48 protein-coding genes and 1 tRNA gene (1 of these 49 running past the window's edge) are annotated in these 57,671 nt (G+C 40.3%); 40 read left to right on the top strand and 9 right to left on the bottom strand.

The window, feature by feature from the left end; genetic code table 11:
- The 16 genes from SPI61_RS05900 to SPI61_RS05825 form a co-directional block, all read left to right on the top strand.
- Positions 1-989, top strand: partial view of a histidinol-phosphate transaminase gene (locus SPI61_RS05900; protein WP_321137195.1) — the 3' portion only. Its footprint begins 49 nt before the window's first position; the window shows 989 of its 1,038 coding nt (coding positions 50-1,038); the start codon falls outside the window, past its left edge; the stop codon is at positions 987-989.
- On the top strand, positions 976-2,304 hold the full coding sequence (locus tag SPI61_RS05895; protein WP_321137194.1) for a cobyrinate a,c-diamide synthase: 1,329 nt from the start codon (positions 976-978) through the stop codon (positions 2,302-2,304). Before SPI61_RS05900 ends, SPI61_RS05895 begins: the two co-directional genes overlap by 14 nt.
- Positions 2,304-2,930: a precorrin-8X methylmutase gene (locus tag SPI61_RS05890; RefSeq protein WP_321137193.1), complete on the top strand. Its 627-nt coding sequence runs from the start codon at positions 2,304-2,306 to the stop codon at positions 2,928-2,930. Before SPI61_RS05895 ends, SPI61_RS05890 begins: the two co-directional genes overlap by 1 nt.
- The gene (gene cbiD, locus SPI61_RS05885) at positions 2,931-4,001 is read left to right on the top strand and encodes a cobalt-precorrin-5B (C(1))-methyltransferase CbiD (protein ID WP_321137192.1); all 1,071 of its coding nucleotides are present in this window, start codon (positions 2,931-2,933) and stop codon (positions 3,999-4,001) included.
- Positions 4,001-4,603: a precorrin-6y C5,15-methyltransferase (decarboxylating) subunit CbiE gene (cbiE, locus tag SPI61_RS05880; protein ID WP_321137191.1), complete on the top strand. Its 603-nt coding sequence runs from the start codon at positions 4,001-4,003 to the stop codon at positions 4,601-4,603. The genes cbiD and cbiE overlap by 1 nt, the downstream gene beginning before the upstream one ends.
- Positions 4,590-5,129 carry a precorrin-6Y C5,15-methyltransferase (decarboxylating) subunit CbiT gene (gene cbiT / locus SPI61_RS05875; protein ID WP_321137190.1) on the top strand — a complete coding sequence of 180 codons (540 nt, stop codon included), beginning with the start codon at positions 4,590-4,592 and terminating at the stop codon, positions 5,127-5,129. Before cbiE ends, cbiT begins: the two co-directional genes overlap by 14 nt.
- Positions 5,126-5,896: a precorrin-4 C(11)-methyltransferase gene (gene cobM, locus SPI61_RS05870; protein WP_321137189.1), complete on the top strand. Its 771-nt coding sequence runs from the start codon at positions 5,126-5,128 to the stop codon at positions 5,894-5,896. Before cbiT ends, cobM begins: the two co-directional genes overlap by 4 nt.
- Positions 5,889-6,854 (top strand): cobalt-precorrin 5A hydrolase, encoded by a 966-nt coding sequence (locus SPI61_RS05865; RefSeq protein WP_321137188.1) that lies wholly within the window; start codon positions 5,889-5,891, stop codon positions 6,852-6,854. The genes cobM and SPI61_RS05865 overlap by 8 nt, the downstream gene beginning before the upstream one ends.
- Before the next feature lie 2 nt (positions 6,855-6,856).
- Positions 6,857-7,576: a precorrin-3B C(17)-methyltransferase gene (cobJ, locus tag SPI61_RS05860; protein WP_321137187.1), complete on the top strand. Its 720-nt coding sequence runs from the start codon at positions 6,857-6,859 to the stop codon at positions 7,574-7,576.
- Positions 7,573-8,307 (top strand): precorrin-6A reductase, encoded by a 735-nt coding sequence (cobK, locus tag SPI61_RS05855; RefSeq protein WP_321137186.1) that lies wholly within the window; start codon positions 7,573-7,575, stop codon positions 8,305-8,307. Before cobJ ends, cobK begins: the two co-directional genes overlap by 4 nt.
- On the top strand, positions 8,307-9,386 hold the full coding sequence (gene cobT / locus SPI61_RS05850; RefSeq protein ID WP_321137185.1) for a nicotinate-nucleotide--dimethylbenzimidazole phosphoribosyltransferase: 1,080 nt from the start codon (positions 8,307-8,309) through the stop codon (positions 9,384-9,386). Before cobK ends, cobT begins: the two co-directional genes overlap by 1 nt.
- Positions 9,379-9,912 carry a bifunctional adenosylcobinamide kinase/adenosylcobinamide-phosphate guanylyltransferase gene (locus SPI61_RS05845; protein WP_321137184.1) on the top strand — a complete coding sequence of 178 codons (534 nt, stop codon included), beginning with the start codon at positions 9,379-9,381 and terminating at the stop codon, positions 9,910-9,912. The genes cobT and SPI61_RS05845 overlap by 8 nt, the downstream gene beginning before the upstream one ends.
- Positions 9,909-10,652: an adenosylcobinamide-GDP ribazoletransferase gene (cobS, locus tag SPI61_RS05840; RefSeq protein ID WP_321137183.1), complete on the top strand. Its 744-nt coding sequence runs from the start codon at positions 9,909-9,911 to the stop codon at positions 10,650-10,652. The genes SPI61_RS05845 and cobS overlap by 4 nt, the downstream gene beginning before the upstream one ends.
- Positions 10,640-11,185, top strand: coding sequence for a phosphoglycerate mutase family protein (locus tag SPI61_RS05835; protein ID WP_321137182.1), 546 nt, complete (start codon positions 10,640-10,642; stop codon positions 11,183-11,185). The genes cobS and SPI61_RS05835 overlap by 13 nt, the downstream gene beginning before the upstream one ends.
- 360 nt (positions 11,186-11,545) lie before the next feature.
- Positions 11,546-18,775 carry a hypothetical protein gene (locus SPI61_RS05830; protein WP_321137181.1) on the top strand — a complete coding sequence of 2,410 codons (7,230 nt, stop codon included), beginning with the start codon at positions 11,546-11,548 and terminating at the stop codon, positions 18,773-18,775.
- Positions 18,776-18,785: 10 nt separating this feature from the next.
- Positions 18,786-19,553, top strand: a complete 768-nt coding sequence (locus SPI61_RS05825) for a class B sortase (protein ID WP_321137180.1) — start codon at positions 18,786-18,788, stop codon at positions 19,551-19,553.
- A 78-nt stretch (positions 19,554-19,631) separates the two neighbouring features.
- On the opposite strand, the gene SPI61_RS05820 is transcribed toward SPI61_RS05825, so the two are convergent.
- Positions 19,632-20,096: a PTS glucose transporter subunit IIA gene (locus SPI61_RS05820; protein WP_321137179.1), complete on the bottom strand. Its 465-nt coding sequence runs from the start codon at positions 20,094-20,096 to the stop codon at positions 19,632-19,634.
- Positions 20,096-21,598, bottom strand: a complete 1,503-nt coding sequence (gene nagE, locus SPI61_RS05815) for an N-acetylglucosamine-specific PTS transporter subunit IIBC (RefSeq protein WP_321137178.1) — start codon at positions 21,596-21,598, stop codon at positions 20,096-20,098. The genes SPI61_RS05820 and nagE overlap by 1 nt, the downstream gene beginning before the upstream one ends.
- 159 nt (positions 21,599-21,757) lie before the next feature.
- Between nagE and nagA the strand changes: the two genes are divergently transcribed.
- The 9 genes from nagA to SPI61_RS05770 all read left to right on the top strand — a co-directional run bounded on the left by nagA (position 21,758) and on the right by SPI61_RS05770 (position 33,472).
- Complete coding sequence (gene nagA / locus SPI61_RS05810; protein WP_321137177.1) at positions 21,758-22,876, top strand: N-acetylglucosamine-6-phosphate deacetylase; 1,119 nt, start codon at positions 21,758-21,760, stop codon at positions 22,874-22,876.
- Positions 22,864-24,459: a phosphoenolpyruvate--protein phosphotransferase gene (ptsP, locus tag SPI61_RS05805; RefSeq protein WP_321137176.1), complete on the top strand. Its 1,596-nt coding sequence runs from the start codon at positions 22,864-22,866 to the stop codon at positions 24,457-24,459. Before nagA ends, ptsP begins: the two co-directional genes overlap by 13 nt.
- 736 nt (positions 24,460-25,195) lie before the next feature.
- Positions 25,196-27,184 carry a DHH family phosphoesterase gene (locus SPI61_RS05800; protein WP_321137175.1) on the top strand — a complete coding sequence of 663 codons (1,989 nt, stop codon included), beginning with the start codon at positions 25,196-25,198 and terminating at the stop codon, positions 27,182-27,184.
- Positions 27,185-27,628: a 50S ribosomal protein L9 gene (gene rplI / locus SPI61_RS05795; protein WP_321137174.1), complete on the top strand. Its 444-nt coding sequence runs from the start codon at positions 27,185-27,187 to the stop codon at positions 27,626-27,628.
- Positions 27,629-29,020: a replicative DNA helicase gene (gene dnaB / locus SPI61_RS05790; RefSeq protein WP_321137173.1), complete on the top strand. Its 1,392-nt coding sequence runs from the start codon at positions 27,629-27,631 to the stop codon at positions 29,018-29,020.
- A gap of 671 nt (positions 29,021-29,691) precedes the next feature.
- Positions 29,692-30,285, top strand: coding sequence for a M15 family metallopeptidase (locus SPI61_RS05785; protein ID WP_321137172.1), 594 nt, complete (start codon positions 29,692-29,694; stop codon positions 30,283-30,285).
- A gap of 687 nt (positions 30,286-30,972) precedes the next feature.
- Positions 30,973-32,439: a DUF1538 domain-containing protein gene (locus SPI61_RS05780; RefSeq protein WP_321137171.1), complete on the top strand. Its 1,467-nt coding sequence runs from the start codon at positions 30,973-30,975 to the stop codon at positions 32,437-32,439.
- 1 nt (position 32,440) lies between these two features.
- Positions 32,441-33,097 carry a P-II family nitrogen regulator gene (locus SPI61_RS05775; protein WP_321137170.1) on the top strand — a complete coding sequence of 219 codons (657 nt, stop codon included), beginning with the start codon at positions 32,441-32,443 and terminating at the stop codon, positions 33,095-33,097.
- A gap of 18 nt (positions 33,098-33,115) precedes the next feature.
- Entirely contained in the window at positions 33,116-33,472 is a 357-nt protein-coding gene (locus SPI61_RS05770; protein WP_321137169.1) for a Spx/MgsR family RNA polymerase-binding regulatory protein, read from the top strand.
- Between the two features lie 63 nt (positions 33,473-33,535).
- On the opposite strand, the gene cobA is transcribed toward SPI61_RS05770, so the two are convergent.
- The 5 genes from cobA to SPI61_RS05745 all read right to left on the bottom strand — a co-directional run bounded on the left by cobA (position 33,536) and on the right by SPI61_RS05745 (position 37,612).
- Positions 33,536-34,252, bottom strand: a complete 717-nt coding sequence (gene cobA, locus SPI61_RS05765; protein ID WP_321137168.1) for a uroporphyrinogen-III C-methyltransferase — start codon at positions 34,250-34,252, stop codon at positions 33,536-33,538.
- A 1-nt stretch (position 34,253) separates the two neighbouring features.
- Entirely contained in the window at positions 34,254-35,144 is an 891-nt protein-coding gene (locus SPI61_RS05760; protein WP_321137167.1) for a haloacid dehalogenase-like hydrolase, read from the bottom strand.
- Between the two features lie 201 nt (positions 35,145-35,345).
- On the bottom strand, positions 35,346-36,683 hold the full coding sequence (locus tag SPI61_RS05755) for an O-antigen ligase family protein (protein WP_321137166.1): 1,338 nt from the start codon (positions 36,681-36,683) through the stop codon (positions 35,346-35,348).
- A complete protein-coding gene (locus SPI61_RS05750; protein WP_321137165.1) occupies positions 36,670-37,134 on the bottom strand; it encodes a hypothetical protein in 465 nt (154 codons plus the stop codon). The genes SPI61_RS05755 and SPI61_RS05750 overlap by 14 nt, the downstream gene beginning before the upstream one ends.
- Positions 37,124-37,612: a DUF4330 domain-containing protein gene (locus tag SPI61_RS05745; protein WP_321137164.1), complete on the bottom strand. Its 489-nt coding sequence runs from the start codon at positions 37,610-37,612 to the stop codon at positions 37,124-37,126. The genes SPI61_RS05750 and SPI61_RS05745 overlap by 11 nt, the downstream gene beginning before the upstream one ends.
- A 205-nt stretch (positions 37,613-37,817) precedes the next feature.
- On the opposite strand from SPI61_RS05745, the gene SPI61_RS05740 reads away from it, so the two are divergent.
- The 6 genes from SPI61_RS05740 to sufU are packed head-to-tail and all read left to right on the top strand — an operon-like array spanning position 37,818 to position 43,105.
- Positions 37,818-38,384 (top strand): PIN domain-containing protein, encoded by a 567-nt coding sequence (locus SPI61_RS05740; RefSeq protein WP_321137163.1) that lies wholly within the window; start codon positions 37,818-37,820, stop codon positions 38,382-38,384.
- A 10-nt stretch (positions 38,385-38,394) separates the two neighbouring features.
- Positions 38,395-39,129, top strand: a complete 735-nt coding sequence (gene sufC, locus SPI61_RS05735; protein WP_321137162.1) for a Fe-S cluster assembly ATPase SufC — start codon at positions 38,395-38,397, stop codon at positions 39,127-39,129.
- 1 nt (position 39,130) lies between these two features.
- A complete protein-coding gene (sufB, locus tag SPI61_RS05730) occupies positions 39,131-40,537 on the top strand; it encodes a Fe-S cluster assembly protein SufB (protein WP_321137161.1) in 1,407 nt (468 codons plus the stop codon).
- Positions 40,538-41,473: a SufD family Fe-S cluster assembly protein gene (locus SPI61_RS05725; protein WP_321137160.1), complete on the top strand. Its 936-nt coding sequence runs from the start codon at positions 40,538-40,540 to the stop codon at positions 41,471-41,473. It abuts the gene before it with no gap.
- Positions 41,473-42,693, top strand: coding sequence for a SufS family cysteine desulfurase (locus SPI61_RS05720; protein WP_321137159.1), 1,221 nt, complete (start codon positions 41,473-41,475; stop codon positions 42,691-42,693). Before SPI61_RS05725 ends, SPI61_RS05720 begins: the two co-directional genes overlap by 1 nt.
- Positions 42,680-43,105, top strand: coding sequence for a Fe-S cluster assembly sulfur transfer protein SufU (gene sufU / locus SPI61_RS05715; RefSeq protein WP_321137158.1), 426 nt, complete (start codon positions 42,680-42,682; stop codon positions 43,103-43,105). Before SPI61_RS05720 ends, sufU begins: the two co-directional genes overlap by 14 nt.
- 785 nt (positions 43,106-43,890) lie before the next feature.
- On the opposite strand, the gene SPI61_RS05710 is transcribed toward sufU, so the two are convergent.
- Positions 43,891-43,975 (bottom strand) — tRNA-Leu (locus SPI61_RS05710).
- A gap of 163 nt (positions 43,976-44,138) precedes the next feature.
- On the opposite strand from SPI61_RS05710, the gene SPI61_RS05705 reads away from it, so the two are divergent.
- From SPI61_RS05705 to SPI61_RS05665, 9 genes are all read left to right on the top strand, one after another.
- The gene (locus SPI61_RS05705) at positions 44,139-45,446 is read left to right on the top strand and encodes a glutamate-cysteine ligase family protein (RefSeq protein WP_321137157.1); all 1,308 of its coding nucleotides are present in this window, start codon (positions 44,139-44,141) and stop codon (positions 45,444-45,446) included.
- Positions 45,447-45,460: 14 nt separating this feature from the next.
- Positions 45,461-46,777, top strand: coding sequence for a glutathionylspermidine synthase family protein (locus SPI61_RS05700; protein ID WP_321137156.1), 1,317 nt, complete (start codon positions 45,461-45,463; stop codon positions 46,775-46,777).
- Between the two features lie 14 nt (positions 46,778-46,791).
- Positions 46,792-47,490, top strand: a complete 699-nt coding sequence (locus tag SPI61_RS05695) for an ABC transporter ATP-binding protein (RefSeq protein WP_321137155.1) — start codon at positions 46,792-46,794, stop codon at positions 47,488-47,490.
- 5 nt (positions 47,491-47,495) lie between these two features.
- Positions 47,496-50,948, top strand: a complete 3,453-nt coding sequence (locus tag SPI61_RS05690) for an ABC transporter permease (RefSeq protein ID WP_321137154.1) — start codon at positions 47,496-47,498, stop codon at positions 50,946-50,948.
- A gap of 157 nt (positions 50,949-51,105) precedes the next feature.
- Positions 51,106-52,881: a peptide ABC transporter substrate-binding protein gene (locus tag SPI61_RS05685; protein ID WP_321137153.1), complete on the top strand. Its 1,776-nt coding sequence runs from the start codon at positions 51,106-51,108 to the stop codon at positions 52,879-52,881.
- A 98-nt stretch (positions 52,882-52,979) separates the two neighbouring features.
- Positions 52,980-53,909 (top strand): ABC transporter permease, encoded by a 930-nt coding sequence (locus SPI61_RS05680; protein WP_321137152.1) that lies wholly within the window; start codon positions 52,980-52,982, stop codon positions 53,907-53,909.
- A 9-nt stretch (positions 53,910-53,918) separates the two neighbouring features.
- Positions 53,919-54,863: an ABC transporter permease gene (locus SPI61_RS05675; RefSeq protein WP_321137151.1), complete on the top strand. Its 945-nt coding sequence runs from the start codon at positions 53,919-53,921 to the stop codon at positions 54,861-54,863.
- A gap of 8 nt (positions 54,864-54,871) precedes the next feature.
- Positions 54,872-55,915, top strand: coding sequence for an ABC transporter ATP-binding protein (locus tag SPI61_RS05670; RefSeq protein WP_321137150.1), 1,044 nt, complete (start codon positions 54,872-54,874; stop codon positions 55,913-55,915).
- A complete protein-coding gene (locus SPI61_RS05665; protein ID WP_321137149.1) occupies positions 55,915-56,889 on the top strand; it encodes an oligopeptide/dipeptide ABC transporter ATP-binding protein in 975 nt (324 codons plus the stop codon). The genes SPI61_RS05670 and SPI61_RS05665 overlap by 1 nt, the downstream gene beginning before the upstream one ends.
- Positions 56,890-57,572: 683 nt before the next feature.
- On the opposite strand, the gene SPI61_RS05660 is transcribed toward SPI61_RS05665, so the two are convergent.
- Positions 57,573-57,671: IS3 family transposase (locus SPI61_RS05660; protein WP_321136885.1), on the bottom strand; the 99-nt coding region annotated here is incomplete at its 5' end.

Genomic DNA, 57,671 nt, shown 5'->3' with positions numbered 1-57,671 from the left:
AGCTTCTCGATTTTTCGAGCAATATAAATCCCTACGGACCGACCGGGAGGGTCAAGAAAAATATAAGAGAACATCTCGATTTGATCGCGAGATATCCGGATGTGTCATATGGAAAACTTTTCGAAGCCCTCGAGAGATATCTCGGAGCGGACAAATCGTATATTTCACTCGGAAACGGTGCGATGGAAGTGATTGATGCGGCAATCTCGCTATATGAAAATATTGTAATATTTGAGCCGGCGTTTATGGAATACGAAATACGCGCACGCGTGCAAAAGAAAAATATAAAGAAAATAAATCTCGACGCATCGTTTAAAACCGATGTCAGAGATTTGGATTTCGATTTAAAAAACACTCTCGTAATTTTGACAAGTCCGCACAATCCGAGCGGAGTGAGCCTTACAAAAAAAGAGTTCGACGAGATTTATGAAAAAGTTTCAGAAAGCGGCGGAGCGATTTTGATGGACGAAGCGTTTCATGAATTTTCGAGCGTGAGCTACGATTTGGCGAAAGAAATTACGAAATACAAAAATTTGTTTGTGGTGAGAGCCGCAACAAAATTTTTCTCGCTCCCGGGCCTCAGACTCGGGTATATGGTTTCAAATTTCAAAGAGAAAATCGACAATCATATTCCAACGTGGTCGGTTTCATCGCTTGTGGAAAATTTGGGAGAGGATTTATTTTTTGATGAGGAGTTTATAATATCATCGAAAGAGAAGCTTGCGAAATCACGAAATAAGTTATTTTCGGAGCTTCAAAAGATTGGCGGGATTTATCCGCTCCCATCGGATGCGAACTATATATTGATTAAAACTGATTTCGACAATGAAAAGCTTTTTCAAAATCTGCTTAACAAAGGGATTTTGGTGAGAAAGTGTGATAATTATGATAATTTGGGGCATCAATATATTAGAGTTGCGGTAAAGAAGGATGAGGACAATGAGAAGCTTGTAAAAGCTTTAAAGGAGGAAGAAAATGAACGATTTTAAACGAAACACTTTAAGAAAGCTTATGATTACGGCGCCGTCTTCAAACACCGGAAAGACGCTCATAAGTACAGCTTTGATAAAGTTGTTTAGGGAACTGGATCTTCAAGTTATGGGCGCGAAGACCGGTCCGGATTATATAGATGCTGAATATTTAACTTACGCTTCGGGAAAGAAGAGTGAAAATTTCGATTTGTTTTTGATGGATGACGATTTGATAAAGAAGAAGATAAATAAAATCGCGGTTGACAACGACGTGCTTCTTGTAGAAGGTGTTATGGGTTATTTCGACGGTTCGGGAAACACTTTCGAAGCAAGTAGCTTCGATCTTTCGAAAAAATTTGACATAGGTGCAATTCTTCTTTATGAGCCGAAGGGCGAAATGTTTACGATGGTGCCGAAGATTAAGGGCATGGTCGACTTCAGTGAAGGTCAAATCAAGGGCGTTATTTTCAATAAAACGAGCAAGAGAATTTATGATATGATTGCACCGCAAATTGAAAAATATGTGGGCATAAGCGCGCTCGGCTACATTCCGAACGACAAGAGACTTGAAATTCACGAAAGAAGTTTGGGACTTATTAGGCCGAAGGAAGTCGAAGATATCACTGAAAGACTTGATCTTATTACAAACCAAATGAAAAAGACGGTTGACATAAGAGGTGTTCTTATGGCTGCGACACAACAAACGAGTGAACAGGATAGAGCCGAGGAAAATCCGTTCAAAAAATACAAGATTTTGATGGCAAAGGACGACGCATTTTGCTTCCACTATGAATCGGAGTTATATGATGCGGCAACTTTCTTTTCGCCTTTAAATGACAAGGAAATTCCGGAGGACACGGATTTGGTCGTAATCGGCGGAGGCTATCCGGAGTTGTTCAGATTTAAACTTTCGAACAACGAAGCTATGATTAACTCGCTTCGCGAATATCACAGAAAGGGCGGCAGAATTTTGGCATACGGTGGCGGACTGATTTATCTTTCAAAAAGAATCGGAGAAGTGCCGATGGTCGGAATTTTCCCCGGACTTTCATCAATGACGAAAAATCTCATTCACTTCGGTTACCAAAAGGCGGTCATCGAAGACGAATGGCTCGGCACACAACGTGGGGAATTTAATGTTCGTGAATATCACAGAGGTATTTATGAAACGTCGAGCAGATCGATGCTTATGCTAAGTAAGCCGAACGACGAAAAGGGCGAAACGAGACACAGCGACGGGTACAAGGAAAGAAACGCCTACGGTTCATACAGCCACGCGCATCCGGACGCTATAAGTAAAATGATTTTACAATTTTTGGAAAGGAAAGTTTAATGTATATAAAAAATCCGAAGAAAATTGAAAACAATTCGATGGATATTATCGCACCGTATTTGAGCGATGTCGATTTTAAAGAAGGGGAACTTCCGATTGTTAAACGCATGATTCACACGACGGGCGACGTCGACTACAGACATATCATCGAATTTCAAAACGATTTTGTCGAACGCGCGACTCTTGCAATGAAAAAAGGCGGAAAGATTTATGCAGACACAAATATGATTGCGGCAGGTGTGAATAAGCCGGCGCTCGAAAAAGCAAATCTCGAAGTTTTTACATGCGTTTCCGACGAAGATGTAAGGAAAATTGCAAAGGAACAAGAGATAACGCGATCGATGGCGGCTGTCGACAAGGCGATAAAAGACGGCGTCACGATGTTTGCTTTCGGAAATGCGCCGACAGCGCTCTTTAGACTTATCGAGCATATAAAAGCGGGCGATATTTCTCCGGACTTTATTATAGGTGTGCCGGTCGGATTTGTGGGAGCCGCAGAGTCGAAAGAGGAACTTTCGACGGTGAGCGTGCCTTTTGTGAGAACGAACGGTTCAAAGGGCGGTTCGAATGTTGCAGTTTCAGTTATAAACGCACTTTTATATAGTTTTATCGAGAGGGATTTTTAGTTGGACGAAAAATTGCTTGGAAAAGGTCACGAGATTTATGAAAATGGGCTCCGCCTCGGATACACGACGGGAAGTTGTGCAACTGCGGCGGCTCTTTCTGCTGCAAAAATGCTCGTCGACGAGGGGAGCGATATTTTAAAACTCGAAACTCCGTCGGGTATAACTTTGATTTTGGAAGTTTTAAACAAAAGAATCGATGGCGAGTACGCTTTTTCCGAGATAAGAAAAAGTTCGGGCGACGACCCGGACGTGACCGACGGAATTTTAATCGGGGCAAAAGTGAGAAAAAGAAATGACGACAAGATTGTCATTTCGGGAGGCGAAGGCGTCGGCATAATAAAACGCAAAGGGCTTTTCGGAAAAGTCGGAGAACCTGCGATAAATCCGATGCCGAGAAAAATGATTGAAGATGCGCTGAAACCTTTGGGCGGTTTCGACGTCGAAATTTATGTGCCGAACGGTCGGGAAATCGCAAAAAAGACATACAATGAAAATATGGGAATCGAAGGCGGTATCTCGATTATAGGAACGACGGGCATCGTGCATCCGATGAGTGAAAAAGCACTTCTCGACACAATAAAACTCGAGCTCAATATGAACAAAGAGGAGTATGGAACGGATGAAATCGTATTGGTTCCGGGAAGTTACGGCAAAGATATGCTAAAGAAAATGAATATCGAAAAGCCGACGGTCGAGATGAGTAACTATGTCGGAGAGACTTTAAAGATGGCGCTCGAGGACGGTTTTAAAAAGATTATCCTCGTAGGTCACATCGGGAAGTTTTCGAAACTTTCAATCGGAATTTTCAACACACACTCGAACATTTCGGACACGAGAATGGAGGCGTTTGTTTATTATCTGTTTAAAATGAACGCAAAGAGGGAGGACATACTTAAAATTTGCAGCCAAAACACCGCTGAGATTGCGATGAATATGGCGATTGATATGGGATACGGTGAGGTTATAAAACAAATGGAAGAGGGCGCGGAGGAAAGGATTCGAAAGTATCTTAAAAAAAGCGACCTTGATGTGAAAGTGATTATTTATTCTATGGAAAGAGGAGTGATTTAATGATTTATGTTGTTGGAATCGGACCGGGAGATCCGAAATATTTGACGAATGTTGCAGAAGATATTATTTTTAAAAGTGACTATGTGCTTTCATACAAGCGAGTAAAAGAGACAATCGAGCCGATGGCGAAGATTATTGAAATAGAGAGTTTAAAAGAAATTACGGACTTTTTAGATGAGCATATGGGCGAAGACGTCGATATTTCAGTTTTGGCTTCGGGCGACCCGAGCTTTTTCGGAATCGGCGAATATATTTCGAAGAGATATAAAGTGAAAACAATTCCGGGAATTTCCTGCGTTTCTTATATGGCGGGATACGAAAACATTTCCTTAAACGACGTTACGTCGATTTCCTTTCACGGCAGAGAGCTCAACAGAGATTTGATTTCAAACGATAAACTCATGATTTATACGGATTCGAAAAACAATCCGGACAGCATTTCAAAATGGCTTTACAGCGAAGGCTATAGGGGGAAAATCGTGGTCGGATTTAATCTGAGTTACGATGACGAAGCTGTCGACAGATATGAAATCGGCGACGATATTGAAATTAAAAGCGATTTGAATTTGATGTATGTGGAGATTTTAAATGAGAGCAATTGAGGACGCTTTTTTCATTCGCGGCGACATTCCGATGACGAAGCGCACAATTCGCGCGTATATTATGGATGCACTCGACATAGAAAGAGGCGACAGAGCACTCGACATCGGCGCCGGAACGGGAAGCGTTTCGGTTGAGATGGCACTTCGGGGAGCCGAGGTATGCGCGATTGAAATCGAAGAAGAAGGCATAAGTTTAATAAAACAAAATGCCGAAAAGTTCGGCGTGAAAATCGAGATGAAAAATTTGATGGCTCCCGAAGGAATCGGGGGCGAAAAATATGACAAGATTTTCATCGGCGGAACAAAGGGGCGAATGAAGGAGATAATTGATGCGGCGTACGACAGTCTAAAAATCGGCGGCACAATTGTGCTCACATTTATCTTGCCGAAAAACTATACCGAGGCGATGGCTCTTATGCACGATTTTAAGGAAGTTGAATCGACGCTCATTCAAACGTCGGAGATAAATAAAATCGGAATGATGATTGCAAACAATCCTATTTTTTTAATTAGAGGTGTTAAATGATATTTTTTGTTGGAGCAGGTCCGGGCGATCCGGATTTGATAACTATAAAGGGAAGAAAACTTTTGGAAGAAGCGGATGTTGTGATTTACGCGGGGAGTCTCGTTTCAAAAAGACAGCTCGATTATTTGAGAGAGGATGCTGAGGTCTACAATTCCGCAACAATGAATCTCGATGAAGTCATGGAAGTATTTTTGAAAGCGGAGAGTGAAAAGAAAACCACCGTTCGACTTCACACGGGCGACCCGGGAATTTACGGAGCGATTGCGGAGCAAATGCGTGAACTCGACAAGCACGACATTTACTACGAAGTTGTGCCGGGCGTTTCCAGTTTTTCCGCTGCGAATGCGGAGCTAAAAAAAGAGATGACTCTTCCCGGCGTAACGCAAACCATAATAATTACAAGAATGGCGGGAAGAACTCCTGTGCCGGAAGGACAAAGTCTTGCGGAACTTTCGAAGCACCATGCAACGATGGCAATTTTCCTTTCGATTTCGATGATTGAAGACGTTTGCAAGGAGCTTTTGGAGGGCTACACTGAAGAAACGCCTATTGCGGTTGTCTATCGTGCGACATGGGCGGACCAAAAGATTGTCACGGGAACAATTTCGGACATTGCGGAAAAGGTTCGTTTCGAAAATATCGGAAAGCAAGCGATGATTTTGGTCGGAGATTTTTTGGATACGGATTTTGAGCTTTCAAAACTTTACGACAAGCACTTCGAAACGGAATACAGAAAAGCGGTTCCGAAGAAAGATAAAGATGAGTAAAACTGCGGTTGTAACATTCACCGACGGAGGGCTTCAGCTCTACAAGAGACTCAGAATAAACGGCGATTTGTATTTTAACAAAAAATTGACCGGCGGTGTCAAAAAATATATGCCGAAAATCATGCGTGACTACGATGCGGTCATATTTATTTCGGCGTGTGGAATCGCAGTCAGAATGATTAAAGACTACATCGTTTCAAAAGACACGGACCCTGCGGTCATCGTGATGGACGAGTGTGGAAAATTTGTCATTCCGATTCTTTCGGGGCACCTCGGCGGCGCAAATGAACTTGCAACAAAGATTGCAAATCGAATCGGAGCGACGGCGGTTGTGACGACGGCGTCGGATTCACATGGCGTGGAGTCTATCGATATGTTTGCAAAAAAACATTCGCTCGTAATTGAGGACATCAAGAGTATCGCTCCCGTCATGGCGCGAATTGTCGAAAAGCGTAAAGTCATTATAAAAAACGACACCGCTTCTAAATACGAATATTCGTTCGCCACCGAAGATGAAGAGGAGGCCGAAGCGGCACTTGTCATTTCGTCGACTGTGTATGATTTTTCAGTTCCGACGACCTCTTTGAGACCGAGGGAACTCGTTGTCGGAATCGGAGCAAAGAGGGAGACACCAAAGGAGACGGTATTGAAAGCGCTCGAAAATGCTTTCGAAATGAAAAAACTCTCGCCTCTTTCGATTGTGAAAATAGTTTCGATTGATTTAAAAAAAGATGAAGTCGGAATCATTGAAGCCGCGAAAGAACTTGGAGTTTCTTTCGAGACATATTCCGATAAAGTCTTGAATGAAGTCGAAGGCGATTTTGAGGAATCGGAGTTTGTGAAAAAAACAACCGGATGCGGCGCCGTGTCTGCGAGGGCGGCGGCATTGTTCGGAGATTTGCTACTTGAAAAATATGTTTATAATGGAGTTACAATATCAATCGGAAAAGTGAGGTAAATATGCTTTATATTATAGGAATTGGGCCGGGCGGCAAAGATAGAATGACGCTTGAGGCCGTTCAAAAAATAAAAGAATCCGACGTCATTGTCGGATATAAACCATATATCGAATATGTCTCGGAATTTTTGACGGACCAGGAGACTTTTTCAACTGGCATGACGGGCGAAATTGAAAGATGTAAAAAAGCGATTGAGTTTGCAAAGGCAGGCAAAAATGTTTCAATCATTTCGACGGGTGACGCCGGACTTTACGGAATGGCGGGACCTGTCATAGAACTTTTAAAGAATAGCGGCGTCGAGTTTGAAGTTGTTCCGGGAGTGAGTGCAGTTTTTAGCGCTGCGGCAGACCTTGGGGCACCGCTCATGATGGACACGGCAATCATAAGTCTTTCGGATCTTCTTGTGAGCTATGAAAAGATAAAAAAACGCGTTGAGCTTGCAGCCGAAGCGGATTTTGTAATCTCTCTTTATAATCCGAGAAGCAAGGGCAGACCGGACTATTTGAATGAAGCCATTCAGATTATAAAAAAATATCGAAAAGGCACAACTCCGGTCGGTATCGTCAGAAATTCGGGCAGAGACGATTTTAAGAAAGAAATTGCGACTCTCGACACAATAGACTGCGAATCTGTCGACATGAAGACAATTGTGATTGTCGGAAACAGCACAAGCTACATTCACGGTGACACTATTATAACCAAAAGAGGCTATGATATATGATTTGGATTTTAGGCGGAACACACGAGGTTCCGCTTTTACTTGGTGGGCTCAAAAGCTACGACAACATCGTTGTCACGGTCACGACCGACGAAGCGCGGGAGTTTTTGCCGAAGGATTTGAAAGTGCGCGTTGGAAGCATGACGGAAGATGAGAAGCTGGCGTTTGTGAAAGAGAACGATATAAATCTCATCGTCGACATGACGCATCCGTTTGCAAGGCATATAAAAAAGTCGATCGCGGAATTTTCAAAAAAATATAATATAGATTTTGTGCGGTTCAACAGAAAGGTCGCAAGTTTTTCGGACGAAGACATTATTTATGTTAAGAGTTACGACGAAGCGGAGGAATTTGTCTCGTCGCACCCGGGAACATATTTTTTCACGACGGGTGTGAACGAGTGCGAAAGATTTTTGAGAGTGAAAAACGACAGCAGAATGATTTTCAGAATTCTTCCGAGCGTTAAAAGCATTGAAAAAATTTCGGCGCTAGGAGTTCCTATGAAGGACATCTGCGCGATGCTCGGGCCTTTTGATGAAGAATTAAACACAGCGCTTATAAACACTTACGGTGCCGACTATCTCGTAACAAAAAACAGCGGTGAGGGCTCGGGAACGAAAGAAAAACTTATCGCCGCAAAAAAAGCGGGCATAAAAGTGGTTATGATTGAAGCGGAAGAAGAAAACGGCATTCAAAGTATGGATGAATTAATAAAATTATTGGGGGAATATTGATGGGACTTTTAGAAGAAACAATTGCAAGTATTGCGGGAGTTGACAAAAAAGCATACGAACTTCCGAGAAAAGAGTGGGACAGCATTGCGCATCCGACCGGCTCGTTGGGAGAACTCGAAGAACTTACAATAAAAATCGCGGGCATTCAAGGAAATATTTTTCCGCTTGTCAAAAGCAGAGCACTCATAGTTATGGCTTCGGACAATGGAATTATAGAGGAAAATATTTCGAGTGGTTATCCGGATCTTACAAGTCAACTTGTTTATTCAATGGCAAAAAGAAAGACGTGTGCCGCAAATATGTGTCTCGAATCGGACACTGAAATTTATGTTGTGGACCTCGGAACAAGGCGTGAAATCGACCACGAAAATGTGCTACACTTCAGAATAAACAGCGAAACCAAAAATTTCAGAAAAGAACCGGCGATGACTGTCGAAGAAGCAAAAAAAGCAATCGAAACCGGAATTTATATGGTCGACGAACTAGTGAAAAAGGGAATTGACATTTTTGGAACGGGCGAACTCGGAATCGGAAATACTACAACTTCTGCGGCAGTTCTTGCAGCACTTTTAAAAACGGACGGCGAAACGACTTGCGGACTTGGCGCCGGCGTTACAAATGAAGGTCTTCAAAATAAAGTGAATGTCGTGAACGAAGCGATAAAAAAATATGACTTATACAACAAGACTCCTCTCGAAATTCTCGCATGTGTCGGCGGATATGACATCTGCGGGATGGTCGGTGTATTTTTGGGCGCAGCAAAGCACAAAAAAGTTGCGGTCATCGACGGATTTATTTCCGCAGTTGCAGCGCTTGTTGCGGTAAGAATGAACGAACACGTCATCGACTATATTATTCCGAGCCACAAAAGCAGAGAAAAGCAAGTGGAACTCGTGTTTAACGAACTCGGTCTTCACCCGACACTCGACCTTGAGATGCGCCTTGGAGAAGGAACGGGATGTATGCTCCTTTTTAAAATTTTGGACACGGCGGTCTATCTCATGAGAAATATGGGAAGATATGAAGAAATCGAAATACTTTCGGACGTGCTTGTAAATATAAGAGAGAAAAATGATTAGTATCGTTACGGGAGGCGCGAGAAGCGGAAAGTCGGAATTTGCGGAGAGCCTTATAAAAGGTGACGCGATTTATATTGCGACTGCGGAAAATTTCGACGACGAGATGGATCTTCGGATAAAAAAACATGTGAAGCGCCGCGAGGAGTCGAGCATAAATTGGCGCACCGTGGAATGTTTGAAAAAATTTGACGGACTTTCGGGCGACGAAAAATATGTGCTTTTCGATTCGCTCGGAGTGTTCATTTCAAATATTATGTTTTCAAAGACTGCAGACGATTTGAGCGATGAATCGATTGAAGAAACGATTCTCGAAGTGCGAAAAGAGCTCGAGCATTTGCTCGATTGGGCGAGAGAAAACGACAAGGAACTCGTGATTGTGACGGACGAAGTGGGCATGAGCATAATTCCGGAGTCGAAAGTTGCAAGAGTATATCGCGATTTAATCGGGACAATAAACAAAGAGGTCGCCGCAAAATGCGACAGAGCTTATTTGGTTTGTATGGGAATTGAGGTGAGACTGAAATGAAGATTTTAGAATCACTGGTTGTCGCATTTCAGTTTTTAACGAGACTATATCTCCCGATAAATGTCGAGTGGGACACGGGAAATTTGAGAAGGAGCCTCATGTGGTTCGGACTTGTTGGTGCATTTATCGGTGTAATTCTTGCCGGTTTTCTTATGCTTTTTAACCGGTTTGATGTGATTTCCGCAGTTGTTGCAATAATAATTTTAATCATATGGATATTCATAACCGGCGGAATGCACATCGACGGCATAAGCGACATGGCGGACGGATTTTTCTCGATGAGGGACAAAGAGAAGACATTGGAAATAATGAAAGACAGCCACGTCGGTGCTTTCGGAGTTATGACAATTGTATTCGTGCTTTTAATCAAATTTGAAATGCTTAAAGAATTTATTATGATTGAAAAAAATGTTTGGCTCCTCGTTTTGCCGCCGACAATTGCAAGAATTGCCGCAGGCCTTGTGCTATCGTTTTATGAAACCACGAAAAAAAGCGGACTCGGCTACACATTTCACAGCTCCGACCCGCGCATATTCTGGACAATCGGATTTATTGTAACGCTTATAATCTGTGCAATTCTAAATATAAAATCGCTCATCTTCATTGCACTTGCGATCGTGGCTTCAAACCTTATGGCACTTTGGGCAAAGAAAAAAATTGGTGGACTGAACGGCGACATCTACGGAGCGATTGTTGAAACGGTTGAAATTATAGGGATGGTGTTTATATGTGTCGTTTGATTTTAATAAGGCATGAAATGTCGGTTGGAAATTTGACGCATACATTTGCCGGAAAAGAAGTAAAACTTGCGACGATTGGAAAACTTCGCACAAAAAATACGAGAAGAGAATTTAACAAGCTGAAACTTAAAAATCCGATTTTTATTGCGAGCGAATACAAAAGAGCGCAGGAGACCGCGAAATATGTTCTCCATAAAAAAGATTATGAAAAACTTCGCGTGACAAAATATGTAAATGAAATAGATTTCGGCGACCTCGTCGGAAGGACTTTCAAAGAAAACATCGAACATTACGGCGAGAGTTTGAACGAATGGATGTTGGGACCGGACAGAACCGCCCCGCCGAGCGGTGAGAGTTTTCAAAATGCATTTAAAAGAGTGAAAATATTTTTGGATAAAATAAAAGATTATGAAGGCGACATTGTGGTTTTCACGCACGAAGGTTTTATACAACTCGTGCTTGGATATGAAAACAAAAAAATTAAAACGCAAAAAATAAAAAACGGGGAAATAAAAATAGTGAATATTATGTAAAGATTTAAGCAGGTTTTGACACCTGCTTTTTTTAATAATTAACTAATTTGAAATAATTATAAATTAAACATATAAATACATAATGGAAAAGATAGTGGATAAATAATTATCGAAATATTACATATAATGATAAAAACTAAATATAAATTTAGAGTAATAAAATTAAAATAGTCTATAAAATAATAATATCAAAATAAACAAAATATATATTGATAAAAGAGTAAAAACACAAGATAAACAAAGAGAAAAGCTATGGTAAAGTTATTAAAAAATTGGGTATATATAACTAATTGCAAAAGAAATAAATCATAAGAAATATTTCTTAGTGCAATAATATTAAAAAGAAAGGAGGGGAGAAAAATGAACAAGAAATTAAAAGTAGTGATCTTATCGATTTTTGTTGCGATTTTTATGTTCGGAACAAAAGAGATTTTTGCTCAAATTGATGACGAAACAAATGTGAACGTCGTCGAAAATTCTAATCTTTCTCCCGATGAAGAAGGAGAGGAAACAAAGAGTAATGCTGAACCGATTAAAGACAATGGTGATGGCGAAGAGGTTTTAGAAGGTGAAGAGAATAAAGACGGTGAAGAAAATAAAACTCCCGTTTTAAATGCTGCACCAAAAGCCGGGGAAAGTGAAACATCTGAACCTGTAACAGGCGAAGAACCGAAAGGTGACGGTACAAAAGAACCGAAACCGAAGGAACCAAAACCGGAAGAAACACCGAAAGAATCTAACCCGGAAGAATCTAAACCGGAAAAAGAAACACCGGAAGAGGAAACACCGGAAGAAGAAACACCGGAAGAAGAATCAAAACCTGAAGAAGAAACACCGAAAGGGCCGGAAATCGATCCTAATGCAGACAAAGATTTAAGTGAATTGAAAGCTCAAATCGATGCTGAAAAGGATGATAAGAAAAAAGCTGAGCTTCAAAAGGAATACAATGAAAAGTATTTGGAAAAAGTTGAAGCGGATGGAAAAGAAAAGCTCGACAAAGAGGTTGTGAATAGTTTTACCGACTCGAAGAGAAACGGTCAATATAAGGAGATTCAAGAGCTTTACGACAAGATTCAATCTGACAGGCGAGATGGAAAATTGAATCAGGAAGACATTGATAAACTCAATAAACTTCTTGGAGAATTCAATCCGCCGAGAAAATTGACAGATGAAGAAAAGAAAGCTAAGGATGATTTCAATAAGGACTATGAAATCCCGCGTGTCAAAGAAGCAGAGAACGATGTCTTTAAAAAATATGAGGCGACAAGACAGGCTTTAAAAGATGCTTTGGATCCTGAAAAAGATGGTGTAACGCCGGAAGAACTGAAAAAGCGTCAAAAGGCTTATAAAGAAGCAAAGGATGCTTTGGATGCAGCGATAGATAAAGGAGAAATTACTCCTCAATACACAAACGGGCAACCTGAAATCAAAGTGTATCCATTGGATGGAAGCACTGCAGGTCCTGAGCTTAAAGATAAAGACGAGACCTACTACATTCCGGACAATACAAGCGCAAATCTTTTGATTGAAGTAAGGAAAGATGATGGTGGAGACTTTACTTTTACCATCAAACCAAATAAAACGGATAAAAAGATTCCGGATGCAGTCCTTAAAGATCTTGTAAGAACCAAAGATGGAAAAGGATTCACTCTTAAAGATAATGGCGACGGCACATATTCATTTACTACAAGCGATAAATTTACAATTGCTCAAATTGAAATGAATTTGCCGGCATTTAAAGCGGCATTCCATGAAGGTTTTGAAATCGAAATGAATGCGGGAAAGCAAAAAGTAACCAAAAAATTCCTCATTACTAAAAAAGGTTTTGACGATGCAAACATCGGAACAATCGGAACGGAAGATCAGAAAAAGCCGGAAGAAATTGATGCGGGCGATACGACCGACGGAGTTGTGGACAAAAACACAAAGAAAGTTTTTGATATTTTTACATTTATCAAACAAACAGACGGATACATTGACAATGTCATTGTAAACTCCAATAACGGCGAAACATTGCCGCTGTCTTATGTGGAAATCAAGATTAAACTTCCGGAATACCCGGAATACAATGAAAGTTTTGCTAAATATCTTTATAAATCCGGACTTGAATATCAAGACAACAAGGATGGAAGTTACACCTTAAAACTTAGAATGGAAAGTATAGGTGGAAATCTTAAGAAAGATGAAGACGGCAATCTTATTTATAACGGAGAAAAACTTACCAAAGCGGAACTCAAGGATAAAATCTTGGAAGAAGCAGGAAAGAAAGTTTATGTTGATGAAAAAGGCGAAACTCATGATGTTATTACAGAAGAATATTATGAAATAACTGATGACGAAGGTAATGTAACATTCGTAGTAAAAGACGGCAAACTTTATAAAAAGAATGCCGACGGAACAGATGAATGGGTTGAAGAATTTAAAGATGGAAAGCTTAAAAAGGAAGGCACAACATATATCTTTAATGACGGAAAACTTATTTCTTACGAAGAGGAAAAAGATGTCTATGAAGGAAATGTTTCCAATAAAGATGATGAAGCAGACATTGACGTCACACCGACTTTTAAAGGCGACCAAATCATTGTAAAAGATGGCGATAAAGATGTTTATGGCGGAACCGTTATTGAAGACGGAATATTCGATGAAAAGAATAAATATACCGGAAAGAATAGTTCTGACAAAGAATATAAAGGTTTCGAAATAGCTTATGTTGATGAGAACGGTAAAATTCTAAAAGATAATGAAGGAAATGTAATAGTAAATCCTACAGAAGAACAAAAGAAAAATCTAAAAGAAGTCAAAAATGCTGTGTTCAACAAAGCAGAATATATCGTAGCCGGTCTCAAATACAAAAAAGGCCTTGTCTTGATTGACAAGTTCGGAAATGTTTTGGATGATATCGAAGTAAAAAAAGCATCTGAAAAATATACTTTCAAAAAAGGCAAAGAAACAAAGGAAACTGACGGAACAAATCTAAAAGTCGAAAAAGGCAAAAAATTTGTTAATAGCGACAATTCTATTATCACTGATGAAAAGGAATATGAGGGCATTGTCGGAAAATATTATTTTGACGGCAAAAAATTTGTCGGAATTAAAGACGACGATAAAGGCTTGGTAGGCAAAAAGTTCTACACACATTTCAAAACTTTAGACGCAGTTTTCAAAATCGTCGACTCTTATAAAAACGGCGACAAGAATGAACCTATTGAAGAAGGTACAGAAGTTTACCATGGAAGCATAAAACCTGAAGATTATGTAACCGTTGGAGGAAACACTTATGTTAAGAGAACTTCAAAAGAAGGTTTTGAATATTATGTAAACGTCAATGAAACAGAAAAAGTTTACGTATTGTCATTAAACAATTTCGGAAGAGTTGTTCAAATTCTTAAAGATGACAAGGGCAATGAATATGAAAAGCTGACGGATGAAACAGACATCTACGAAGCGGTAAAGAATGCGAAATTCCAAATTAAATTCCCGGGCTTCCTAGCTGGGGAAAAGGTTGTTTACAAACTTCATGCGGATATAGCTGCAAAATATTTAGTACCGAACAAGGCTTTTGATCATGAAGAAAAAGAAAGCGACGAAAATCCAAGATTTATCGAAACATCTATTTTTAAGAACGAAAAGGGCGAAGAAGCTCAAACAAAATCTGTCGACAAATACTTTACTTTAAAGATTAAGGAAGGTACTCCAGTGTCATTCTTCAAGAATCCGCCGAAGGAACTTCTTGAAAGTCCGGACTACAATTTCTTTAATATATTCTATCGCGAAGAAAGTGACCAAAAAACAAGAGACGAGTATATCGAATATTTGTTGGGACTTGACAGAAAAGACGATAATAACAAAAAAGATATTTTGATTCTCGATAAGATTCAATCTGAACTCGGAAGACTTTATGACGGAGCAAAATTTGCTTTAAATGACAAGAAAGAATTAGTAATTCTTGATAAAGAAGGCAAAGAAACAAAGATTGAACGTTCTCTACTTTGGGAAGTCGGATTCAACAATCCGGGCGGAGCATTGTTCCCTGAAAATAAAGACGAAAGCATCGTAGTTACAGATTCGAATATGGACAATCGTCTTGTTTATGATGAAATCATCGTAAATGACAAAAAAACAATCTGGGAAAAAGCTAAAGAAGATTGGGAAAATGCTGAAAAAGCTAAGAAGAAAAAGGATGAAAATTACAAAGAAAAAGCGTTTGAAGGAACGGAAGAATATTTCTTTATTGATCAAATAAAAGAAATTCAATTCGGCGTAAATTCATTCTATACCAAAAAAATCTTTACAGCTGCAGAAGATGGTTTCACATTAACTTCTGAAAAGATTCTGGAAGCACTTGGTGACAAGAAATCAGTTGAAATTGAACAAAACGGAATCAAGTACCAAATTACTCGTGACACAGTCAAGGGACAAATTAGAATTAAAGTTTTGAACGCTTTCTATAAAAAGGTTGAAAATGACAAAACTCATAAATTCGAAAGTCCGGTACAAGAAAAGTATCAAAACGATATTAAAGACGCGATTGATGAAGCAAAGAAACTTGACGCAACTTCAACAGATAGTTTAAAAAGTTCTTTTGATAAACTTGTTAAAAAGCTATATTCAAAAGATTGTTACAATGTATTAAACAAAAAATTCAAATCAATGATTGAGGCTTTGACAGGTGAAGGTCAAGAATTAAATGCTGAGCTTACAAAAATCAAAGACTCAATTATTAAAGAAATTAAAAAAGCTGAACTCGGATATCTTGATAACAGCAAAGGCGATTACAAATTTGACGATTTCAGATTCAATGCAATCAGGTTTATATTTAATCAGAATACCGTTATCGGCGGGGCAACGGAAAAGGTAAAGACCAAAAAAATCGGCATCACATCCGTTATCATTCCTGAAATTGACATCCCATACACCGACGAATTCGGAAATGCTTTGACCAACAAGGACAAATATGTCCAAGAAGCGATTGGAAAAATCAAGACTGAAAAGAAATTGTCGGATGAACAATTTAAGAAACAAATGCGAGATGAAGATTTCTTTAGAGAAGTCATGGCTGAAGCTTACGGAAGAGTTAATGAAAAGATTACATCTAAAGAAATTGAAATCAAACCTCTTGTAACTGTAAACGAAGACGAAGAATACGGTCGTGGCAAATACACTGTTACTCTTGGAAAAGACTTAGATTTTAAAGACTTAGCTCCTATTCTTGATTCAAAGGGACAACCGTTAAATCCGTACTATATAGTGGACAAAGATGGTAATGTAACAAAGATTGAAGACAAGATTACGAATGAAAAAGTCAAGAAATCAGAAGCATACAAAGAACTCGTAAACAGCCCGATAGACATTGCGGGATATTATATGAGTAAGCTTGGTTACAACCGTGCAATGTATGGAAACAAGGCAAACTTTTTCTTGATTGGCGGCAATTCGGATTCTGCAATTTTCGGAAACGAAGACGGCTGGAAGAAGAAAATCTGTCGTCACGGAATTTTAGGTCATTGTATTGAAACTGCAGGAAGCGACGGAAGTTCTAAGCCAAAAGAAGGCGAAGATGAAGCTCAAGAAGAAATGGAAGCGGAATCTGAATTTGAATTGACCTATGAGCCAACACCAAAAACTCCAGATGAAGAAAATCCGAAAGTTGACAAAAAGTCGGATACCGACAAGGTGAATGTCAGCGAAGACACCGACAAGAAAGTCGACTTCACAATTGACGTGACTGTGGACAAGATGAAGAAAGACCAAAAAGAACTTGAAGATGCGTTGAAAGGTGAAAAATCAGAAATTAATAAAGATGATTACACCACAGACGGATACTACAAATACAACAACGGTTTAATCATCGATATCCTACCTGATATTTTTGAATTTACAAAAGATTCAACAGTTACTGTTGAAGTAAATGACGGAATTTATGCAAACGGTGCAAATAAAACACTCGATATTGAGAAATTTAAAAACGGTATCGAATATGTTTATACTGAAGATGTTAAAGCTTATTTAGCTAAACTTGAAAAAACAGATGCCGACAAGGCAAAAGTTCTAAGAGCAGCTCTCGGTGAAAATATCAAAGACGGACAAAGAGCGATACTTGCTTGGTTACCTTATTTTGAAGCACCGCACGGCTCAAAGAATCAAATGAAATTAAAAATCACAAATCTTCTTGTAAACAAGGAAAAGTATAAGGAAAGCGAAGATAACAACAACCAAGGTCAACCTTATACAAATAAGGGCGGTTTTGGAAATGAAGCAGAATTCCTTTTCGGTACAAAAACTATTACCATTACCGACGGTCATAATGCAAATGTCAACAAGTACTTGCAACTCTTGGATAAAGACGGCAAAGTTATTAATAAAGACGAAGCCGGCGAATGGTTTAAGGGCTCGGCAACACTGAAATTCGGTGACAAGTTCAACTACAAGATTAAATACTATCTCGACAACAAGGGACTTATCAACACCGGATTTGAGCAAACGGATACGGAATGGCAACTTGAAGACTTGTTTAATGGCAACAAAGGATTACGTCCTGTACTAAGAGATTTTGTTGAAGAAAAGGATGGATTTACAGTCAAATACAAAGTTGGAGATGAATTCTATTCAAAAGCTGAAATGCAAAAACAAAATATCAGTCTTGCAAAAGTCGAAGGCATTAAAATCAATCCACCGGAAACAGGATTCCCATACAATGAATCGAGAGAATTCATTCTTCCGATGATGATTCCGGAACTCGATGCACGAATCGAAAACGGAAAAGTTATATACACCGGAACAGACGGCAAAGATGTTGTTCTCGGCGATGCAAAAGACTTCTTTAACCTTGACAATTTGACAGACAAAGACAAAAATATGTACTTTGAAAACAAGGTTGATAAGTCAAATACCGTTACTGTTTATCTTGAAAAAGAAAGATTTATAAAACTTTTCAAGGAATTCTTTGAAGCAAATGGCGAAGAAATCAAGAAAGACAGACCGGAAGTTCAATTTGATATTTGGCAAATTGTTAAAGATGAAGACGGCGAAGTTGTCGAAAGAATTAAACTCGACAAAGGTCTTACTTTAAACGAAAAGAATAAATTTGTCGATCAAGTAAATCACTTACCATTATTCAAGAGAATTGAAGAAGTTGATGAAAAAGGAAAAGTAACTGTTAAGATTCTTTCATACACCTATGAAGTGGAAGAACAACAAATAGACGGTTACACAGGAAAAGTATTTAAGTTTGATGAAAAGGATGCTCTCGGTTTTGTATTGAAGGCTGAAAACTACAAGAAGCCGAACAATCCACCGGAAGAACCTGAAGAACCTGAAGAACCTGAAGAACCGGAAGAACCTGAAGAGCCGGAAGAACCTGAAGAACCGGAAGAACCTGAAGAACCGGGCAAACCTGAAGAACCGGATAAACCTGAAGAACCGGATGAACCGATAAATCCAAACGAACCGAATCAACCGGGTTACCCTGGAAGACCGGGTGAACCGAATTTGCCGAAGACAGGCGTTAAATTAGAAATGATGAATATTTGGCTCGGATTTATTATGCTTCTCGGACTTTGCGTTCTCAAGAAAAAATTATATGTAAAGTAAGTGAGTGAAAGTGAAGTTTAAAAAGACTCTTATAAACATTTTAATAGTCATCGTATCGATATTTCTTGCATACGAAATTTATTCGCTCATAAAGCTCAAGCGAGATGAAAAAATCGGTGCGGAAACTTACTCGAAAATTCGAGAAATATCTTTTGATGTTTCGAGCGAGAAAAAGATTTCCAAAATCGACGAAGATAAGTTTGAGCAGTCGAACGGCCCCGATTTTGACAAGCTGAGGAACATAAACAATGAGATTGTTTTATGGATAAAGTCGGATGAGGGGCACATCGACTATCCCGTCGTAAAGACCGACAACAATACAAAGTATTTGTACACGGGCGCTGACGGAAAGAGAAATATCGTGGGTTCGATTTTTATGGACTACCGAAACGAAGATGCGCATGATCCTTTTGTGATGATTTACGGTCACATGATGGAGGATGAGAGTATGTTTGCAACATTAAACGAGTTTAAGGCAAAGCCGAAGTTTGACGGTTTTACTTTTTACACGGACGGCAAAAGTTTTAAAACAAAAGCCGTGCTCTCGGCGCTCATTTCGGGCGATGAATATATTAATCCGAGGGATTATGACGATTTTAACAAGCGCAAAGAGTTTTACGACACGATTCGAAAGAATGCACTTTACGACGCAAATTACAATTTAAAAGAAGAGGACAGAATCGTAAATCTTGTTACTTGCTCGTACGAGCGAAAGAATTTGAGACTTGTCGTGGTGACGATAGTTACCGCAGATTCTGCCTCAGGTTTCGAGGATTGATTCGAACAACAAAAAGCAGGTTTTGATGCCTGCTTTTTTTATGCGCAAAAAAATGGAGCCCGATTTGGACTCCATCTCTTATTTTACTTCCATGATAACGGTTTCGCCTGCTGTTGCAGCGCCCGTTATTTTTTTTATTTCTCTGTTTTCTGCGTCCATCACGACGATAGGGGTGTCAATTTTTTTGCCGTTTTCTTCGATTTTTTGAAGGTCGACTTTTAAAATTACGTCGCCGTGTTTAACTGTGTCGCCAACTTTTTTGATTTTTGTAAATCCTTCGCCCTTCAGTTCGACCGTGTCCATTCCGACGTGAACGAGAATTTCCGTGTCGCCGTTTTTGATTGAAAAGGCGTGTCCCGTTTCGAAGAATTGTGTTATTTCTCCGTCCATCGGTGCGAGCACATCCATCGATTCAGGAATTATAGCAACGCCGTCGCCGACCATTTTTTGTGAGAAAACAGGGTCGTCGATTTCGGTTATGTCAACTACATTTCCGTTCATCGGAGCGTAGATTTTTATTGCTTTTTTAAATAGTCCGAGCATTATGACATCTTCACCATTTCATCATATACAAATTGTACTTGTGGGCCAACTACAACTTGGATGGATTTTGCGTCCGGTTTTATGAGTCCGGATGCACCGGATGATTTAATTTGTGCGTCATTTACTTTTGTCGGGTCATTTACGGTTGCTCTTATTCTTGTTGTGCAATAGTCGAAAGATGAGATATTTTCGATTCCGCCGAGACCTGCAATGATTGTTTCAGCTTGTTTTCTAAATTTGTCATTGCCTGATTTTGCAGATGTAACCTTTGCAGTTTTAACTGTTTCGGCAGTGTCATCTTCTCTTCCCGGAGTTTTGAGGTCCATTTTCTTTATGAAAAGTCTGAACACAACAAAGTAAATAACAAATGCAACTAAACCCATGAGCATCAATAGCCACGGTTTATTTGCAACCGGGTTTTTAAGTGAGAGTATAAAGTCAACTGCACCAGCGGAGAATCCGAAGCCTGCCGTTGATTTCAAGAGTGTTGCGACTGCAAGTGAGATACCTGTTAAAATTGAGTGAACGAGGTATAGAACAGGAGCGAGGAACATGAATGAGAATTCAAGAGGTTCTGTAACACCTGTTGCGAATGATGCGATCGCACCTGCCAAAAGAACGCCCATTGCTTCTTTTTTCTTTTCAGGTTTTGCACATGTGTACATTGCGAGTGCTGCTGCAGGAAGTCCGAACATCATGATCGGGAAGAATCCTGCTTGATACATTCCTGTTACACCTTTTACAGCTGTTCCTGCTTCAAGAGCTTGTGCTCCATTTAGGAAGTTTGTAAGGTCGCCGATACCGATTATGTCGAACCAAAATACCGAGTTTAATGCGTGGTGTAGACCGAACGGAATCAAAAGTCTGTTGAAGAATCCGAAGAGTCCTGCGCCGAGTGCGCCGAGTCCGATCATCCAGTTACCGAATTTTACAAGTCCTGCGAAAACAACAGGCCATACGAAGTAGAGAATGATTGATACGAAGATCATGATGAATGATGCAACGATCGGGGTCATTCTTCTACCGCTGAAGAATGCAAGAGCATCCGGTAATTTTTTGTCATAGAACTTGTTGTAGCTGAACGCTCCGACGAGTCCCGATAAAATTCCGGTCAATGCATTTTCGACTACAGCAAAACCAAGTTCGTTTGAAATGTATTTCATTTGGTCAGCATAGTCGGCAGCGTTTGCATCAAGACCTTTAAGCATTGCAACTGTTCCAGGGTTTAAAATTTGCTTTAACACGAGGAATGAAACAAGTCCCGCAAGAGCAGCGGCTCCGTTGTTGTCTTTTGAAAGGCCGTATGCAATACCTGCTGCGAATATAATAGGAATATTATCTAAAATTGCTGTGCCTGATTTGATAAGAATGGCTGCAAGCTTGTTTGAACCGCCCCAGCCGACCGGGTCAATCCAATAGCCGATGCCGACCAAAAGTGCAGCTATAGGAAGAACTGCTACAGGTTGCATCATGGCTTTGCCTAGTTTTTGTAGGTTTTTCATAGAAACCCTCCTTTATAATTTTTTTAAAATGTGAAATAGTTTCCTATACACATCCTCACATATATTATACCAAGAAACGGTGGCATATAAACACTTTATCACAAATATGTATGTATATCTTTAAAATTTATGGGTATAATTTAATTGGGAGTTGATTTTATGCTATTAAAAAACGCCGCCGTTTTCATTGGCGGAAAATATAAAAGAAAAGATTTATGGATTGAAGACGGAAAAATTAAATTTATTATGGACGAAATTATGGCGGACGGATTTGACCTTTCGGGGAAAAGAATTATTCCGGGCCTCACGGACATACACACGCACGGTGCGATGGGAAAGGACAGCTCCGACGGAGAAGTGGGCTCGATTGAAACGATTGCAAAATATAATTTGGAGCACGGCATAACGCAATTTTGTCCGACGACTATGACTTTTAATGAGGAAATTCTTGACGGCATTTTTAAATCAATAGGAGAATACGACAACAGATATAGCGAAGTTGTCGGCATTCATATGGAGGGACCGTTTATAAGTAAGGACAAAATCGGCGCGCAAAATCCGAAATATTTGATGGAGCCGGACGTCGGAATGGTCGAAAGGCTCGACGAAAAGAGCGGCGGGCTTTTAAGAATTATAAGCATTGCGCCTGAGATAAACGGAGCGATGGAATTTGCAAAAAAACTCGGCGACAAATATGTGCTTTCTGTTGCGCACACAAATGCGACATATGACGAAGCGGTCGACGCATACAAAAACGGTTTTTCGCATTTGACGCACACGTTTAACGCAATGCCCGGCATTCACCACAGAAAACCGGGAGTTATTCCGGCGGCAATCGAAAACGGAAGCACCGCCGAACTTATAACCGACGGAGTTCATATTCACGATGCAATAATTCGACTTATTTTTAAAATGTTCGGAAACACGAAGATGATTCTCGTTTCCGATTCGAACGAGGCGACGGGACTTTCGGACGGCGAGTATATGCTGGGCGGTCAAAAAATTGTAAAGGTGAAAAACAAGGCGACAATAAAGGGCACGGACACTATTGCAGGAAGCGCAACGAATCTTTTTGATTGTATGAAACATGCAATAAAGGCGGGTATAAAGGAAGAAGATGCGATAAGAGCGGCAACGACAAATCCGGCAAAACTTTTGGGCATCGACAGGCGAGTCGGAACTATCAGAGAGGGCAATGTTGCAAACTTGCTTGTGCTTGACGACGAGCTAAACATTGAAAGAATATTTTTACGAGGAGAAGAAATATGCAAAAAATAAACGGCATTTCCGTTTCGAGCGGAATCAGCATTTCGAAAATAAAAGTGCTTGAAAGGGAAGAGGAAATCGAGGAGAAGAAAGGCGCGGGAATTGAAATCGAAAAGAAGAGGAGTCTCGAGGCTTTTGAAAATGCAAAGAATCAAATCGAAAATATAATGAGCGGTGTCGACGGCGACGAGAGAGAAATCTTCGAGGCGCATCTTGAAATGCTTTCGGATCCTGAAGTTTCAGGAACTGTAGAAAATTATATAGACAATGACTTCACAGCGGAGTATGCGGTTTATCGCGCAAAAGAAGATCTCAAACAAATCTTTATCGATATGGAAGACGAATATTTCAGAGCGCGCGCAAACGACGTCGAAGACATTATGACACGAGTTATAAAGAATCTTCTCGGGAAAAAAGCGGAAGACATGAACGAGGAATATATTCTTGTTTCGGACGAACTGTATCCTTCGGAAACGCTTGAGATGGATTTCAGGAAAATCAAGGGAATCGCAACTCTTCGCGGCTCGAAAACTTCGCACACGACGATTTTGGCGAACAATTTCGGCATTCCGGCGCTGATAAGTCTCGATTGCAGAAATATTTACAGCCTCGACGGAAAACTTGCAATCCTTGACGCAGAATCCCAAGAACTCATTGTCGAGCCGGAGGAAGATGTGCTTTCGAGTTACGAAAAAAAGATTGAAAAAGAAATGGAAAAGGCGAGAGAGCTGAAAGAATATATCTCGAAAAGCGCCGTGACAAAGTCCGGGAAAAAGCTGAATGTGTACGCAAACATCGGCTCCGAAATTGAAGCGGAGGAAGCGAATAAAAACGGAGCGGAAGGAATCGGACTATTTCGGAGTGAATTTTTGTATCTCGGAAGAAAGAATCCGCCGGATGAAGAAGAACAATATAGAGCATATAAACTCGCAGTCACCTCGATGAAAGATAGACCGGTAATTGTGCGCACAATGGACATAGGCGCCGACAAACAAGTGGACTATCTCGACCTAAAAAAAGAGGACAACCCACAAATGGGACTTCGTGGAATAAGGCTCTCGCTTGCTGAAAGAGAACTTTTTAAAACGCAGCTCAGGGCACTTTTGAGAGCGTCTTACTACGGAGATTTGCGCGTCATGCTTCCGATGGTCATCTCGCCGAAGGAAATTCTTGAAACCAGAGAAATAATTGACGAGTGTCTCGAAGAATTGAAAAATGAAAAGAGACACTTTAAAGAATTTAAACTGGGCATCATGATTGAAACTCCGGCGGCAGCAATCATCGCTGATGAACTCGGAAAATATGTCGACTTCTTCTCAATCGGGACAAACGACCTTGTGAGCTACACCCTCGCAATCGACCGTACAAACAATGAAATCGCACACATGCGTGATGACTATCACCCCGCAATCAAACGCCTCATCGAACTAACAGTCGCAGGCGCAAAAAAGAACGACATCGAAGTCGGCATTTGCGGTGCAATGGGCGCCGACCCGAAAATGCTCGACTTTTACTTGGACATTGGACTGGATGAGGTGAGTGTGGCGATGAACAAGATACTGGAAGTTAAGAGAAACGTAATTAATGCAGATTAGTTTTTTATTTGCGTGCTATTTTGCGATAAACGGTTGATTCCGTGTTTTCGTCGTTGCGACATATTTATCAATATGCCTCACTCCAAAAACACTCCATACAACCGTTTCTCATCAAAATATCATCGCAAATAACAGGGAATATAAATTGCAGAAAATGTAACACTGACATAATGGCGATTAAATTTTTTACGAGTGAGTTACACCTACCGTATTCAAAAAGGGAATCATAGATTTTTGCATGCATATAAATTTATATCGCCGACATAAATTTATAGAATTATAATATCTTCGCAAATTGTGGTTTATATGGGAACCGGTGATTGCCGGTTCTTTTTTTGCGTATTTGAAATTTTGTATATCTTTTTACAATTATATATGCATGTGCACGCATCTGTAACGGCAGGCACTGTGTGTCCTGCCGCCATATATGCCGTTCAAACAATTTACATCCCCACCAACAACGCTGATTACATAAAATATAGAACCCAAAAACCCCATCCAATTTCGAAAATCCATCTTCACCGTTATTTGCGAGGGATTTTCGATGAGAAACACTTAGATGAAATATTTTAGGAGTGAGACATATTGGTAAATATGTCGCAACGACTGAAATATTGAATCAAGTGTTTATCGCGAAAATAACCGCAAATAAAACCCTTCATCATTCAAGTTGAATAGATAAAGTATTTGTTGTATAATGATGGTATATAGATTTTATACTCTCAAAGGAGGCTATATGAAGGATTTTTTATTAGCTTTAAGAAATTGGATATTGAAATATTTTAAAACCACATATCCGTATGTGATTTTGATGATTATAGTTTTGATTCCGGCATTTATTTATCAGCCAATTTTCGGAGGACTCGCTCTTTTAGCGCTCGCTTATTTGATTTCGCGAGATGTGAGTTTGCATGAGGAGAGAGTTGAAGAGGAGACCACTTCCGAAAAGCGAGAAGAAGAGGAATTAAAAAGCGTTACTGCGCATGCGATTTTTAATATGCCATATCCGATGGCGATGCTCAATTCAAACGGAGTAATCACATGGCAAAACGATCCGTTTTCAAAAATTTTGGGAGAGATTCCTAGAAATGCAAAGATAAATGAGATGATTCCTGCGATAAATATTTCCGAATTCGAAAAGGAGCAGGACGATTTCACTTTTACATTCAAGGACAGGATGTACAAGGGTTATACCGACAAGATTTTAAGAAACGGCGAGGTCGAAAGATATGTGCTTTATATGTCGGACATTACTGAGTATAATAATCTAAAAAAACTGTACACAAAGGAAGGACTCGTTGCGCTTTATCTTTTCGTGGACAATCTCGATGAGGTAAAGGGGCTTGGCGATGAGTCATATCGTGCGAAAGTTCAATCTGTAATAGATACCGGTATCACAAATTATTTTAGTGAGCACAACGGTTTTGTGAGAAAGTATGAGCCGGACAAGTTTTTAATCGGACTCGACAGAGAAAATTTTAATAAAATAAAGAATAAAAAGTTCGATATTTTGGACAAGGTTAGAGAAATCGAAGTTGGAAATACAATTCCAATCACTCTTTCAATCGGTGTTTCGGACATTGGAGAGACACCTCTTCAAAAATACGGCAAGGCAAGAAGTGCGCTTGACATCGCTCTCGGACGTGGGGGTGACCAAGCGGTTGTGGTTCTTGAAAACGGATACGATTATTTCGGCGGCAAGACAAAGGCGGTTCAAAAGCGCACAAAGGTCAAGGCGAGAGTTATCGGTTATGCGCTCAAAGAACTTATAAAAGAGGCGAACAATATTTATATTTCCGGACACAAAAATCCGGACATGGACGCAATCGGAAGTGCGGTCGGGATGATGGCTGTAGTTCAACTTATGGGAAAGAGTGCATCTCTTGTACTTGGAAACGATACAGTTGCGGTTTCAAATATTATGGAGATGATGAAAGAGGAGTCACCGGACATTTATAAATCAATTGTGACACCTGAAGAGGCTCTCAAGAATTACAAAAAGGGCGACCTTTTAATTTTGACGGACCACCACAAGCCGAGTTTAAGTCCGAGTGAGGAGCTTTCAGAAACGGCGGACAATATAGTCGTCATCGATCACCACAGAAGAGCTGACGAATTTGTAAAAAATCCATCGCTTGTCTATCTCGAGCCGCACGCATCGAGTGCAAGTGAACTTGTAAGTGAAATTCTACAATATATCATTGAGGACAAAAAGTTGTCCCACTTCGAATCGAGTGCGCTTATGGCTGGAATTATGCTCGATACGAAAAATTTCACCGTGCAAACGGGCATAAGAACATTTGAAGCGGCGGGACTTCTTGTGAGAATGGGCGCTGACCCTGAGGAAGTGAAACTGCTCTTTAGAGACGATTACAACACATTTATAAATAAAGCGAAAGCAACGGAAACGACCGAACTATATAGTGGCAAGTATGCGATTGCAAGTGTAGGAAATTCACCGAGTGCTATTCTTACGGCGGCTCAAGTTGCGGACGATCTTTTGACAATCGACGGTGTCAAGGCAAGTTTTGTTTTGGCTGACGTCGGAGCAAACGAAACACATTTGAGCGCAAGAAGCATCGGAGATGTAAACGTACAACTTATTGCGGAGGCTCTTGGCGGCGGAGGACACCTTGCACAGGCGGGCGCCAGACTTGAACTCGATTTGGAAAAATCCAAGGAAAGCCTCAAAAATGCAATTGACAATTATGAAAAGGAGAATTAAGTGAAAGTTATATTATTGGAAGACGTTAAAAATGTTGGCAAAAAGGGAGAAATCAAAGATGTAAAACCGGGATTTGCGAGAAATTCACTTCTCCCAAAAAAATTGGCAATAGAAGCAAGTAAAGAAAATTTGAAAGAGTGGGAAGAAGAGCAACAACGCTTGAAGGAACTCGATGAACAAAACACAAAGGAAGCTGAAGAAATGAAAAAAGATCTTGAAAAAGAGGTCATTAAGCTTCATTTCAAAGGCGGTTCGACCGGAAAACTCTTCGGCTCAGTAACAAATATCGATATCGCAAATAAAATCAGTGAAGAAAAAGGCATTGAAATTGATAAGAGAAAAATTGATTTGAAGAAAGCAATTAAAGAAGCCGGAGTTTATGATGTAAAAATCAAACTATACGGTAGCGTTGAGGCAAATGTTAAAATAGAAGTGGTGGTCTAGATGCAAACTGAGTTGACATTGCCGGCGTCTCTTGACGCCGAAGTGACGCTTCTAGGCAATATGATTCAAGATGCAAGAAGCGTCGACACAGCTTTTGAAATCGTTCGCTCATCCGATGAATTCTACTATAGCGCTCATCGGATTATTTTTGATGCAATGATTTCTTTAAACGCTAGAGGGCAGGGGATAAATCGTGTAAATCTTGTCGACTGCCTTATGACTTCGGGCAATCTCGATAAAGCGGGCGGTGTTAACAACATAGTAAACATCGCAAACAACTACATTTCGGGTGACAACACAAAGGAAGTCGCAACGCTTGTTCACAATAAATTCTTGTTCAGGCGACTCTACGACGTTGCGACGGACACGAGAGAACAGGCGCTAAAAGCGGATGCTGATATAAAATCGATTATAAGCGAAACGGAAGAAAAAATCCTTGACATCGGACTGCATTCGATTCAAAACGACCCGGAAAGAATAAATTTTATACTTAAAAATACAGCCGAAGAACTTGTGGTGCGTTCAAAACTAAAGGGTGGAATATCCGGACTTTCAACCGGATTTGAAGACCTCGATGCAATGCTTTCGGGTTTCCAAAAATCGGACCTCATACTTCTTGCTGCAAGGCCTTCCATGGGTAAGTCTGCAATCATGGTGAACTTTGCGGTTGCTGCGGCAGAAGCGGGAAAGACAGTTGTAATATTTTCGCTCGAAATGAGCAAAGAACAACTTGCAATGAGAATCTACTCGCAACTTGCAAACATCGACCTTACGAAACTCTTGAAGGGCGACCTCGACATGGACGATTGGAAGAGAATAAGCCAGGCGGCGAATGGATTTTCATCAAAAAATCTTTTTATCGACGACACATCGGGAGTTTCAATCACGGATATCCGCGCGAAACTGAGACGACTTGCGCTACAACAGGACGGAGTCGACCTCGTTTTAATCGACTACTTGCAACTCATGGAAGCAGGTGGAAAAATTGAAAACAGACAACAGGAGATTTCGAAAATCTCAAGAGGATTAAAGGGACTTGCAAAGGAACTTAACATCCCGCTCATCGCGCTTTCGCAGCTCTCCCGTGCGCCGGAAATGAGAAGTGATCACAGACCGATTCTGTCTGACCTTAGAGAATCCGGAGCAATCGAACAGGACGCCGACGTTGTAATGTTTCTCTATAGAGATGAATACTACAACAAAGACTCAGAAGATCGAGGCACCGGCGAAGTAATCATCGCAAAACATAGAAACGGTCCAACCGGCAGCATCAAACTCGTCTACAAAGGCGAAAACACAAAATTCCTCGACATGAAAAACGTGCCGGGGGATGCTCCACCGGCGGAAGTGGAAGCGACAGGGGGAGGAGAAGAGATTCCGGACTTCATCTAAATTTGCGGTCTATTTTGCGACCTGCTTGCAAACTTCAATTATTTGATTGCTCGGAGTGCATCTGAGCACACCTGCGCAATCAAAAATTGAGTTTACGGCGCATGTCATCAAAATATCCTCGCAAATTACGTTGTGTGTATGTGGGACTTGTCGCGATAAAATTCTTGATAATGTATGATGTTGAAAACACAGTGCGTAGCGGCGACCAGTTTTTTTATCCATCGAGCAGAAATCTTCGATTTCGTCGCGAGATGAGATAAAAAGGTGTATCGCCGCCAAAAAAGTCTCACTCCTAAAATATTTCATCTAAACGTTTCTCATCGAAAATTCCTCGCAAATCATTTTGTTTATGAAAAAATCGGTATCGCCGGCTCTTTATTGTTTGTGAAATGTATGATGTTGCAAACACCTGCGCAATCAAAAATTGAGTTTACGGCGCATGTCATCAAAATATCCTCGCAAATTACGTTGTGTGTATGTGGGACTTATCGCGATAAAAGCTTGATAATGTATTATGTTGAAAACGCCGAACGTAGCGGCGACCAGTTTTTTTACGGGTGAGAAAGAAATCTTTGATTTCGTTTTCGAACGCGTAAAAAGGTGTATCGCCGCAAAATACATATTCAATATTTAAAAATCATATAAAAAATTTATATAATAATGGAGTAATAATGGCTGAAATATATATTAATGAAGACAGAAGGCTTCAGACAAAAGAAAATAGAAATAAAAAGAGGAAACGAAAAAAGAGGGGCGGAGTCAGAAAACCGGTTTTAATAATTGGGTTTGTTCTGATTTTGCTCTCGATTATATTCGTAATATTTCCAAAGCTCGGTGTTTATGCGTATTTTTTTGACAGAGGAGATTATGGTGAATCGCTCAAGGATTCGACCGAGCAAATACGGGAAATATCTGAACTTACACCTCACACTCAAAAATTGTGCAAAGAATTTTTAAATAGATGTGAAAATGCAGGTCTTCCGGTTATTATCACCGAAACATATCGTTCGCAAAAAAGGCAGGAAGAGCTTTTTAAACAAGGAAGGGAAACGGATGGTCCGGTTGTGACGTGGACAAAAAACAGTCGCCATACAAAAAGGCGTGCGTTTGATATTGCAAAACGCGGACCGGACCCATATGGGGACGAAGAATTTTTCAGAAAATGTGCAGAGATTGGAAAAGAAGTTGGACTAAATCCCGGATATTTTTGGGACGATTATCAAGATAAACCGCATTTTCAGTTTGATGCATGGTGGTTACCATAATAATGGTTCTATTTGCGGTGATTTTCGCGATAAACGCTTGATTCAATATTTCAGTCGCTGCGACGTACTTGCCAGTACGTCTCACTCCTAAAAATCTCGCACGTAAATATTCTTGCTAAAATTGCGAAAAACGGTTGTTCGACTTTTTAGTCGCTGCGACATACTTGCCAGTATGCCTCGCTCCAAAAAAGTCTCGCACTAATCGTTTTTCATCAATTTTATCTGCGAATGTGTATACAAGCAAATTACGTTGTGTGTATGAGGGACTTGTAAACGATGTTTTTATATGTTTATGAATTGAATTATGTTAAAAACACACCTGTGCAATCAAAAATTGAGATTACGGCGCATGTCATCAAAATATCCTCGCAAATTGTGGTGTTTGTGGACATTTTTGCGATAAAGTTATGATAATGTATGATGTTGAATACGCAAGACGTAGCGGGATGGCATACGTTACGACATAAGGAGTAACGATGTCCTCCCGCCATATGTGTCGTTTGTATAATTTATAATTCCACCAACAATGTTGCGTTTATAAAATATTTATATATGAACCGGCAATCGCCGGTTATTTTTTTACACAAAAATTTATTCGCAAAACTTTTAATTATTTGTAATAAAATTTTATTTTTAGTATAATATATTCAGGCGTAAACACGCTGTTATGGAAAGGTGTGAAATTTTTTGCTAAAGGAAAAGTTTAAAGAAGTTTTATCGACGGTTTTACCGATTTCGATTTTAGTTTTTATACTCCATTTGACATTGGTGCCGCTCGAAGCGGACATGCTCGGGAGATTTTATTTGGGGGCGCTGTTCATTATAATCGGGCTTACGATTTTTTTGATAGGTGTAGATCTCGGGATAACACCGATAGGAGATTCGTTCGGAAACGCGTCAGTCAAGAGTAATAGTTTATATATTATCGGTTTATTGGGGCTTGTGCTCGGTTTTGTAATTTCAATTGCAGAGCCGGATTTGCATATTTTGGCAAATCAAGTGGGACAGGTCACAAACGGAATTGTCTCAAAGACTTCACTTGTGGTTCTCGTTTCTGTCGGGGTTGCGATTTTAATTTCGCTGGGGCTTATGAGAATTGTAAAGTCTATGTCACTGAAATTATTTTTACTTATTATTTATGGGATTATTCTTGTGCTCGCATTTTTGGGCGATTCATTTTTCCTCGCTGTTTCGTTTGACGCTTCGGGCGCAACGACGGGAGCGCTCACGGTTCCGTTTTTACTTGCACTCGCATCGGGTGCGTCTTCGATGAATAAGGACAGTAGGAAGTCTGAAGAAGACTCTTTCGGTCTTGTAGGAATTGCATCGGCGGGTGCGATTATCGGGGCTCTTGTTTTGGGAATGGTTTCGAAAGTTTCTTTCGGAGATATGCCTCCGGTTGAAGCCGTGAATAAGGTCGGAATTTTTTCGCATTTTATTCATGAAGCGCCGATTGTTGCAAAGGAAATAATATTTGCACTTTTACCTATAATTTTGATATATATTGTTGCGAACTTTAAGTGGTTCCACAATTCCAAGAGAGCAAATGCAAGAATTTTCACAGGGATTACTTTCACATTTGTCGGTCTTGTAATATTTCTTGTAGGTGTAAACTCCGGATTTATGGACGTCGGTCGTCACATCGGTCACGAGTTGGCATTGAGAGGAAGCAATGTTTTAATTGTGGGGATTGCGTTTTTAATGGGAGTTTTAACAATTCTTGCAGAACCTGCTGTACACGTTCTTACAAATCAGATTGAGAGCGTTACGAGCGGTTCGATAAAGAAAAAAGTGGTTTTGATGACTTTATCGGTCGGAGTCGGCATTGCGGTTGCGCTTTCGGTTCTAAAGATTTTGGTTCCGAGCATGCAACTTTGGCATGTGCTTCTTCCGGGATATATTTTGACTTTTGTTTTGATGAGAAAGGTTCCAAATCTTTTTGTGGGTATTGCGTTTGACTCGGGCGGAGTTGCATCCGGACCGATGACCGCGACATTTATTCTTGCATATGCTCAAGGTATTGCAAACACCGTTCCGACAGCGGATCTTTTGTTGGACGGTTTCGGAACGATTGCGATGGTTGCGATGACACCGCTCATTGCACTTCAAATTTTGGGGCTTTTCTTTATTAAAAAGAATAAGACGGAGGTATAGGATGGTAAACAACGATAGAGAATTGGATATGCTGGCTGTGATTGTTGCACAGGATAAGGGCAGCAAGGTGTTGGCGCTTGCAAGGGAAGTCGGGGTTGCGGGAGGAACTATTCTTCATGGAATAGGAACCGCAAGTAGAACTATTTTCGATTATCTCGGCCTTAATGATAAGAAAAAGGCGATTATTAAGATTGTCGGCGGCAGGGATTTGATTTTTAAGGCTGCCGAGCATATTTCGAATAAGATGGAATTTCATAAGCCGAACCATGGAATTGCATATATTGAGAATGTTTTGAGCATATACGGTTCGCATTTTATTAACGGTGAAGGTGAAGAGAGAGGTGAAGGTGAAATTATGTACAATGCTATTTATACAATTGTTGAAAGAGGAGTGGCGAGCGATGTTATTGAGGCGGCTGAAAAAGCCGGGTCAAAGGGAGGCACGGTTATAAATGCGAGAGGCGCCGGCACTCATGAGACACAAAAGGTTTTTAACATGGTGATTGAGCCTGAAAAGGAGATTGTCCTTATTATCTCGGAGGCTGACAAGACTGGAGCCATCGTTGATGCAATAAGAGAAAAGGTGAAAATCGAGGAACCGGGCAAGGGAATTTTGTATGTGACGGATGTAAGAGAAACATACGGTATGGCAAAATAGGACAGTGTGGAGGTTATTATGATTTATATCGCTTACAAGAGATGCAGCACTTGCAAAAAGATTCAAGACTTGCTCGATGAAAAGAAAATTGACTATGTATACAGAGAGATTGACAAGGAAAATCCGACTGCCGCTGAGATTAAGAAGTGGCATGAGGAGTCGGGGCTAGACATAAAAAAGTTTTTTAACACGAGCGGAATGATTTATAGAGAAAACAATTTAAAGGATAAGCTTCCCGATATGACGGACGAGGAAAAGTATGAACTCCTTGCAACCGACGGCAAGCTTGTAAAACGGCCGATTCTTTTGGACGACAAGAAAAAATTTGTCGCAGTCGGAGGACCGGGCGTAAGAAAGTATTTGGAAGAAAAATAGATAACAAAAAGGAGGCTTTTGTGAGCCTCCATTTTTTCGCTTGGGAATTTTCTCAAGCGTTTTTTATTTTAATACATTTACAACGTCGCCTATGACAATTATGCCCGGCGTTTGTATATTTTTTTCAATTTTTGTTCGGTACGCATTTTCGAGAGTTGTTATTGTCAGGCGTTCATCTTTTGTCGACGCTTTTTCTATAAATGCGACTGGCGTGTTTTTTGGCTTACCTGCATTCATAAGTTTTTCGGATATGGTGTCCGTGTTTCCGATTCCCATCAAAACGACGATTGTGCCGTTTAGTTTTGCAAGCGCTTCGAAGTCTACGGTTGAACCAGCCATTTCGTGTCCAGTGAGCACGGTGAACGATGTCGAAACTCCTCGGTGCGTGATGGGAATGTTTGAAAGAAGCGGTGCCGATGTTGCACTTGAAAGCCCAGGAAAGACGAGCGGTGTTATTCCATGTTCTTTGAGATACAAAAATTCTTCACCACCGCGTCCGAACACAAACGGGTCGCCGCCTTTCAGTCTCAATGTGTAGTCATATTTTTTTGAGCACTCGAGAAGCAGTTCATTTATCTCATCTTGTTTCATCGAATGTTTGCCGGCGCGCTTTCCAACATAAATCAGTTCCGCTTCCGGCTTTTTATAGTCCAAGAGTTCTTTCGGAATGAGTGCGTCGTATAAAATGACGTCAGCTTCTTTTACCGCATTTAAAGTTTTTAGCGTGACAAGCTCGAGGTCTCCCGGACCCGCACCTGCCAAAACTGTTTTTCTATCCATTTTATCTCCTTATCGAGCGCGCAATCATCGAGACTGTGTGTCTTTCGCCGCGAATTGCGCTGCTCATTTTATATATATTTTCGGGAAATGCAATTCCGCCGTATCCGCTGTCGCCGATATGCATTATGTCAAAGCCGATTGACTTTGCATGAAGTGCTATTTTTCGAATGACCGATGTGTCGGAAGACTCTTGACTCGTGCCGATTGATGCGAGCGAGAGTTTTTCGCTCTCTTTTATAATCTCGATATTTTCACGCAGCTCGCTTTCTGAAATTCCCGGCGCTGTAAAAGGTGCCGGAAGAAGAATCACGTCCGCCCCCGCTTCGATGAAACTTTTCGTCGTCTCCACATTTACGATTTTTTCGTTCACGCCGGACGAGTGCATCTTGCCCGCGATAATTACTCCGCTGAAGTTTTTCTTAGCTCTTTTTATCGCTGAAACAATTTCGTCATTCGTAACGCCGGTTGCCGGATTTCCGGTGAGGCAAACAAATTTAAAACCCAATTCGTCGGCAACTTTTAATGATTCTTCACTTGCGACTCTGCCTTTTGATATTTCGATTCTTTTGTCCATCATCTCGCGATTAAAATCGATCGGCTCGAGATTCAGTCCGACCGGTCGTCCGGTGAGTTCAGTTATGAGTTCAACAGGATTGTCGCTTTTTGGAAGACCCTCTATTTTCGGCTCAAACACGTCGATAAGATTTAACAATATGAGGTCGGCTCCGGATGCGCGAGCGACTTCCGCTCCTGTAATTCCGTCCGACGGTGTTTTTGTGACAATTGATTCCGCCATAATTATTCTCGATTCGGATGCCAAAATGGAATCCAGAAGTTCGTTCTTCGAGAGATTTATCATCTCGCTCGGTCTCAAATTTAAAAATCGTTTCATATTATCAACTCCTTATGTATTTTCGCGTGAAAAGGCGAAACTTCAGCGAAAGAAAAAGTTTTTGAACCCGAGGGGTTCCCGTGAAAGTTTAAATTAAAATAGATCTGTAAATAAATCGTGAAAAAAAGACGAAAATCGTAATAACAAAAAGAATCGAATCCGTTCGTATTACTGATAAAAAGACTTTCACACCGAAGTGTATTAATTCTCTTGTTTTGAAATCGTAGTTAGCGATGTTGAAAGTGCGAGCACAATCCAAATCATCATTATAATTCGATTTATATAAATTATGTCTTCAAACATTCCGTGAACGAGAATTCCAAAAATCGATGCAAGAACGCCGCACGCAAATGTTTTTACATTTTTGCTTTGGGTATTGTAAATCACTCGAAGCGTTTGTACAAGGGATACAATGACCACAACCATAAAGGTTATGAATCCAGTGTAGCCGCCTTCCACCATAACTTGAAGATATGTGTTGTGGGCATGGAAAATCGGCATTGAACGGATATATGTCTCAAAAGTTTCCTTGAAAGGCTTGTGTCCGAATCCGACTCCGACTTGCGGATGGTCCTTCACAACGTCTTTTGTGATTGACCAAATTTTAAAACGATAACTCGTCGAGCTGTCTTTGACATTTGTGATTGATAGAATTCTGTTCTGTATGCTTTCCGGAAGGAAATTTATTCCGAGAAGCGCAAACGGAATCGCAAGTGCGATGAGCGGTCTGTAGTTGAAAAATAAAAACACAAGCGCGCTTACACCGACCGACAAAATGCCGCCGCGTGAGAATGTGAGCATGAGTGACAAAAGTAGAAGTCCCGTGATTCCTAAGAATACAAATTTCTTAAATCCGTCTTTGTGTGCCCAAAAAAGGCTCACTACAATAGGCGTTAGAAGTACGATGTATTCCGCGAAAACATTCGGATTCATAAATACCGAATAGGCCCTTCTGGAAATTTGGCTCGAGACGTCAGCGTCGACCCATTCTCTCTGAACGGTTCCGAAAAATTTGAACTGAAGTATCCCCCAAATGCAAACAAATGCCGCACCGATCGCAAGGCTTGTTGCGACTTTGTTGTAGTCATCTTTTGTTTTTATCGACGTCACGATTGCAAAATAGATTGCAATACCGGCGACATTCATCGAAAAATCGCGGAGCGAGCCGAACATATTGAGCGATGTGAGCGTGTTTATTAAGATAAAAACAAAGACGAGCGCCACCGGCACATAAAAAGTGCTCATTACGAATTTTTCTCTTTTATATACATAGATGTCCACAATATACAAAAATAAAATCGCAATTGCGCCCATAAGTGTTACCATATCCGGCAAAAACGGATAGACAATCAAAAAGAGATTGAGTGTTAAAAATTTTCTCTTTGCAAAAAAAGGCGCCGCCACAATCATGAGAGCGGCGAGAAAAGCCATTTTGTAGTCCAAGAATCTGAGACTTGCCGCAAAAATAAAAATCGCAACGATAGGATAGAGAAGATTCATACTTATCATATTATCTTTTTTTGCATTAATTTTCTCCATCTCTGTCCTCCAATTTATATGCGTAGGTGAAAAATCTTACAAAAATCGAAGACTTGTACCACTCATTTCTTATTAAATCTTGGGTAAATTTTGTTAAATAATAAAGCACCAAAAGTGCTATACTAAGTTTAAGAGGAGCTCCCATTACGACTCCGACAAAGAAAAGAAGAGCGCCCGTAAGAAAAACAATCGGGGCCTGTTCTTCAAGAAACAAAGCATTAAGAATCTTTGAGTCAAAATCGGAAGGAGCTGAATCGGGCTCCATTTTTTTTATTATATCGTATGTTTTTGAATACTCAATAATGTCGTCGTCAATTGATTTTCTTACGATTTTCGACTTAGACGGTTTTCTTTTCGGACTGAAAATCCGATAGAGATTTGAATTTTCAAAAATATTTCGCATAAGTGCAAAAAAATTGTTGCACGAATTTGCTATAACACTATTTTTCATATACATCAAGCTTTACTAAATATGCTTCCATATTCATGTATTTTGTTTTTACGATGTATTTTATTCCGACTCTCACTTGTTCGCCGGTTGCCCAATAAGCGTCGCCGTCGTCTTTAAGAGTTGCTTCGATTGTAAATCTGACATCGTATTTTCCGGGCACAACTTTGTTCACCCATTCGCCGTCAATTTCGAGCGGCTTTTCGGTCGGTGTCGAATCGATTGAAACGATTTTTCCAATCGGTCTTGTTCTGTCTGCCCAATATAGCATATCGCCTTCGTGTAACATTTGAACTGTCAAGTCACGAACATCGCCGACTTCGAAAGTGAGTTTTGCGTCGCGCATCATTTCCGATTCGTCAGGCTTTGTGAAATATCTTTTTGCGCCGAAAACGACTGCAAAAATTAAAACCAAAATAATAATCAGGTCCAAAATATTTATAAGACCGAAAAATTTACCTTCTTTATCAATAATTTTCATTGTAACCTCCAATATTTTTATAATTATATTGTATATGAAATCTATTTAAAAGTAAAGAAATTTTCGTTTTTCAGAAAACATATGGAGTTTGTAATATTAGTTTAAATAAATGAGAATTATTTCGGGTAAGAATGATAATAGTGGGTATAATAATAACGATGAAATTTTTAAAATATTTTTATTATCATGCAAATGAGGTGATTTAATGTTAATATATGTAGATACGGAAAATATGGAGGCCAATTGGGTTGACGTTCTTCCACATTTGGGGGAGAGCGACACGATTTATGTTTTTTATACTAAAAATTCAAAGGGTCTTGATATCGGAAAGCTCGACTTAATAAGAAATGCGAGCGCAAATATAATTTTACTTCCGGCATCGACCGGAGACAACGCACTCGACTTTGTGCTTTCAAGCCAGCTCGGAAATAAAATTGACGACGCGAAAACGCACATAATATTGAGCGGCGACAACGGCTATACACCGCTTGTGAAATTTTGGGAAGAGAGAGCGGAAGTCTTTCTCATCTCCGACATCGAGCAGGTGATAGAATATATAAAAACGGGAACAATGCCGAAGGCAAAACCTCTTCCAAGCGGAAGACTCGTAATGGAGATAGATATGCCGGAAGAACAAAGAAGACAGGTTCAAAGCGTTTTGGACAAAGTCGGAAACGGCGATTTGAATGCTATATACCAAAGTCTTATAAAGACTTTCGGACAAGAAGAAGGACTTGCAATTTATAAAGAAATTCGTTCAAGAATAAGATAAGGAGAGTTATATGTTATTATCTATTAAAGATTTATACGCAGGAGTAGAGGACAAGAAGATTTTAAACGGGGTGAATCTAGACGTAAACAGAGGTGAGGTTCACGTAATTATGGGACCGAACGGAAGCGGAAAGAGTACTCTTGCAAATGTAATAATGAACACGGGCGGCTACAATGTCGAATCCGGAAAGATTATTTTTAAAGATGAAGATATTACAGATGTGGATACGGACAAGAGAGCACGCATGGGAATTTTTATGAGCTATCAAGCACCTGTTGAAATTCCGGGCGTAACTTTGGAATCGTTTATAAGAGCAGCTCTCACACAAAGAGACGGCGAAGCTCCGGGATTCTTTGAGCTGAGAGACGAAATGGACGATATGATGGACGAACTTCACATGGACAAGTCCTACAAAGACAGATATGTAAATGTCGGTTTTTCAGGCGGGGAAAGAAAAAAGAGTGAAATTCTTCAACTCTTAATGTTAAATCCGGACCTCGCACTTCTTGACGAAACGGACTCGGGTCTTGACGTTGACGCCGTCGACGTTGTTGGAAGAGGAATAAAGAAATTCACTGAAGATAAAAATAAAAGTATTATTGTCATTACGCACCATCACGAAATTTTGAAATATATCAAAGCGGACTATGTCCACGTTATAGTCGACGGAAAAATTGTAACAACCGGCGACAACAGTTTGATGGAAAAGATTGACAAGGAAGGATTTAAAGAATACAGGAGGTAATATGGCTAAGAGAACACAGGTCGACGATATCGACAGAGGTATTTACGACACAATATCCGATGTTAAATTTAAAAAGAAACTCGATGCCGGACTTACCAAGGAAATTACTGACAAGATAAGCGCTGAAAAAGGGGAGCCGACATGGATGAGAGATTTGAGAAGACAAGCTGTCGACATCTTCTATGAACTCGAAAATCCGGTTTGGGGTCCGGACCTTTCGGAAGTTGATTTGGACAATATTGTCACATATATAAGTCCGGAAGCGGAAATGGAAGACGATTGGTCAAAAGTTCCGACCGAAATCAAATCTATGTTTGACAAACTTGGAATTCCGGAAGCGGAAAAAGAACAACTCTTAAGCGGCGTCGGAGCGCAATATGACTCCGAAGTCGTTTACCACAATGTTCAAAAGGAACTAACGGATCAAGGCGTAATCTTTCTCGATTTCGACACGGCTGTAAAAGAACACGAAGACATCGTAAGGAAATATTTCCAAAAGGCAATTTCGCCGAGACTCCACAAATATGCCGCACTTCACTATGCGGTTTGGAGTGGCGGAACATTTGTGTATGTGCCGAAGGGCGTTCATGTTGAAGTACCTCTTCAAACATACTATAGATTAAACGCACCGGGCGCGGGACAATTTGAGCACACGATGATTATTGTCGACGAAGGCGGCTCATGCAGATTTATCGAAGGTTGCTCCGCACCGAAGTACAATGTTTTAAATATTCACGCAGGTTCTGTTGAACTTTTTGTTGAAAAGAACGCAAAGCTCAATTTCACGTCGATTGAAAACTGGTCGAGAAATATGTACAACTTAAACACAAAGCGTGCAGTTGTAGAAGAAAACGGCAGAATGGAATGGGTAGGCGGCTCGTTTGGCTCGAAAGTAAGCATGCTTTATCCGGGAACGATTTTAAACGGCGAAGGAGCTGTCACCGACAATGTCACACTCACATTTGCGGGAAGCGGACAAATCATTGAAAACGGTGCACAAATAATACACAATGCGAAAAACACGATGAGTAACATCGACTCGAGATCAATTTCAAAATCGGGCGGTGTGAGCGTATACAGAGGACTTGTTAAAATTCTTCCGCATGCATCGGGCTCAAAGAGCTCAGGTTCGTGCGAAAGTTTGATGCTTGACGATAAGTCGAGAGCGGACACGATTCCTGTAATTGTGAACGAATGCAGAGATGCTGTCGTCGGACACGAAGCGTCAATCGGAAGAGTTGACGAAGAAGTTGTGCGCTATATGATGAGCAGAGGCATAAGCGAAGTTGAAGCAAGAGCGATGATAGTAAGAGGATTTGCGGATCCTATTGCGAGAGAACTTCCGCTTGAATATGCGGTTGAGATGAACAATCTTATAAATCTTGAATTGGAAGGAACGGTGGGTTAGATGACTGAAGCAATAAAAGTAAATGAATTGGCATATAAAACATTTAACTACCTTGGTGTAAATGAGAAAAAGGTTGAAGACGAAAAACTTGTCGAAGCATTTAAATTTTTGGACGATGACTTCGGTGAGGAAATTGTTCTAAAGGATAAATCGCAAATCACAACCGAGCATACTGAATTAAACAGTTTTGCCGTCAACAGAGACAATTTCGTAATCAAAGAAGACGCGCCGATGGAATTTGGAATGATTTTTACGGGCGAGATGGATCAAGCGCACAATTTTAAAATTACGCTTGAAAAAAATGCACACGCAAAAGTATTTCTTCTTTATGATATGTACAACAGCGACCTTGTCGGAAATTACGATATAGAAATCGGAGAGAATGCAAAGCTCGAATTTGCACCGCTATTTTTGAAGGGCGCAAGAACAATTTTGGACATTCAGATTCATTTGAACGGTGAAAATTCACAAATTCATATGGAAGGCGGCTATGTTGTCGGAAGTCACAGCGACATGGATATAAATATGTACGCCGAACATGACCACAAAGACACAAACAGTCTTCTTAATATGAACGGTATATTGATGGACGGCGCAAAAAAGAGCTACAAATACACAATCGACTTCCCACGCGGTTCGACGGGCTCAAAGGGAATAGAAAGCGAAAGGACAATTGCCCTTACAAACAATTTCAAAAATACAGTTGTGCCGGTTCTTTTGGTCGGCGAAGACATGATAGAGGCGGAACACGGTGCACAACTCACGGAGCCTGATTCTGAAAAACTTGACTATATCTATTCGAGAGGAATTGACAAGAAGATGGCTGAATTTATGGTGGTCGAAGCGGAACTTTCGCAATCGATCGACATGTTCAACGAAAAGGGCAGAAAATATATATTGGAACGCCTCGAAGATATATTTTTAGGTGATAAATAATGAGTTTAAATCCAATTGAAATAAAAAAGGATTTTCCTATTTTAACGGAAGGTATCCACTATCTTGACAACGCCGCAACGACGCAAAAGCCGACGCAAGTCATAGACTCTCTTGTGGAATACTATAAAACGGAGAACGCGAACCCTCACCGCTCGGCGCACAGACTCGGGCAAATGGCAACGGAAAGCTATGAAAATGCGCGCGACACCGTTCGACGATTCATAAACGCAAAAAGAGTTGAAGAAGTTGTATTCACAAAAAATGCGACCGAATCTTTAAACATTTTGACGAATTCATTTCTCTACACTTTAAAACCGGGCGATGAAATTTTGATTACGATTGCCGAACACCATGCAAACTTTGTAAACTGGCAGGAAGTTGCAAAGAAAACGGGAGCAAAACTTGTAATCTCATACTTGAACGAAGACAGAAGTTTAAATGCCGATGAACTTTTGGGAAAAATAAATAAAAATACAACAGTTGTTTCGTTTCAAGAAGCGTCAAATGTAACGGGATACATCGTCGATGCAAAGGCACTCATAAAAGAAATTCGTGAAAAATGCGATGCAACAATAATTGTTGACGGAAGCCAAAGCGTTCCGAACAAAAGAACCGACGTTTCCGAAATGGACTGCGACTTCTTTGTCTTCAGCGGACACAAATTGCTCGCTCCGATGGGAATCGGTGTACTCTACGGCAAGCTTGAAAAGTTGAACAAACTGCCGGCGCTATTATACGGTGGAGATATGATTGAATATGTATATGAAAATGAAGCGACATATCTCGAAGCGCCTTTCAGATTTGAAGGCGGCACGCAAAACGTCGGAGGTGCGGTCGGACTTGCAAGCGCGATAAAATATCTCGAAAATATAGGAATGGACAATATCCACCAATATGAAATTGAAATTGCGAATAAAGCATACGAAAAACTAAGCAATATCGAGGGCTTGAATCTTTATACAACTTCAAACGAATCGAGAACTGCGGTGCTTTCGTTTAACATCGAAGGCGCTCATCCGCACGACATTGCGACAATTCTCGACTCAAAAGGCATCATGATTCGAAGCGGTCACCACTGTGCACAACCGCTCCACAGATACCTCGGAAGACCTTTCAGCGCAAGGGCGTCTTTCTACATCTACAACACAATGGATGAAATCGACGAACTTGTCAAAGGCATAGAACATGTGAAGGAGGTTTTGCAACTTGGAACTAGATAATATTTATACCGAACTCATTCTTCACGCATCTTCGGATAAAAAGAACTTTCGAAAAATCGAAAATCCGGACATTGAAGAACTCGGACACAACCCGTCCTGCGGCGATGAACTCACAATCTACGCAAAAATAAATGACGGAAAAATTGTGGATGCAAGTTTTACCGGTGAGGGCTGCGCAATAAGTAAAGCCTCAACCTCGCTCATGATCGACGTCATAAAAGGAAAACCTGTCGATGAAGCAAAGGAAATTATCGGAATCTTTTTAAATATGATTCGCGGTGAAGAACTCTCCAAAGATGAACTCAAAAAACTAAAAGACGCCCGCGTCTTTGAAGGCATAAAAAAATTGCCGGCGAGGGTGAAGTGTGCGACGTTAAGCTGGCATACCATGGAAAACTTATTGAATAAGTAGTGATTAAAATTTGCGGTCTATTTTGCGATAAACGGTTGATTTCGTGTTTTAGTCGTTGCGACGTACTTGCCAGTACGCCTCACTCCAAAAACACTTCATACAACCGTTTCTCATCAAAATATTCTCGCAAATTTTTTTGCGTTTTTGGGTGGGAAAGTCTTACAGAAAGTAGCGTCGGGTTATATCCCGACGCCCATTTTTGTGTCCATGAAATATATATTATTACCAACAACGCTGTGTTTATAAAATATATTCTCAAAAAATACAACGTGTAAATATTTTATACGTAGATAAAATCGACAATTATATACATTCGTAAACGCCGTCGTAGCGGGACGGCATACGTTGTGACGTAAGGAACAACGATGTCCTCCCGCCATATATGTATTTTATACAATTTACAGTCCCATCAACAATGCTGTGCTTATAAAATATCTCCCCAAAACCTCAAACCAAATTCCACCAATCTCATCAATCTCATCAAGCTCTGTTATAAAACCTTCTACCAACTTTCTCCATCGTGGCGGCGATACACCTTTTTATCTCATCTCACGACGAAATTAAAGATTTATGCTCGATGGATAAAAAAACTGGTCGCCGCTACCTACGGCGTGTCCGTATTGTCACAAAAAAATCCAATCAACATATTCTCTCAAATTGTTTTATCGAAATCGGATTTGTCGGTTCTAATAATTTTTATTTTTTAAAATTACATAAACACTTTTTAAACACTTTTTCAAATTTAAATATTAAAAAAGCCCCGGCGATTGCCGAAGCTTTTGTTTTGGTGCGGATGAAGGGATTTGAACCCCCACGTCGTGAAACACATGGCCCTCAACCATGCGCGTCTGCCAGTTCCGCCACATCCGCATATTTTTTATTTCCAATATATTATCCCGCTTAAAACCTTGCTCAAATGGGCATATATTAGGTAGGTATGAATTTCTTCAACCAACAAGTTTAATTGTAGCACAACAAATTTATTTTGTCAAGCTTTTTTTAAAAATATTTTTATTTTTTGTGAGGAGATTTTATGGACAAACTTGAGTTTATTATAAATTATATAGAAAGCGGCGAAAAGCCGACGACGGAGCAAAATCTCGGTGTTGAATGTGAGCATTTGATTTTAAAAGAGGACGGCAGGGCTGTCGGTTATTTTGATAAGGGCGGAACGCAGGATATATTTAATGATTTGGTTAATAATCAGGGGTTCGAACCGCACGTTGAAGATGGCAAGATTTTGTCGTGCAAAAAAGGCGAGTTCAGTATTTCGACCGAGCCGGGAGGGCAGATTGAGTTTTCTTCAAAGCAAAAGAGGTGCGTGAAGACGGTTGAAGCGGGAATTTTGGATTTTTATGATCTTATTATTCCGGAAATAAATAAATACGGAAACGGACTTTATACTGTTCCGTTTCAACCTGTGAGCAGAATCGAAGATTATGAGATTCTTCCTAAGGAAAGATATTATGCGATGTTCGATTATTTCAAAACTCATGGCAGGCTCAGTCATCTTATGATGAAGGGGACGACGAGCCTTCAATGTTCAATCGATTTCCACAATGAAAAGGATTATTCGAGAAAGTATGGTATGGCGACGAGGCTTACAAATATTTTCTATACTCTTTTCGACAATGTGGCTTTTAAAGAAAATCGTCCTTTGGATATTTACGCATATCGGGCAAAGATTTGGGAGCACACGGACCCGCAAAGGACAGGAGTTTTGGAACGTGCTTTTAGAGCGGATTTTTCTTATGCGGATTATGCAAAAAAGTTGCTCGACACGGATGCGATTTTCACTCTTGAAGATGGCAATTTCAAAAGATTTGACGGCACAATCGGCGAGGCAATCGGCGAGGATTTCGATGTGAAAAAACTTGAACATCTTTTAACGATGGTATTTTTTGATGTTCGCTCGAAGCGTTTCATAGAAATAAGGATGATCGATTCGCTTCCGTGGCCGTATAATATCGGAGCGGTTGCGCTCATAAATAATATTTTTTACAACGACGAAAATTTGGACCGCATGTGGAATCTTTTGGGCGATATGACTTACAAGGAACATTTGCGCTCAAGAGAAGAGATATATAAGAAGGGTCCGCAAGCAAAACTTATGGGCAAGAAGATTTCAAGATGGGGCGAGGAGATTCTTTCAGCACTTGATGTGAACGATTACGACAGAAAGTCGCTCGAGAAGATTGTGCCTTTGATGGAGGGAAACACTTTAAGAAATAAACAGCTTGAAATTTATAGTAAGACTTATAATGTCAAAGAAGCGATGGAGATAAATAAGGTTAAAACGATTCCACACACTTCGGTGGAAGATTTGAAACACGGATGTTAGATTGAGAGGGTTATATGTATAGCGATAAAGATTTAAATGATTATTTGGAAGCGGCAATGTCAAAGGACGAGTATGTCTCGGACTATAAACGTCTTTTGGATGAATGTGTAAAGAGGAAGTTTTTGTATAAAGGAAAGCCTATTCCGTTTGAATATCAACCGCTTTTGATTTCAGACAAAGACGAGGAAGCCTTTAAGCGCATTGCAAAGGAAACGATGTCGATTGTAAAGAAAGTCACCGAAAAATATGTCGAGGACGAAAGTTATAGAAAGCTTTTTGGTTATGACGATTTTGTCGAGAACCTGATTTTGCACGAGCCCAGTTATGATATGCCGGTTCCGATGGCAAGATTTGATGTTTTTTACAACGGATATGAGGATTTCGGGTTTTGCGAGATAAACACCGATGGCACTTCGGCGATGCTCGAAGACTATGCGATTGCAAGTCTTTTGTTGGAGTCGAAGATTTTCGAAGATTTGAACTGGAATTTCTCCAGATATGAGCTTTTTGACACTTGGGTAAAGAAAATCATTTCGCTTTATTCGAAAATAAAGGGCGAAAGACCGAAGACTGTTTTGATTGCGGACTTCAACGATACGGGAACGCCGGACGAGTTTTTGATGTTTAAGGAACATTTTGAAAACAATGGAGTGAAATGTATTATTGAAGATATTTCAAATTTGGATTACAATGAAGATAAAAACAGATTGATTGCAAAAGGTGAAGAGATTGACCTTGTGTACAGACGTGTTGTCATGAGCGATTTGGTTAGAAGAAAAGACGATTCAAATGCGTTTATCGAGGCTTATTTAAATGACGCTGCGGTTTATGTGGGCTCTTTTAGAAGTCAAGTTGTGCACAATAAAGTATTTTTCAGCGTGGCTCACATGGATGAAACGAAAGAGTTTTTGACGGACGAGGAAAATGAGTTTGTAAAAAAACACATTCCGTTCACGGCGCGGTTTGAAGGCGACGAAGCGTTTTTCAACAAAATTGTAAAGAACAAGGACAAATATATTTTCAAGCCGACGGATTTGAATGCGGCGAGAGGTGTTTACACCGGTAGAAGCATGAGCGAGGACGAATTTATTAAAACTGCGAAGGAGAACTTCAACACTGATTATATTTATCAGGAATTCGTCACACCGAAGGAGCTTCCGTTTTTGAAGCTTGACGGCGACAAGTTCAGCTTGATTAAGAGGAGAAATATGATAGGACTTTTCTGTTATATGGAAGAGTTCAGCGGAGTTTACGCAAGGATGGGGCTACACGATATCATCGGCTCTGCAATGGAATATGTTGCGGCGCCGGGAATCAAATATGAGAGATAATTTGGAGGCAAAAAATGTTTGCTGAAGTAAAAGACATAGTTAAAACATATGGAAAAGGCGAGAGCAAGATTTATGCAAACGATCATATTTCGTTCGGCATTGAAAAGGGCGAGCTTGCCGTTATAGTCGGTCCATCGGGAGCGGGAAAGTCGACCGTTTTAAATATTTTGGGCGGAATGGACAGAGCGGACAGCGGACAGATTATTGTCGACGGTACCGATATTTCAAACGCAACTGACAGAGAACTTACATTATATAGAAGATATAAAATCGGATTTGTTTTTCAATTTTATAATCTTGTCACAAATCTCTCGGCAAAGGAAAATGTTGAACTCGCAAGCCAAATTGTAAAGGACTCGATTCCTGCGGAGGAAATTTTAAAAGCTGTGGGTCTTGAGGGCAGGATGGACAATTTCCCGTCGGAGCTTTCGGGAGGAGAACAACAAAGGGTTGCAATTGCACGTGCGCTCTCAAAGAAGCCGGCAATTCTTCTTTGCGACGAACCGACCGGGGCGCTCGACTATCACACGGGGAAATCCGTTTTAAAACTTCTTCAGGATATGTCCAGAAAATGGGGTACGACTGTTGTCATTATCACACACAACACGGCCATAACGCCGATTGCGGACAGAGTGATTGAAATTTGGGACGCAAAGACGAGAAATATTACAGTGAATAAAAATCCGGTAAGTATTGATACTATAGAATGGTAAAAAATATGGATACTTCAAAAAAAGATGATAAAAAATTAAAAGGTGCAAAAGACAAGAAAAGTCGAATTAAGAACGCACATTTAAAGGATATTTTAAGGGAAATTTCAAATACTTGGAAAAGATTTCTCTCGATTCTTATTATGACAGCGCTCGGAGTTTTCATTCTTGTCGGGCTAAAGGTAACGGGTCCGAAGATGAGGGACAGCATTGAGCGCCACATTGTAGACCAAAATATGTACGATTTGCAAATTTCAAGTCCTGTCGGTATAAACGACGAGGATATGGAGGCTCTGGGGAAAATAACCGGTGTAAAAGAGATGGACACCGGATATTACACGGATATAGCACTCGGGGGCGAGAAAATCAATTTCAGAGTTTCGAGTCTTTCGGACAGGATTTCCGTGCCGGAGATAAAAGAGGGAAGACTTCCGGAGAAGTTCGGAGAAATCGCAGTTGAATATACTCCGAAAACCGACGGTATTAAGATTGGACAGAAGATAAGTTTCGAGAAAGAGTCGGATAAACTTAAGGAAGACAAGGACAGAGATGATTTAAAAACTTATGAATTTACGGTTGTCGGAAAAGTTATTTCAACGGACTATTTGATTCAAGCGAACAAAGGAGTTTCGGAAATTTCGACGGGCACAATCGACACGGTTGCATATGTGACGAAGGAAAATTTTGACAAGGATGTGTTTTCTTTTGTAAAATACACTTTTAAAAGCACCGAGGGTGTAAATTCGGATTCCGACAAATACGAAAATATAACATCTGTAAAAAAGAGCGATGCCATAGAAATTTTGGAGCCGAGAGCAAGTATAAAGTTTGCGGAGATTAAAGAAAAGAACCAAAGGAAAATCGACGATGCGTCGAAAGAAATTAGAGACGGCAGAAAAGAGCTCCAAGACGCCGAAGATAAACTTGCCGATGCAAAGAAAAAACTCGAAGACGGCAAAAAGAAATTGGCAAATGCCGAAAATGAACTTAAAACAAAGACGGCAGATGCAAATAAGAAGCTGGCGGACGGAGCAAATGAGATTGAAGACGGCAAGAAGAAATTAAAAGACGCCGAAGAAAAGTATTTGACGGGTAAAAAAGAATACGAAGACGGTCTTCGAAAATACAATGAGGCTTTAAAAAACAGCGGTCTTGAAGAAAAGAAGGCGGAACTTACCGACAACAAGGAAAAAGTTGCAGCGGGACTGATTGCAATTGCAGAAAATAAGGTGAAGCTCGAAGGGGCACTTTCCGAGATTGAGGGAATTGAAGCACAATTAAATGATGCAATTCAAAAGAAAACGGAAGCAAATCTTTCGCATTTGGAAGAGGACTACAAGCTTGCGGAGGTTTTAAAGAAAAAAGAAGAGGCTGCGGCAGGCTTAGAAGAAGTTCAGTCGAAGGAAGCTGAGCTAGAAATAAATAAAAAGAAAATCGAAGAAGGTCTTTCGCAAATTGAAGAGGCTGAAGAAAAGTTAAATAAAAATAAAGAAAAGCTGGATGTTGCAAAAAAAGAACTTGAAACCGGAAAAGCTGAAATTGAAAAAAACAAGGAAAAGCTTAAAAAAGCGGAAAAGGATCTTGCAGACGGAAGAATTACTTTAAATCGCGAATTAAGAGATGCGAATGAAAAAATTCGTAAGGCGAAAGTTGAACTTCAAGACGGCGAAAAAGAATACAACGAAAACAACGAAAAATTTATTTCCAAAAAAGCGGAAGTGCTTGAAACGCTCGACGAGGGTGAAAAGAAAATAAACGATGCGAAGGAAATGATTGACAAGCTGAATGAGCCGAAGTTTAAAGTGGAAACGAGAAAGGACAACGACAGTCTGTTCTTTATGATTGACTCGTCGCACAAGCTCGACATTGTCAGCTGGATTTTCCCGCTCTTTTTCTTCTTTGTTGCAATCCTCGTTTCACTTACAACAATGACCAGAATGGTCGAAGAAAAGAGAATCGAAATCGGCACATACAAGGCGCTCGGCTTCTCGACGGCAAGCATTTCGATGAAATATATTTCATACGGACTGATATCGAGTTTGATTGGAGGAATTATCGGGGCGACGTTCGGCTCGGTACTTTTGCCGAAAATAATTTATCACGCATACTCCGCAAGTTTTGTCATAAAAGAGCTCACGGGTTTTGTAAATCCGTTCATTAACATCGTTGCGATACTTTTCGGAGTTTTGGTAAATATGCTTGCAACACTAAGCGTTGTGCTCTCGTCATTAAGAGAAAATGCAGCCTCTCTTATGCGACCGAAACCGCCGAAAAAAGTTAAAAAAATGCTCATTGAAAAAATTAAATTTATATGGAACAGACTCGGTTTTATCGGAAAAGTCACAATGAGAAATGTGTTCAGATATAAGTCGAGAATGTTTATGACGATTTTCGGAATTGCAGGATGTACGGGGCTTTTGTTCCTCGGATTCAGCTTGAGAGAAGCGCTCGGCGGAATAGAATCGCGTCAGTTTGAAAAGATTATGAAATACGATTTTCAAATTGTCACCGACGAAATGCTCGGCGACGAAGGAAGAGAAGACTATCTGAAATTCTTAAAGAGCGATGACGTCAAGGGTTATATGAATGCGTACACTCAAAGCTTCACATACGAAAATGAAAATGGGCGCGATCAACAGGTGGCTCTTGTCGTGCCGGAGAATAAGGAAGAATTTGACGAATATATCGAGCTTTTTGTGGAAAAGCAATTTAAAAAAGACAGATACTATGAGCTTGACGGCGTTATGATTACAAAGAAACTTGGCGAGATAAGACCGCGAGGCAAAAGCGACATAGAGCTTCGAGACTCGGACCTCGTTGAAACGAAAATAATACCGGACGGAGTTGTCGACAACTACATCGGTCACTTTGTATTTATGCCGAAAGAGATTTATGAACAAAAATTCGACAAAAAATACGAAACCAATTCGTACTATATTAAATTGAATGATTTGTCGAAAAAGGATTCGATTATTGCGGAGTTACGAAAGAACAAATCTATTTTGAGCGTCGTCGATTTCACCGAGGGCAAAATGGCGATAGACAATTGGACCACCTCGGTTGCGGCGGTTGTTTATATTATCATAATCTGCTCCTCGATTCTTGCGATGGTTGTTCTATACAATCTCTCAAATATAAATATCGAGGAAAGAAAAAGAGAACTCTCGACAATCAAAGTTTTAGGATTTACAAACAAAGAACTTTCGGAATACATTTACCGCGAGACTTATATCTTGACTGTTATAGGTATACTTGCCGGATTTTTGGTCGGGTGGGGAATGTTAATTGCAGTTGCGGAAATACTTCCGCCGGACAATATAATTCTAAACACTATAATTTCGTTTAGACCGTATTTGTATTCCGCACTCATAAGTTTGTTCTTCACATTCGTGGTTGAGTTTATTGTAAGAAGGAGATTAAAAACTATAGATATGGTAAGTTCACTAAAAGCTTACGAATAAGTTAAAATTTATTAAGAAGCGGTACAAACGTGTAATTCGCGTCACGTGATTGGGGTCACTTAAATGACTTCATATTCTTGACAAAGGTTACATTTTGTTATATAATTACTAGTTGATGGGGGTATAAACCCTCAAAATAAAAAGGAGGAACATATAAATGTCCAAGAAATTTTTAGCAGTATTAATCGCTGCCATCCTTGCACTAAGTGTACTCGCAGGATGCGGAAAAGATACTGGAAAAGAGTCAGACAAAACAACTGACACAACAGAAACAACTGATCAAACAGACAAAACTGATGATCAAAAAGACACAACCGATGACAATACAGACGCTGAAACAACAGATACAGCTGATGCAGAAGCTGATGAAGACCAATTCATCAACACATTCATCGGATCATGGCCAAACACATTCGACCCTGCAACAGGCGACGATATGTATGGTAACGGTGTACTTGTCAACACACTTGAACCACTTATTCGTGTAGACGAAGATGAAAACGGCGGTTCAATCTATGTACCTGCAGGTGCAGAAAGTTGGGAATTAAGCGATGACGGACTTTCATACACATTCCACATCAGACAAGGAATGAAATGGACAGACGGAGAAGAACTTAATGCACAAGATTATGCATATGCAATTCGTCGTTCAGCAGCTCCTGAAACGGCTTGCCCATTTGCAAACCTCGTATACCTTGTAAAGAACGGCGAAGCTGTTAACAAGGGAGAAAAACCTGTTGAAGAACTCGGCGTTGAAACACCGGATGACTACACATTGAAAGTAACTCTTGAAAACGAATGCCCATACTATTTGGATACAGTTACACAAAGAGTATATTTCCCACAAAGAAAAGACATGGTTGAAGCATTAGGTGACCAATACGGTGCATCTGAAATTGAAAACATCCCTGTATGTGGACCTTTCAAAATTGCTGATATGACAATCAACAACGAAATCGTTTATGAAAAGAACGAAGAATTCTGGAATGCAGCAAATGTTAAACTCCAAAGAGTTAACGCTCAAATCTTGAACGACCCTAACACAATCAACAACGCTTTATTGACAGGCGAACTTGACTTTGCAGGTGTAGGTGACCCTAAATGGCAAGCACAACTTGCTGAAACAGGCGAATACACAAGAATCACAAACTTGAACCCATGGACAGGTTACTGGCTCATGAACTTCAACGAAGGTTCAAACGTTGCTAACACAAAGATTACAAGAGCTATCGCTGCTGTACTTGACAGAGAACAAATCATCGAAACAGCATGGAACGGAAACCCTGTTGCAGCTTACGCATTTGTTCCACCGACAGTAAGAGTTCAAGGTGAAGAATTCAACAAAGAAGGCGAAGGACCTGCTCTCGATCTTAAGAACGACATCGAAGATCCAAAGGCATTGTTTGAAGAAGGATGTAAAGAAATGGGCAAAGACCCTGCAACTGTAACTATCAAATTGATGGGTTCAGACATTTCAAACGAAGGACGTATCGCAATCGAAGGATTCCAACAACAAGTTGAAAATGCTCTCGGATGCAAAGTTGAAGCTTCAAACCACGAATGGAACGACTTCTCAAACCGTCTAAAAGCTAATGACTACGATATCGCTTGGCTCGCATGGAACGCAGACTTCAACGACCCGTCAAACTTCCTCGAAACAAACTATTCAAAGACACGTGCTTATCCAACAGCATGGACAAACGAAAAGTTTGACAGTCTAATCGAAGAAGCAAGAGTAACACTTGATGCAAAGAAGAGAGGAGAACTCCTACACGAAGCTGAAAGAATTCTTATCTATGAAGATGCAGCATTAGTTCCTATCAACCACGCAGTTTCAAACGTATTCAGAAGAAACTACGTAAAGGGAGCAAGAAACAACTACTTCCAATCAATGGGACTTCAAGTACTTTATACAGTAGGAAGAGACAACTAGTAAGAATAATAGCTGAGACAGCTATAAATAAATAGGTTTTGGGAGGGTCTGTGTTTATACACGGACTTTTCCCTATATTCCTACATAAAGGAGGAAATATGACAAGATATATACTTAAGCGTGTAGCGTTTATGGTTTTGTCAGTAATTGTAGTTTCTGCAGCCACTTTCTGGATGATGCACTCAGTACCTGGAAATCCGTTGGCGACAAGAGCTCGTAAGAACTTACCTGAACAAGTTCTCGAAAACTACAACAAAAAATACGGACTTGACAAACCGGTTGCAACGCAATATGCGCTTTTTGTTAAGAATGCATTACAAGGAGACTTCGGAGAATCAATTGTTTATCCGGGGCAACAAATTTCAAAGACAATAGCTAAAACTGCACCTGTCAGTGGTAAACTCGGACTTATTTCAATATTTTTCGGTTTTACAATCGGTGTTGCATTTGGTTTTATTGCCGCACTGAATAGAGGAAAATGGCCTGACTTCTTGGTCATTACGATAGCTATTTTGGGGGTAACAATACCTTCATTCGTTATGGCAAGTTTGCTACAATATTTCTTCGGAGCAAAACTCAAATGGTTCCCGATAACATATAGAAAAGGAAACTGGAAGAGTTTTGTTATGCCGATTATTGCGTTATCCTTCGGTACAATTGCAACATACGCAAGATATATGCGTTCATCAGTACTCGAAGTTATTAACTCGGATTATGTATTAACGGCACGTGCTAAAGGCGTTACAGAAATGGGAATCCTTTTCAAGCACATCTTAAAAAATGCTATGATTCCGGCTGTTACAATTTTGGGACCTCAAATCACAGGGGTTTTTGCCGGCTCATTTATTATTGAAAAAATATTTAATATACCGGGATTGGGTCAATTCTTAGTAAGCTCCATCGGAAGCAGAGACTACCCATTCATCATTTCAACCACAGTTTTATTCGGATTTTTATTTGTTTTATCACAACTTATCGTTGACATAGTATATGGATTCCTTGATCCGAGAATCAAGTTGGCGGAATAGGAGGATCATATGGAAAAAGAAATAAAAGATACAAATCTTAATATTACGCCTGAAATGTTTAAAAGAATCCCGAAAGACGATGTAGAAGCTGAAAAGATCGCTAGACCTATTATCACATTCTGGGAAGACGTTTGGCGCAGACTCAAAATGAACAAGGCTGCAATGATGTCAATAGGTATAATAGTCCTTTTGATATTTATGGTTATTGCAGGTCCATATTTTAATAATTTTTCATTTAAAGAACAAAATGCACAAGCACTTAACATCTCACCGAACGGAACATATTGGTTCGGAACCGACACCGCGGGACGTGACATATTTACACGTGTTTGGGTCGGGGGTAGAGTTTCTATTGTAATCGGTCTTGTCTGTGCATTCATCGCAATGATTGTCGGTGTTGCATACGGTTCAATCGCAGGACTTGTAGGCGGAAAAGTTGATAACATCATGATGAGAATCGTTGAAATTATATCATGTTTACCATATCTTCTCATCGTTATCCTCGTCTGCTTGTGGCTCAACAAAACAAACCTGGGCTCAATACTTCTTGCGCTCTCACTTACAAGCTGGACCGGAACAAGCCGAATGGTTCGTGGTCAAGTACTTTCCGTAAAGAACGAAGAATACGTACTTGCTGCAAGAACACTCGGCGTTCCTACATGGAAAGTTATTATAAGACATATAATTCCAAACGTACTTGCAATCGTTATCGTTGGACTTACATTTGATATTCCGGGATTCATCTTCTCCGAAGCATTCCTTTCATACATGGGTATCGGACTTCAACCGCCTGATGTATCATGGGGGATTATGGCTTCTGAAGCACAAACACAAATGATGTTCTACCCATATCAATTGTTCTTCCCTACACTTATGATTGCTCTAACAATGTTATCATTTACACTATTGGGTGACGGTCTTCGCGACGCACTTGATCCGAAGTTAAGAAAGTAGAGAGAAATATGGAGAATAAAACAAAGAATAATGATTCAAAACTTTTGCTCGATGTTCAAAATCTCAGCGTTTCGTTTCATACTTACGCGGGTGAAGTAAAAGCTGTCAGAGGACTTAACTTTCACTTAAACAAAGGGGAAACATTGGCATTTGTAGGTGAATCCGGATGCGGTAAATCCGTTACTGCAAAAGCTCTTATGAGAATACTTCCAAAGGATTCATCGGAAATAAAAAAAGACAGTAAAATAATGTATGACGGTGAAAACGTCATGGATATGAAGGGAAAAAGACTTACACAACTTCGCGGCGGAGAAATCGCAATGATATTCCAAGACCCGATGACAAGTTTGAACCCTGTTTTAACAATCGGCTTTCAAATTACAGAAGCCTTAAAAATTCACAGAAATCTTTCAAAAGCTGACGCAAAGAAAGAAGCGGTAAGGCTCCTCGACATGGTTCAAATTCCTGAACCTGAAAAACGTCTAAAAAGCTATCCGCATGAACTCTCAGGCGGAATGAGACAAAGAGTTATGATTGCTATGGCCCTCTCATGCTCACCTGAACTTCTTATCGCAGACGAACCGACAACCGCTCTTGACGTAACAATTCAAGCGCAAATTCTTGACCTTATTAAAGACCTCAAGGAACAAATGCACACAGCTGTTATACTTGTTACACACGACTTGGGAGTTGTTGCAAACTTTGCAGACAGAATCCAAGTAATGTATGCGGGAAGCATTATTGAAGAAGGAACGACAGACGAAATATTCTATGAATCTCGTCACCCGTACACTTGGGCTCTTCTAAACTCGGTACCGAAAGTTCACCAAAAGAGCGAAGACCTTAGAGCTCTTGGAGGAACACCTCCGGATCTACTTCTTCCGCTTCACGGCTGTCCGTTTGCACCGAGATGTTCACGCGCTATGGAAATTTGCAAAAAAATTGCACCGGAATGCACACACCACTCGGAAACACACCGCTCATGGTGCTGGCTTGAACACGAATATGCCGGAGACATAGATTGGCAAGATATGAGAGAAGGTGGCTATTAATGGATAAGAAAAACGTATTAATAGAAGTAAAAGATTTGAGTAAACACTTTAATGTTGGAAGAAATCTGGTTCTTAAAGCAGTTGATGACGTCACATTCAACATCTACAAAGGAGAAACCTTCGGAGTAGTTGGAGAATCGGGATGCGGAAAAACAACTTGCGGAAGAACAGTTCTCGGAATGTACGACGCTACAAAAGGACAAGTTCTTTATGAAGGCAAAGACATTCACTCGATGGACAAAAAAGAAAGATTTGACTTTAAAAAGAAAGCTCAATATATATTCCAAGACCCTTACGCATCGCTTGACCCGAGAATGACTATCGGAAGCATCATTGCGGAAGGAATGGATGTCCACTTCAAAATGACTGACGAAGAAAGACAAAATAAAATTGACAGACTTTTAAACATCGTCGGACTTAACAAAGAACATGGCGCTCGTTTCCCACACGAACTCTCAGGGGGACAAAGACAACGTGTAGGTATCGCAAGATGCCTCGCAGTTGAACCTGAATTTATCGTGTGCGACGAACCGATTTCAGCTCTTGACGTATCAATTCAAGCTCAAATCGTAAACCTCTTGAACAAACTGCAAAATGAAATGGGACTAACATACATGTTCATATCCCACGACCTCTCAATGGTAAAACACATCAGTGACAGAATCGCTGTTATGTACCTTGGAAGCGTTGCAGAGCTTGCTCAAGCTGACATGATCTACGAAGACAGCTTGCACCCATACACACAAGCTCTGATCTCTGCAATTCCTGTTCCGGACCCACACGTTGGTAGACAAAATAAAAGAATTAAAATCGAAGGCGAAGTTCCGTCTCCGATCAACGTTCCGCCGGGATGTAAATTTGCAGGCCGTTGTCCGAAATGCATGGACATCTGTAGAAAGGAAACCCCGCGACTTCGCGAAGTTAAACCTGAACATTTTGTGGCATGTCATCTATATGACGGAAAAGAACTTTAATATATTTGCGGTCTATTTTGCGATAAACGGTTGATCTCGTGTTTTCGTCGCTGCGACGTACTTGCCAGTACGCCTCACTCCAAAAACACTCTATCTAACCGTTTCTCATCAAAATATGCTCGCAAATCACATTGTTTTATATAAGAATCGGCAACTGCCGGTTCTTTTTTTGTTTATAAAATGTATGATGTCGCAATCGCGCCGTAGCGGGATGGCATACGTTGTGACGTAAGGAACAAGGATGTCCTCCCGCCCATTTTTGTGTATGTGAAATATGTATTACTACCAACAACGTTGTTTCTATAAAATATCTCCCGAAAAAACCCATATGATTTATAAATATATTTTCGCTCTGTGTGTTTCTAAGAAAGTAGCGTCACATGCAAAGTTGAAGTCTGCGACTCATTTCTCCTATTCGTCGAAATGTCGTCGTACGTCTTTGCGGAAGACCTACCATCGTGTTTTTGATTTTTCAAATCAAAAAGCACGGGTTAGGGCTATCTTTTCGCGATAAACGATTGATCTCGTGTTTTCGTCGCTGCGACGTACTTGCCAGTACGCCTCACTCCTAAAATATTTCATCTAAGCGTTTCTCATCGAAAATTCCACGCAAATTACGTTGATTATGAAAGAATCGGTATAATGACATGCACCCACAAACCCGGACAAAATAACCGCGTTTACTACACGGCTTGTAACCTGTACTCAACAGGTGACAGGCCGTGTAATTTTGTCTTTATTCTCTTGTTATTATACCAGTCAATATATTCTCTAATAGCACT

The sequence above is a fragment of the Ezakiella sp. genome, assembly GCF_034180565.1.
GTDB lineage: Bacteria > Bacillota > Clostridia > Tissierellales > Peptoniphilaceae > Ezakiella.
This window is presented reverse-complemented; position numbering and strand designations above follow the sequence as displayed.

Bases quoted from the DNA above. Each gene is read 5' to 3' on its own strand.
- SPI61_RS05745 (WP_321137164.1), bottom strand. From the start codon at position 37,612: ATGAAAATTATTGATAAAGAAGGTAAATTTTTCGGTCTTATAAATATT.
- cbiE (WP_321137191.1), top strand. From the start codon at position 4,001: ATGATTTATGTTGTTGGAATCGGACCGGGAGATCCGAAATATTTGACG.
- cobJ (WP_321137187.1), top strand. From the start codon at position 6,857: ATGCTTTATATTATAGGAATTGGGCCGGGCGGCAAAGATAGAATGACG.
- SPI61_RS05750 (WP_321137165.1), bottom strand. From the start codon at position 37,134: ATGAAAAATAGTGTTATAGCAAATTCGTGCAACAATTTTTTTGCACTT.
- cobS (WP_321137183.1), top strand. From the start codon at position 9,909: ATGAAGATTTTAGAATCACTGGTTGTCGCATTTCAGTTTTTAACGAGA.
- SPI61_RS05890 (WP_321137193.1), top strand. From the start codon at position 2,304: ATGTATATAAAAAATCCGAAGAAAATTGAAAACAATTCGATGGATATT.
- SPI61_RS05720 (WP_321137159.1), top strand. From the start codon at position 41,473: ATGAGTTTAAATCCAATTGAAATAAAAAAGGATTTTCCTATTTTAACG.
- SPI61_RS05835 (WP_321137182.1), top strand. From the start codon at position 10,640: ATGTGTCGTTTGATTTTAATAAGGCATGAAATGTCGGTTGGAAATTTG.
- ptsP (WP_321137176.1), top strand. From the start codon at position 22,864: ATGCAAAAAATAAACGGCATTTCCGTTTCGAGCGGAATCAGCATTTCG.
- SPI61_RS05845 (WP_321137184.1), top strand. From the start codon at position 9,379: ATGATTAGTATCGTTACGGGAGGCGCGAGAAGCGGAAAGTCGGAATTT.
- cobT (WP_321137185.1), top strand. From the start codon at position 8,307: ATGGGACTTTTAGAAGAAACAATTGCAAGTATTGCGGGAGTTGACAAA.
- SPI61_RS05725 (WP_321137160.1), top strand. From the start codon at position 40,538: ATGACTGAAGCAATAAAAGTAAATGAATTGGCATATAAAACATTTAAC.
- SPI61_RS05755 (WP_321137166.1), bottom strand. From the start codon at position 36,683: ATGGAGAAAATTAATGCAAAAAAAGATAATATGATAAGTATGAATCTT.
- SPI61_RS05665 (WP_321137149.1), top strand. From the start codon at position 55,915: ATGGATAAGAAAAACGTATTAATAGAAGTAAAAGATTTGAGTAAACAC.
- SPI61_RS05680 (WP_321137152.1), top strand. From the start codon at position 52,980: ATGACAAGATATATACTTAAGCGTGTAGCGTTTATGGTTTTGTCAGTA.
- cobM (WP_321137189.1), top strand. From the start codon at position 5,126: ATGATATTTTTTGTTGGAGCAGGTCCGGGCGATCCGGATTTGATAACT.
- SPI61_RS05820 (WP_321137179.1), bottom strand. From the start codon at position 20,096: ATGCTCGGACTATTTAAAAAAGCAATAAAAATCTACGCTCCGATGAAC.
- cobK (WP_321137186.1), top strand. From the start codon at position 7,573: ATGATTTGGATTTTAGGCGGAACACACGAGGTTCCGCTTTTACTTGGT.
- SPI61_RS05830 (WP_321137181.1), top strand. From the start codon at position 11,546: ATGAACAAGAAATTAAAAGTAGTGATCTTATCGATTTTTGTTGCGATT.
- SPI61_RS05690 (WP_321137154.1), top strand. From the start codon at position 47,496: ATGGATACTTCAAAAAAAGATGATAAAAAATTAAAAGGTGCAAAAGAC.
- SPI61_RS05740 (WP_321137163.1), top strand. From the start codon at position 37,818: ATGTTAATATATGTAGATACGGAAAATATGGAGGCCAATTGGGTTGAC.
- nagA (WP_321137177.1), top strand. From the start codon at position 21,758: ATGCTATTAAAAAACGCCGCCGTTTTCATTGGCGGAAAATATAAAAGA.
- SPI61_RS05785 (WP_321137172.1), top strand. From the start codon at position 29,692: ATGGCTGAAATATATATTAATGAAGACAGAAGGCTTCAGACAAAAGAA.
- SPI61_RS05675 (WP_321137151.1), top strand. From the start codon at position 53,919: ATGGAAAAAGAAATAAAAGATACAAATCTTAATATTACGCCTGAAATG.
- cobA (WP_321137168.1), bottom strand. From the start codon at position 34,252: ATGGATAGAAAAACAGTTTTGGCAGGTGCGGGTCCGGGAGACCTCGAG.
- SPI61_RS05670 (WP_321137150.1), top strand. From the start codon at position 54,872: ATGGAGAATAAAACAAAGAATAATGATTCAAAACTTTTGCTCGATGTT.
- SPI61_RS05800 (WP_321137175.1), top strand. From the start codon at position 25,196: ATGAAGGATTTTTTATTAGCTTTAAGAAATTGGATATTGAAATATTTT.
- sufC (WP_321137162.1), top strand. From the start codon at position 38,395: ATGTTATTATCTATTAAAGATTTATACGCAGGAGTAGAGGACAAGAAG.
- cbiT (WP_321137190.1), top strand. From the start codon at position 4,590: ATGAGAGCAATTGAGGACGCTTTTTTCATTCGCGGCGACATTCCGATG.
- sufB (WP_321137161.1), top strand. From the start codon at position 39,131: ATGGCTAAGAGAACACAGGTCGACGATATCGACAGAGGTATTTACGAC.
- SPI61_RS05705 (WP_321137157.1), top strand. From the start codon at position 44,139: ATGGACAAACTTGAGTTTATTATAAATTATATAGAAAGCGGCGAAAAG.
- SPI61_RS05895 (WP_321137194.1), top strand. From the start codon at position 976: ATGAACGATTTTAAACGAAACACTTTAAGAAAGCTTATGATTACGGCG.
- nagE (WP_321137178.1), bottom strand. From the start codon at position 21,598: ATGAAAAACCTACAAAAACTAGGCAAAGCCATGATGCAACCTGTAGCA.
- SPI61_RS05775 (WP_321137170.1), top strand. From the start codon at position 32,441: ATGGTAAACAACGATAGAGAATTGGATATGCTGGCTGTGATTGTTGCA.
- SPI61_RS05770 (WP_321137169.1), top strand. From the start codon at position 33,116: ATGATTTATATCGCTTACAAGAGATGCAGCACTTGCAAAAAGATTCAA.
- SPI61_RS05760 (WP_321137167.1), bottom strand. From the start codon at position 35,144: ATGAAACGATTTTTAAATTTGAGACCGAGCGAGATGATAAATCTCTCG.
- SPI61_RS05700 (WP_321137156.1), top strand. From the start codon at position 45,461: ATGTATAGCGATAAAGATTTAAATGATTATTTGGAAGCGGCAATGTCA.
- SPI61_RS05865 (WP_321137188.1), top strand. From the start codon at position 5,889: ATGAGTAAAACTGCGGTTGTAACATTCACCGACGGAGGGCTTCAGCTC.
- SPI61_RS05695 (WP_321137155.1), top strand. From the start codon at position 46,792: ATGTTTGCTGAAGTAAAAGACATAGTTAAAACATATGGAAAAGGCGAG.
- SPI61_RS05685 (WP_321137153.1), top strand. From the start codon at position 51,106: ATGTCCAAGAAATTTTTAGCAGTATTAATCGCTGCCATCCTTGCACTA.
- dnaB (WP_321137173.1), top strand. From the start codon at position 27,629: ATGCAAACTGAGTTGACATTGCCGGCGTCTCTTGACGCCGAAGTGACG.